The organism is Bordetella muralis, from assembly GCF_965139205.1.
Lineage (GTDB): Bacteria > Pseudomonadota > Gammaproteobacteria > Burkholderiales > Burkholderiaceae_B > Bordetella_A > Bordetella_A muralis.
The window spans coordinates 196,375-252,688 of record NZ_CBCSIU010000004.1; the positions used below are offsets into that span (position 1 = coordinate 196,375).

54 protein-coding genes, 1 tRNA gene and 2 pseudogenes (2 of these 57 running past the window's edge) are annotated in these 56,314 nt (G+C 62.7%); 35 read left to right on the forward strand and 22 right to left on the reverse strand.

The window, feature by feature from the left end; all coding sequences use genetic code 11:
* The 25 genes and pseudogenes from pilL2 to ACNA0I_RS09520 form a co-directional block, all read left to right on the forward strand.
* Nucleotides 1-533, forward strand: partial view of a PFGI-1 class ICE element type IV pilus protein PilL2 gene (gene pilL2, locus ACNA0I_RS09400; protein ID WP_009459682.1) — the 3' portion only. The gene continues 67 nt to the left of window position 1, outside the view; 533 of the gene's 600 nt are visible here — the last part of the coding sequence; the start codon falls outside the window, past its left edge; it ends in the stop codon at nt 531-533.
* Entirely contained in the window at nt 530-1,171 is a 642-nt protein-coding gene (locus ACNA0I_RS09405; RefSeq protein ID WP_009459681.1) for a hypothetical protein, read from the forward strand. Before pilL2 ends, ACNA0I_RS09405 begins: the two co-directional genes overlap by 4 nt.
* A gap of 14 nt (nt 1,172-1,185) precedes the next feature.
* A complete protein-coding gene (locus ACNA0I_RS09410; protein WP_009459680.1) occupies nt 1,186-1,911 on the forward strand; it encodes a TIGR03759 family integrating conjugative element protein in 726 nt (241 codons plus the stop codon).
* Nucleotides 1,893-2,386: transglycosylase SLT domain-containing protein (locus tag ACNA0I_RS09415; protein WP_415805781.1), on the forward strand; the 494-nt coding region annotated here is incomplete at its 3' end. The genes ACNA0I_RS09410 and ACNA0I_RS09415, both read left to right, overlap by 19 nt.
* 9 nt (nt 2,387-2,395) lie before the next feature.
* Nucleotides 2,396-2,496 (forward strand): annotated as a pseudogene (locus ACNA0I_RS09420) (lytic transglycosylase domain-containing protein); the annotation flags it as partial.
* A complete protein-coding gene (locus ACNA0I_RS09425) occupies nt 2,493-3,032 on the forward strand; it encodes an integrating conjugative element protein (RefSeq protein ID WP_009459678.1) in 540 nt (179 codons plus the stop codon). The pseudogene ACNA0I_RS09420 and the gene ACNA0I_RS09425, both read left to right, overlap by 4 nt.
* A 4-nt stretch (nt 3,033-3,036) precedes the next feature.
* The gene (gene traD, locus ACNA0I_RS09430; RefSeq protein ID WP_009459677.1) at nt 3,037-5,226 is read left to right on the forward strand and encodes a type IV conjugative transfer system coupling protein TraD; all 2,190 of its coding nucleotides are present in this window, start codon (nt 3,037-3,039) and stop codon (nt 5,224-5,226) included.
* Nucleotides 5,223-5,972: a TIGR03747 family integrating conjugative element membrane protein gene (locus tag ACNA0I_RS09435; RefSeq protein WP_009459676.1), complete on the forward strand. Its 750-nt coding sequence runs from the start codon at nt 5,223-5,225 to the stop codon at nt 5,970-5,972. The genes traD and ACNA0I_RS09435 overlap by 4 nt, the downstream gene beginning before the upstream one ends.
* Before the next feature lie 98 nt (nt 5,973-6,070).
* A partial coding sequence (locus ACNA0I_RS09440; RefSeq protein WP_415805782.1) for an integrative conjugative element protein, RAQPRD family occupies nt 6,071-6,371 on the forward strand: 301 nt, incomplete at its 3' end.
* 1 nt (nt 6,372) lies between these two features.
* Nucleotides 6,373-6,454, forward strand: a pseudogene (locus tag ACNA0I_RS09445) (integrative conjugative element protein, RAQPRD family); the annotation flags it as partial.
* Entirely contained in the window at nt 6,451-6,684 is a 234-nt protein-coding gene (locus ACNA0I_RS09450) for a TIGR03758 family integrating conjugative element protein (RefSeq protein ID WP_009459672.1), read from the forward strand. The pseudogene ACNA0I_RS09445 and the gene ACNA0I_RS09450, both read left to right, overlap by 4 nt.
* A gap of 16 nt (nt 6,685-6,700) precedes the next feature.
* Complete coding sequence (locus tag ACNA0I_RS09455) at nt 6,701-7,060, forward strand: TIGR03745 family integrating conjugative element membrane protein (protein ID WP_009459670.1); 360 nt, start codon at nt 6,701-6,703, stop codon at nt 7,058-7,060.
* Nucleotides 7,061-7,071: 11 nt separating this feature from the next.
* Nucleotides 7,072-7,470 carry a TIGR03750 family conjugal transfer protein gene (locus ACNA0I_RS09460; protein WP_009459668.1) on the forward strand — a complete coding sequence of 133 codons (399 nt, stop codon included), beginning with the start codon at nt 7,072-7,074 and terminating at the stop codon, nt 7,468-7,470.
* A complete protein-coding gene (locus ACNA0I_RS09465; protein ID WP_009459666.1) occupies nt 7,467-8,156 on the forward strand; it encodes a PFL_4703 family integrating conjugative element protein in 690 nt (229 codons plus the stop codon). The genes ACNA0I_RS09460 and ACNA0I_RS09465 overlap by 4 nt, the downstream gene beginning before the upstream one ends.
* Entirely contained in the window at nt 8,153-9,058 is a 906-nt protein-coding gene (locus ACNA0I_RS09470; RefSeq protein WP_009459665.1) for a TIGR03749 family integrating conjugative element protein, read from the forward strand. Before ACNA0I_RS09465 ends, ACNA0I_RS09470 begins: the two co-directional genes overlap by 4 nt.
* Nucleotides 9,048-10,466 (forward strand): TIGR03752 family integrating conjugative element protein, encoded by a 1,419-nt coding sequence (locus tag ACNA0I_RS09475; RefSeq protein ID WP_009459664.1) that lies wholly within the window; start codon nt 9,048-9,050, stop codon nt 10,464-10,466. The genes ACNA0I_RS09470 and ACNA0I_RS09475 overlap by 11 nt, the downstream gene beginning before the upstream one ends.
* Nucleotides 10,447-10,887 carry a TIGR03751 family conjugal transfer lipoprotein gene (locus ACNA0I_RS09480; protein WP_009459662.1) on the forward strand — a complete coding sequence of 147 codons (441 nt, stop codon included), beginning with the start codon at nt 10,447-10,449 and terminating at the stop codon, nt 10,885-10,887. The genes ACNA0I_RS09475 and ACNA0I_RS09480 overlap by 20 nt, the downstream gene beginning before the upstream one ends.
* Entirely contained in the window at nt 10,887-13,754 is a 2,868-nt protein-coding gene (locus tag ACNA0I_RS09485) for a conjugative transfer ATPase (protein ID WP_019726341.1), read from the forward strand. The genes ACNA0I_RS09480 and ACNA0I_RS09485 overlap by 1 nt, the downstream gene beginning before the upstream one ends.
* A gap of 13 nt (nt 13,755-13,767) precedes the next feature.
* The gene (locus ACNA0I_RS09490) at nt 13,768-14,532 is read left to right on the forward strand and encodes a DsbA family protein (RefSeq protein WP_009459652.1); all 765 of its coding nucleotides are present in this window, start codon (nt 13,768-13,770) and stop codon (nt 14,530-14,532) included.
* Nucleotides 14,533-14,707: 175 nt separating this feature from the next.
* Entirely contained in the window at nt 14,708-15,202 is a 495-nt protein-coding gene (gene radC, locus ACNA0I_RS09495) for a RadC family protein (protein WP_009459650.1), read from the forward strand.
* Between the two features lie 161 nt (nt 15,203-15,363).
* Entirely contained in the window at nt 15,364-15,810 is a 447-nt protein-coding gene (locus ACNA0I_RS09500) for a TIGR03757 family integrating conjugative element protein (RefSeq protein ID WP_009459649.1), read from the forward strand.
* Nucleotides 15,807-16,754, forward strand: a complete 948-nt coding sequence (locus ACNA0I_RS09505) for a TIGR03756 family integrating conjugative element protein (RefSeq protein WP_019726343.1) — start codon at nt 15,807-15,809, stop codon at nt 16,752-16,754. Before ACNA0I_RS09500 ends, ACNA0I_RS09505 begins: the two co-directional genes overlap by 4 nt.
* A 9-nt stretch (nt 16,755-16,763) precedes the next feature.
* Nucleotides 16,764-18,158: an integrating conjugative element protein gene (locus ACNA0I_RS09510; protein ID WP_009459646.1), complete on the forward strand. Its 1,395-nt coding sequence runs from the start codon at nt 16,764-16,766 to the stop codon at nt 18,156-18,158.
* On the forward strand, nt 18,155-18,511 hold the full coding sequence (locus ACNA0I_RS09515; RefSeq protein ID WP_009459645.1) for a hypothetical protein: 357 nt from the start codon (nt 18,155-18,157) through the stop codon (nt 18,509-18,511). The genes ACNA0I_RS09510 and ACNA0I_RS09515 overlap by 4 nt, the downstream gene beginning before the upstream one ends.
* A gap of 15 nt (nt 18,512-18,526) precedes the next feature.
* A complete protein-coding gene (locus tag ACNA0I_RS09520; protein ID WP_019726345.1) occupies nt 18,527-20,047 on the forward strand; it encodes a conjugal transfer protein TraG N-terminal domain-containing protein in 1,521 nt (506 codons plus the stop codon).
* An 11-nt stretch (nt 20,048-20,058) separates the two neighbouring features.
* Here the strand turns inward: ACNA0I_RS09520 and ACNA0I_RS09525 are convergent, their stop codons facing one another.
* The 3 genes from ACNA0I_RS09525 to ACNA0I_RS09535 form a co-directional block, all read right to left on the reverse strand.
* Nucleotides 20,059-20,424: a DUF3742 family protein gene (locus tag ACNA0I_RS09525; RefSeq protein ID WP_009459638.1), complete on the reverse strand. Its 366-nt coding sequence runs from the start codon at nt 20,422-20,424 to the stop codon at nt 20,059-20,061.
* A gap of 84 nt (nt 20,425-20,508) precedes the next feature.
* The gene (locus ACNA0I_RS09530) at nt 20,509-21,141 is read right to left on the reverse strand and encodes an RES family NAD+ phosphorylase (RefSeq protein ID WP_009459636.1); all 633 of its coding nucleotides are present in this window, start codon (nt 21,139-21,141) and stop codon (nt 20,509-20,511) included.
* Between the two features lie 12 nt (nt 21,142-21,153).
* Nucleotides 21,154-21,780 (reverse strand): hypothetical protein, encoded by a 627-nt coding sequence (locus tag ACNA0I_RS09535; protein WP_009459635.1) that lies wholly within the window; start codon nt 21,778-21,780, stop codon nt 21,154-21,156.
* Between the two features lie 317 nt (nt 21,781-22,097).
* Between ACNA0I_RS09535 and mobH the strand changes: the two genes are divergently transcribed.
* On the forward strand, nt 22,098-23,936 hold the full coding sequence (gene mobH, locus ACNA0I_RS09540; RefSeq protein WP_019726349.1) for a MobH family relaxase: 1,839 nt from the start codon (nt 22,098-22,100) through the stop codon (nt 23,934-23,936).
* An 80-nt stretch (nt 23,937-24,016) separates the two neighbouring features.
* On the opposite strand, the gene ACNA0I_RS09545 is transcribed toward mobH, so the two are convergent.
* The 12 genes from ACNA0I_RS09545 to ACNA0I_RS09600 all read right to left on the reverse strand — a co-directional run bounded on the left by ACNA0I_RS09545 (nt 24,017) and on the right by ACNA0I_RS09600 (nt 37,790).
* Nucleotides 24,017-26,668 carry an excinuclease ABC subunit UvrA gene (locus ACNA0I_RS09545; protein ID WP_019726350.1) on the reverse strand — a complete coding sequence of 884 codons (2,652 nt, stop codon included), beginning with the start codon at nt 26,666-26,668 and terminating at the stop codon, nt 24,017-24,019.
* A gap of 25 nt (nt 26,669-26,693) precedes the next feature.
* Nucleotides 26,694-28,559: a Na+/H+ antiporter NhaA gene (gene nhaA, locus ACNA0I_RS09550; RefSeq protein ID WP_019726351.1), complete on the reverse strand. Its 1,866-nt coding sequence runs from the start codon at nt 28,557-28,559 to the stop codon at nt 26,694-26,696.
* 60 nt (nt 28,560-28,619) lie between these two features.
* A complete protein-coding gene (locus ACNA0I_RS09555; protein ID WP_009459628.1) occupies nt 28,620-29,933 on the reverse strand; it encodes a replication-associated recombination protein A in 1,314 nt (437 codons plus the stop codon).
* Nucleotides 29,934-29,984: 51 nt separating this feature from the next.
* Nucleotides 29,985-31,292 (reverse strand): NAD(P)/FAD-dependent oxidoreductase, encoded by a 1,308-nt coding sequence (locus ACNA0I_RS09560; RefSeq protein ID WP_019726352.1) that lies wholly within the window; start codon nt 31,290-31,292, stop codon nt 29,985-29,987.
* An 18-nt stretch (nt 31,293-31,310) separates the two neighbouring features.
* Complete coding sequence (fghA, locus tag ACNA0I_RS09565; protein ID WP_007182551.1) at nt 31,311-32,141, reverse strand: S-formylglutathione hydrolase; 831 nt, start codon at nt 32,139-32,141, stop codon at nt 31,311-31,313.
* A gap of 58 nt (nt 32,142-32,199) precedes the next feature.
* Nucleotides 32,200-33,534 (reverse strand): DUF3422 family protein, encoded by a 1,335-nt coding sequence (locus tag ACNA0I_RS09570; RefSeq protein ID WP_019726353.1) that lies wholly within the window; start codon nt 33,532-33,534, stop codon nt 32,200-32,202.
* Between the two features lie 182 nt (nt 33,535-33,716).
* Nucleotides 33,717-34,115 (reverse strand): VOC family protein, encoded by a 399-nt coding sequence (locus ACNA0I_RS09575; RefSeq protein ID WP_009459624.1) that lies wholly within the window; start codon nt 34,113-34,115, stop codon nt 33,717-33,719.
* Between the two features lie 43 nt (nt 34,116-34,158).
* A complete protein-coding gene (locus tag ACNA0I_RS09580; RefSeq protein WP_011871467.1) occupies nt 34,159-35,268 on the reverse strand; it encodes an S-(hydroxymethyl)glutathione dehydrogenase/class III alcohol dehydrogenase in 1,110 nt (369 codons plus the stop codon).
* Nucleotides 35,269-35,327: 59 nt separating this feature from the next.
* On the reverse strand, nt 35,328-35,603 hold the full coding sequence (frmR, locus tag ACNA0I_RS09585) for a formaldehyde-responsive transcriptional repressor FrmR (protein WP_007182548.1): 276 nt from the start codon (nt 35,601-35,603) through the stop codon (nt 35,328-35,330).
* Nucleotides 35,604-35,885: 282 nt separating this feature from the next.
* The gene (locus tag ACNA0I_RS09590; protein ID WP_009459621.1) at nt 35,886-36,776 is read right to left on the reverse strand and encodes a carbon-nitrogen hydrolase family protein; all 891 of its coding nucleotides are present in this window, start codon (nt 36,774-36,776) and stop codon (nt 35,886-35,888) included.
* Nucleotides 36,773-37,381 (reverse strand): GNAT family acetyltransferase, encoded by a 609-nt coding sequence (locus ACNA0I_RS09595; protein ID WP_009459619.1) that lies wholly within the window; start codon nt 37,379-37,381, stop codon nt 36,773-36,775. Before ACNA0I_RS09595 ends, ACNA0I_RS09590 begins: the two co-directional genes overlap by 4 nt.
* A 1-nt stretch (nt 37,382) precedes the next feature.
* Entirely contained in the window at nt 37,383-37,790 is a 408-nt protein-coding gene (locus ACNA0I_RS09600) for a ketosteroid isomerase-related protein (RefSeq protein WP_009459611.1), read from the reverse strand.
* Nucleotides 37,791-37,944: 154 nt separating this feature from the next.
* On the opposite strand from ACNA0I_RS09600, the gene ACNA0I_RS09605 reads away from it, so the two are divergent.
* Nucleotides 37,945-38,850, forward strand: coding sequence for a LysR family transcriptional regulator (locus ACNA0I_RS09605; RefSeq protein ID WP_009459605.1), 906 nt, complete (start codon nt 37,945-37,947; stop codon nt 38,848-38,850).
* Between the two features lie 150 nt (nt 38,851-39,000).
* Here ACNA0I_RS09605 and uvrB read toward each other — a convergent pair whose 3' ends face one another.
* Nucleotides 39,001-40,977, reverse strand: a complete 1,977-nt coding sequence (gene uvrB / locus ACNA0I_RS09610) for an excinuclease ABC subunit UvrB (protein WP_009459603.1) — start codon at nt 40,975-40,977, stop codon at nt 39,001-39,003.
* Between the two features lie 374 nt (nt 40,978-41,351).
* Entirely contained in the window at nt 41,352-41,783 is a 432-nt protein-coding gene (locus ACNA0I_RS09615) for a DUF488 domain-containing protein (RefSeq protein WP_009459601.1), read from the reverse strand.
* Between the two features lie 492 nt (nt 41,784-42,275).
* Here ACNA0I_RS09615 and ACNA0I_RS09620 point away from each other — a divergent pair, with 492 nt between their 5' ends.
* The 3 genes from ACNA0I_RS09620 (at nt 42,276) to ACNA0I_RS09630 (ending at nt 46,292) form a co-directional block, all read left to right on the forward strand.
* On the forward strand, nt 42,276-43,217 hold the full coding sequence (locus tag ACNA0I_RS09620) for a LysR family transcriptional regulator (protein ID WP_009459599.1): 942 nt from the start codon (nt 42,276-42,278) through the stop codon (nt 43,215-43,217).
* Nucleotides 43,218-43,683: 466 nt separating this feature from the next.
* Nucleotides 43,684-44,898 (forward strand): glutathione-independent formaldehyde dehydrogenase, encoded by a 1,215-nt coding sequence (locus tag ACNA0I_RS09625; RefSeq protein ID WP_009459598.1) that lies wholly within the window; start codon nt 43,684-43,686, stop codon nt 44,896-44,898.
* 503 nt (nt 44,899-45,401) lie between these two features.
* Nucleotides 45,402-46,292 (forward strand): LysR family transcriptional regulator, encoded by an 891-nt coding sequence (locus ACNA0I_RS09630; RefSeq protein ID WP_019726376.1) that lies wholly within the window; start codon nt 45,402-45,404, stop codon nt 46,290-46,292.
* 22 nt (nt 46,293-46,314) lie between these two features.
* Here ACNA0I_RS09630 and ACNA0I_RS09635 read toward each other — a convergent pair whose 3' ends face one another.
* Nucleotides 46,315-46,608: a helix-turn-helix domain-containing protein gene (locus tag ACNA0I_RS09635; protein ID WP_009459591.1), complete on the reverse strand. Its 294-nt coding sequence runs from the start codon at nt 46,606-46,608 to the stop codon at nt 46,315-46,317.
* Between ACNA0I_RS09635 and ACNA0I_RS09640 the strand changes: the two genes are divergently transcribed.
* Both ACNA0I_RS09640 and ACNA0I_RS09645 read left to right on the forward strand, forming a co-directional pair.
* The gene (locus tag ACNA0I_RS09640) at nt 46,566-47,381 is read left to right on the forward strand and encodes a substrate-binding domain-containing protein (RefSeq protein WP_023095485.1); all 816 of its coding nucleotides are present in this window, start codon (nt 46,566-46,568) and stop codon (nt 47,379-47,381) included. The genes ACNA0I_RS09635 and ACNA0I_RS09640 overlap by 43 nt on opposite strands.
* Before the next feature lie 118 nt (nt 47,382-47,499).
* Entirely contained in the window at nt 47,500-48,468 is a 969-nt protein-coding gene (locus tag ACNA0I_RS09645; protein ID WP_009459580.1) for a Dyp-type peroxidase, read from the forward strand.
* A gap of 37 nt (nt 48,469-48,505) precedes the next feature.
* Here ACNA0I_RS09645 and ACNA0I_RS09650 read toward each other — a convergent pair whose 3' ends face one another.
* From ACNA0I_RS09650 to ACNA0I_RS09665, 4 genes are all read right to left on the reverse strand, one after another.
* Nucleotides 48,506-50,449 (reverse strand): tyrosine-type recombinase/integrase, encoded by a 1,944-nt coding sequence (locus tag ACNA0I_RS09650; protein WP_009459572.1) that lies wholly within the window; start codon nt 50,447-50,449, stop codon nt 48,506-48,508.
* 226 nt (nt 50,450-50,675) lie between these two features.
* Nucleotides 50,676-50,751, reverse strand: a tRNA-Gly gene (locus ACNA0I_RS09655).
* A gap of 146 nt (nt 50,752-50,897) precedes the next feature.
* Nucleotides 50,898-51,569, reverse strand: a complete 672-nt coding sequence (locus ACNA0I_RS09660; protein ID WP_415805783.1) for a response regulator — start codon at nt 51,567-51,569, stop codon at nt 50,898-50,900.
* A 1-nt stretch (nt 51,570) separates the two neighbouring features.
* Complete coding sequence (locus ACNA0I_RS09665) at nt 51,571-52,995, reverse strand: cache domain-containing protein (RefSeq protein ID WP_415805784.1); 1,425 nt, start codon at nt 52,993-52,995, stop codon at nt 51,571-51,573.
* Between the two features lie 307 nt (nt 52,996-53,302).
* Between ACNA0I_RS09665 and ACNA0I_RS09670 the strand changes: the two genes are divergently transcribed.
* From ACNA0I_RS09670 to murB, 3 genes are all read left to right on the forward strand, one after another.
* A complete protein-coding gene (locus tag ACNA0I_RS09670) occupies nt 53,303-55,384 on the forward strand; it encodes a carbon starvation CstA family protein (protein ID WP_415805785.1) in 2,082 nt (693 codons plus the stop codon).
* Nucleotides 55,385-55,401: 17 nt separating this feature from the next.
* On the forward strand, nt 55,402-55,614 hold the full coding sequence (locus tag ACNA0I_RS09675) for a YbdD/YjiX family protein (RefSeq protein WP_415805786.1): 213 nt from the start codon (nt 55,402-55,404) through the stop codon (nt 55,612-55,614).
* A gap of 140 nt (nt 55,615-55,754) precedes the next feature.
* Nucleotides 55,755-56,314, forward strand: the 5' portion of a protein-coding gene (gene murB / locus ACNA0I_RS09680; protein ID WP_415805788.1) for a UDP-N-acetylmuramate dehydrogenase. It continues 520 nt past the right edge of the window; the window shows 560 of its 1,080 coding nt (coding positions 1-560); the start codon lies at nt 55,755-55,757; the stop codon falls past the right edge of the window.

The following is a 56,314-nucleotide window of genomic DNA, read 5'->3' on the forward strand; positions in this document are numbered from 1 at the left end:
TTTGGTCGGTGCTGGCCGGTGGCTGCGCGACGACGACTGCGCCGGTCGCGCCCGACACCATCGAGGAAGTCTCGGCCGCGCCCGAACCCGAAGCGCCCGAGTACATCCCGGTCGTGCGCTACGCCCGCTACACGCTGGTCGAACTGGCCCCTACAGCGGCGCAGCGCGACCTGCTGTTGCAGACCATCGACGTGTCGATGCCCGAGGATGCCCGCGCCACGGTCGGCGATGGGCTGCGGCATGTGCTCAAGCGCAGCGGCTACAGCCTGTGCCAAACGGCGCATGCCGTGATCGAGCTGTATGAGCTGCCGCTCCCGGCGGCGCACCTGCATCTCGGTCCCATGACCTTGCGCGATGCGCTGCTCACCCTGGCTGGTCCGGCCTGGGAACTGCACGCGGATGACCGCGCACGACAGATTTGCTTCGAGCGGCCCGGCGACAGCGTGGCCGCCGAACCCATGCCCGAACCGACCGCCGCCGATGCGGTGCAGACCTTCCCGCTGATGCCTTCCACTCCAGGAGGCCAGCCGTGAACGCTCCGCAATCTTCGCGTCGCCCGACCGCCGCCGTGGTGGTGCAAAGCATGCTCTGGCTCTGGCTGCTCGGTCTAAGCGTCATCGTGGCCCTCGGCTACCAGGCGATGAGCGACCAGGCCGACCAGGAACGGCTCGATTCCCGTCTGCAACGCCTCGAAGCGCAGGCGGTGGCCCTGGCCGAGGCCATCGAGACCATCCAGCAGCGTCCGGCCGTCGCAACGGCGGCGGACCTCAAAGACACCCGCCAAATCCTGGAAGCACGCGCTTCCCAGGTTGAGAAAACACTGAGCGGCTACGCAGCCGCCGACGACCTTCAGGCGCTGCGCGCGGAGATCGAGCAGATCAAGACGCGCCAGACCGCCGCGCGTGCAGCAGCCCCCGTCCAGCCGCGCACATCGAGCAAGCCCGCCGCCAAGTCTGAACCGCCGCCATTGCCGTTCCGCATCGTCGGCGCCGAACTGCGCGCCGGCCAGCGCAGCGTGTCCGTCGCGCCGAGCAGTGGGGACTTCACGCCCGACCAGCTTCAGGTGCTGCTGCCCGGTGATGCGGTCGGCCCATGGCGCTTGCAGGCAATCGATGGCAGCGCCGCGGTGTTCCAAGCCGGCGACCAGACCCGTCGCGTGGCGATTCCCTGATCGGAGCACACCACATGAAGCCGTCGATCATCCTTTCCGCACTCCTACTGGCTTCAGTCCAGTGGCCCGCGTGGGCGCAGCAGTCAGCCACGGCTCCCGCTCGCAATGCGCAGAGCCAGGAGCGCCCGCTGGCCGCCCGCGTCCTGGACGACCGAGTAGCAAGCAACTGGGGCCTCCAACCCCAGGAATGGGTGCGTTACCGCGAGCTGATGGATGGGCCGCTGGGAATCTACTCGCCCAACCTGGACCCGCTGTCTGCCCTAGGCATCGAGGCACGGACCGACGAAGAACGGCGGCGCTATGCAGAGCTGCAGGTGCAAATCGAAGCACGCCGCGTCGAGAAGTTGCTCGCCTACCAACGCGCCTACGACGAAGCCTGGCAGCGCCTGAACCCCGGCATGCAGCGCGTGAACCTGCCCGACGACGGGCCGGGCGCCGGCACCGCGCGCGGCAGCGGCCGAATGGCGGTGTTCGTCAAGGACGGCTGCGCGGCCTGTGGGCAGCTCGTGCAGCGCCTGCAATCCTCGGGTGCCGAGTTCGACCTGTATATGGTGGGCAGCCGCCAGGACGATGCACGCATCCGCGACTGGGCCAAGCGCGCGCAGATCGACCCGGCGCGCGTGCGCAGCGGCAGCATTACCCTCAACCACGACGGCGGCCGCTGGCTGTCGCTGGGCCTGCCCGGTGACTTGCCCGCGGCTGTGCGCGAGGTGAACGGCCAATGGCAGCGTCAGCCGTAGCGGCCACCTCCGTCTCGCAGCTCCTGCGCGCACTGGTGCTTGCTACCGGCCTGTGCGCCTGCGCCGTCCATGCCCAGGAGGTTCCACCACCGGCCTACCAACTCGCCGCACAGCGGGCGGGCATCCCCTCGACCGTGCTCTTCGCCGTGGCCTTGCAGGAGAGCGGTGTTCGGCGCAACGGGCGCATCGTCCCGTGGCCGTGGTCCCTCAATGTCGCCGGCCAGTCGCGCCGCTTCGCCACGCGCGCCGACGCCTGCTCGGGCTTGCAACAGGCAATGCGCGCCACGCCCCACACGCGCATCGATGCAGGCCTGGGCCAGATCAACCTCGGTTACCACAAGCACCGCTTCACCAGCGCGTGCGACCTGCTGGACCCCTATCGCAACCTCGCCATCGCCGCTGAGATCCTGAAGGAGCAGCACACGTCCGGCGAAGACTGGCTGTTGGCGATCGGCCGCTACCACCGTCCTGCGGGNGNNGNNNNCCGCCCGCTACCGGCGCAGCGTGTCGCGCCATCTCGCGCGTGTGCAGGGCGCACGCCCAAACGCCGCGGTGCTCGCCACGCGCCAGGAGACTTCCCCATGACGAAATCCCATCTGGCCCTGCGGGGCCTGCTTGTGCTGCTGGCGGGTCTGCCGCTGGCATCGCGTGCCGGCGATCCGCTGATCGTGGTCGAAGATCGCGGTGGCACGTCGGCGCTGCCGTACTACGAGGCCCTCAACCTCCAGCCGCGCGCCGATGTCCCGGCCCGGCCGCCCATTCCGACGCCACAGGTTCCCGCCACACCCGCGGACGAGGCAGCGATGCTGCCGGTGCGCAGCACCAAACTCACGCCTGGCACCGTCGCTCGGCGCGTGATCGAAGCGCCCGGCCTGCGGCCGTTCGTGGTCATCGGCGACGACGACGCCTCCCGGGCCTGGTTGCAGCGCCGCGGCGTTGCTTTGCGCGAACGCGGCGCGGTCGGCCTAGTGGTCAATGTCGAGACCGCGCAGGGCCTGGCAGGGCTGCGTGCCCTGGTGCCGGGCGTGCCGCTCGCGCCCGTAGCCGGAGACGACCTGGCCGATCGCCTAGGCCTGCGGCATTACCCGGCGCTGATCACGGCCACCGGCATCGAGCAATGAAGCCATGTCGGGGAAACAGCCGGTCGAGGTTCTGCTACGCCCAGCGGTGGAGCTATACACCGTCGCAGCGTGTGCAGGCGCCGCGTTTCTGTCCCTGGTGGCCCCGTGGTCGCTCGCGCTGAGTCCGGCCATGGGCGTCGGCAGCGCCCTGGCGTTCGGCGCCTACGGCGCGATCCGCTACCGCGACGCTCGCGTCATCCTGCGTTATAGGCGCAACATCCGCCGCCTGCCGCGTTACGTGATGACGAGCAAGGATGTGCCCGTCAGCCAGCAGCGGCTTTTCATCGGGCGCGGATTCCTGTGGGAGCAGAAGCACACCCATAGGCTCATGCAGACATACCGGCCGGAGTTTCGCCGCTACGCGGAGCCGACACCGGCCTATCGCCTGGCGCGTCGGCTGGAGGAACGGCTGGAGTTTGCGCCGTTCCCGCTGTCCCGGCTCTCCGCTCTCACGGGCTGGGACGTTCCGTTCAACCCTGTGCGCCCGCTGCCACCTGTAGGTGGCCTGCCGCGGCTGCATGGCATCGAACCCGACGAGGTGGACGTCAGCCTGCCGCTGGGTGAGCGCGTCGGACATTCGCTGGTGCTGGGCACGACGCGCGTGGGCAAGACGCGGCTGGCCGAGCTGTTTGTGACTCAGGACATCCGTCGCAAGAACGCTGCCGGCGAGCACGAGGTCGTGATCGTTATCGATCCCAAGGGCGACGCGGATCTCCTGAAGCGGATGTACGTCGAAGCCCAGCGCGCAGGCCGTGAAGGCGAGTTCTACATCTTCCACCTCGGTTGGCCGGAAATCAGCGCCCGCTACAACGCGGTAGGACGCTTCGGTCGCATCTCGGAAGTCGCCACCCGTATCGCAGGGCAACTCTCCGGTGAAGGCAACAGCGCGGCCTTCCGGGAGTTCGCGTGGCGCTTCGTCAACATCATTGCCCGCGCTTTGGTGGAACTGGGGCAGCGCCCGGACTACATGCTGATCCAGCGGCACGTCATCAACATCGACGCACTGTTTATCGAGTACGCCCAGCACTACTTCGCCAAGACCGAGCCCAAGGCCTGGGAGGTGATCGTCCAGATCGAGGCCAAGCTCAACGAGAAGAACATCCCGCGCAACATGATCGGGCGCGAGAAGCGCGTGGTCGCGCTGGAGCAGTACCTTTCCCAGGCGCGCAACTACGACCCGGTGCTCGACGGCTTGCGCTCGGCAGTTCGGTACGACAAGACCTACTTCGACAAGATCGTCGCATCGTTGCTGCCGCTGCTGGAAAAGCTCACCAGCGGCAAGATCGCCCAGCTCCTGGCCCCGAATTACTCCGACCTGACCGACCCGCGCCCGATCTTCGATTGGATGCAAGTCATCAGGAAGCGCGCCATCGTCTATGTGGGACTGGACGCGCTGTCCGACGCCGAGGTTGCCGCAGCGGTCGGCAACTCCATGTTCTCCGACCTGGTTTCGGTCGCGGGCCATATCTACAAGCACGGGATCGACGATGGCCTGCCGGGCGCATCCGCTGGCACGCGCGTGCCGATCAATGTCCATGCGGACGAATTCAATGAACTCATGGGTGACGAATTCGTGCCCCTGATCAACAAGGGCGGCGGTGCCGGGCTACAGGTCACGGCGTACACACAGACCCTCTCGGATATCGAGGCCCGCATCGGCAACCGCGCGAAAGCTGGCCAGGTGATCGGCAACTTCAACAACCTGTTCATGCTGCGCGTGCGCGAGACGGCCACCGCCGAACTGCTGACGCGGCAGTTGCCGAAGGTCGAGGTCTATACCACCACCATCGTCTCCGGGGCGACCGATAGCTCGGACATCCGTGGCGCGACGGATTTCACGTCGAACACCCAGGACCGCATCAGCATGTCCAGCGTGCCGATGATCGAGCCATCGCACGTAGTCGGCCTGCCAAAAGGCCAGTGCTTCGCGCTGCTGCAAGGCGGCCAGCTTTGGAAGGTTCGCATGCCGCTGCCGACACCAGACCCGGATGAAGTGATGCCGGCGGATCTGCAGCAACTGGCCGGATACATGCGCCAGAGCTACAGCGAGGCCACGCAGTGGTGGGATTTCACCAGCTCCCCTGCCTTGCAGGATGCGGCCTTGCCCGATGACCTGCTGGACGATGCTGCTCCAGCCGAGCCTGCTGCGGTGGCCACCGACACCGACCACAGTACCGACGAGGCCGCGCCATGAAGGACGCCGCCTCGACCGCGCAGCGGGAGCAGAACCAGCGCCAGGGTCTGATCGTCGGCACCATCACCTTGCCATTTCGCCTGCTCGGGGTATTGATTGGCTCGCTGCTGTTCTCGATCGTGGTGGAGTGCGTCGGCATGCACCTGTTCTGGAAGGATCAGGGCTGGCGCCATTCCCAGCAGATGTTGCAGTACGAGCTTGGGCACCTGTCCAGCCACTTCACGCGCAGCGTGGTCGTGCAGGAGCCAGGGCGCACGGCGCACGAGTTGGTGGATACAGGCTACGAATGGGTGTTCGTTCGCTCGGGGCTGCTGGCGCGCATGAGCCAGACCGCCGAGCGCGTCCGCGCGCCCAGCCACGAGCAGGCGCGCAACTTCCGCTACTACATCAGCCAAGTCTATGTCTGGGCCGAGAGCTACCTCATCGCCGCAGCCTTCACGACGCTGACCTTCCTAGTGCGCCTGCTGGTCCTGGTGCTCACGCTGCCACTGATCTTCACGGCCGCCTTCGTCGGTCTGATTGACGGTCTGGTGCGACGCGACGTGCGCAGGTTCGGCGCGGGCCGCGAATCCGGGTTCATCTACCACCGTGCAAAAGCCAGCCTCATGCCGCTGGCCGTGCTGCCGTGGATCACGTACCTGGCGCTGCCGATCTCGGTGCATCCATTGCTGATCCTGTTGCCGAGCGCCGCCTTGCTGGGACTGGCCGTGAGCCTGACTGCGGGCAGCTTCAAGAAGTACCTCTAGCAGATCAATCCGGTCATCTGCAGGTTCCTATTGTTTGCGGCCTGAAACAGCCCCGATCTCCACGATCTAGCCATTGCTGATCACACAGGAATGGCGCGATGTTGGCTCCGATCTGGCTGCGCGCCGCGCATCGCGGCGTGCCCACTTTTCTCGTGACGGCCCTTGTACTGGGTCAGTCCTCGATGGCGTTGGCCGAGTCCCCGGCGCAGCGTCAGGAGTTGGTCGCAGCGCTGCGCCAGCTCGACGCGCTGGAGCGCACCGTCGCCGACAGCGCTACGCATGCCCCCATCCAGCCGGGCGAGCGCTACCACTTCGATTACCCGAGGCTGCTGGCTGACCTGGCGCGCGTGCGCGCCGGCATCCAGGCCCATCTCACACCGTCGCGCGCCCAGCCGCGCGNCGCCTCCGAACTGATCGGCGACTACCGCACGGAGCGGGTCGTCCCGCCATCACCGCCGACGACCACGGAGGGCAAGCCATGAACGGCGCCCAGGTCTCGGCATTTCAAGCCAACAGCGGCATCGCGCCTTCAGCGATGGCGACCGTCCTGGTCGGCGTCGTGTTCGCGGTCCTGCTCGTCTGGGGCGTCTGGGCCATGCGAACGGCCTACGTGGGGTGGTCCGAAAGCCGCCTCAACCAGCGCCAGTTCCTCGGCGTCTGCATCCGATTCGTCGCGATGTACCTCGTCCTGACTTTCTTCCTCCTCTCCTGACCTGAAAGGCATGACCATGCAAAACTGCATCCTCACTTCCCGTCTTGCCCAGCGCGCCACCGTGGCCCTGGGCACCGCAGCGCTGCCCGCCCTGTCGTTCGCGCAGGGTCTGCCGCAGTTGGAGAACCCGACCCGCGGCACAGGCAACGGCATCATGGAAACGATCCGCAACTACGGCTACGACATCATCATGCTCGTGGCTCTGCTGGTGGTGGCGTCCATGTTCATCGGCGTGTGCTACCACGCCTACGGGACCTACGCGGAAATCCACACAGGCCGCAAGACGTGGGGCCAGTTCGGCCTCACGGTCGCCATCGGCGCCGTCTTGCTCGTGATCGGCATCTGGCTGCTCACCGAAGCCACCGGCATCCTGTAAGCGAGGCCGGTATGTCCGAGCAGCAGCACGTCCGTGCGGACGGGACGGTCACGTTCCTTCCGCACCGGCTCAATCGACATCCCGTTGTGGTGCGCGGTCTCACCGCCGACGAGTTGTGGATCTGCTGCGGCCTGTCCGGCGCCGCCGGTCTGCTGGTCGGCGCACCGCTGTCGTGGGTGTTCCGCACGATCGCGCTAGCACCCACGTTCGTCGTCCTGGGCGTGGCCTTCGGCGTGTTCATCGGCGGCGGCATTCTTCGCCGCCTCAAGCGCGGGCGTCCCGACACCTGGCTGTATCGGCAACTGCAATGGCGCATTGCCACACGCCATCCGCTGATGGCGGGCTGGGTAGGCGGCCATGTGCTGATCTCGCGCTCCGGCTTCTGGACCACCCGAAGGAGCGCACGATGAGCCGCTTCAAGAACGAGATCACCCACCTGCAGGCGCACATCAAGACGCTTCGCCTGGGTGCTGGCGCCCTGATCATCGTCGCCCTGGTCATGGGTGGCGGCTGGTGGAGCGCTCCCCGCGATCTGACCATCCACGTTCCGCCTGACCTGCGCTCCGGCAGTACCAGGAAGTGGTGGGAAGTGCCGCCCGAATCGGTCTATGCGTTCACGTTCTACGTGTTCCAGACGCTCAACCGCTGGCCGACGAATGGCGAAGAGGACTACGCGCGCAACCTCCACACGCTCTCGCCGTACCTCACCCCATCCTGCCAGGCCTTCCTGCGCGCGGACTACGACTACCGCCGCAGCACGGGCGAGTTGCGCCAGCGCGTGCGCGGCATCTACGAAATCCCCGGCCGCGGCTACGGCGACGACCCCACGGCCCGCGTGCGCGTGGTTTCCGACCGCGACTGGGTAGTGACGCTGGACATCACCGCCGACGAGTACTACGGCGCCGAGCAAGTCAAGCGCGCTCTGGTGCGCTATCCCGTGAAGGTCACGCGGGTGGACGTCGATCCTGCCCGCAACCCGTTCGGCCTGGCGCTCGACTGCTATGAGGGCGCGCCCCAGCGCATCAGCACGCCGGAGCCGACGCGCCCGGCGTCTGGTGGCCTGTCTCCGCAAGCGCCCCAAGGAGAAACCCCATGAAGCATCCTGTACTCACGCTGCTGGGGCTGTTGGCCGTGGCCGCGGCTCCTGCTGTCCAGGCGGTGGAGATCCTGCGCTGGGAACGTATGCCGTTGGCGGTGCCGCTGAAGGTCGGCCAGGAGCGTATCGTGTTCATCGACCGCAACGTCCGCGTGGGCGTACCCTCGGGCGTCGGCGAGCGCCTACGGGTGCAGAGCGCGGGCGGCGCGGTGTACCTGCGCGCCAGCGAGCCGATCGAGCCCACGCGGCTGCAATTGCAGGACGCCGACACGGGCGCGCTGATCCTGCTGGACATTGCGGCGGAGCCAGCCAAGGACGGCGAAGCCGAGCTGGAACCAGTGCGCATCGTCGAGGGCAACAGCACCCCGGCGCGCTATGGCGATCAGCCCGGCGATGACAACGAAGCTCCGGCGCGCGCCCAGGACCAGGCAGGTGCGCGGGCGGCGCGACGCGAGACCCCGGTGCCGGTTGTCCTGACGCGCTTCGCCGCGCAGAACCTCTACGCTCCGCTGCGCACTGTGGAGCCGTTGCCCGGCGTCATGCGGGTGAACCTGCGTCGTGACCTCGACCTCGGCACGCTGATGCCGACGCTGCCCGTGCGCGCGGTCGCGCTCGCGTCGTGGCGTCTGGAAGACCAGTGGGTCACTGCCGTGCGACTGACCAACAACAGCAGCGGCTGGATCACTCTCGATCCGCGCATCCTGCAAGGCGATTTCCTCACCGCCACCTTCCAACACGAGGCACTTGGCCCGCGTGGCACGCCCGAGGACACGACCGTCCTGTACCTGGTGACGCGCGGGCGCGGCCTGGCGCAATCGCTGCTACCGGCGATCAACCGCTTCGACCCGGCCGTGCATCTCCCGCAACCGGAAGACCGCAAGGAGGCCCGCCATGCGCAGTAATGGACTCCTGAAGTGGCTGATGGTCCCGGTTGCCTTGCTGGTGCTGTTCGTTGCCATCCGGCTGTTCTCGGGTGGCAGCAGTTCGGCGCCACCGGCCGCGGATGCCGGTGCCAAGCTCACGCCAGCGGAAATGAAGGCGTTGGGCATCGAGGGCGATACCCCGCGCGACACCGTGGCGACGCTCGTTGCCCAAGTGAAGCAGTTGCGCACCGAGCTTCAGACCGCGCTCTCGGACAACAAATCCCAGCGCGAAGAAAACCAGCGACTGCGCCAGCGCGAGAACTCCATTGATCAGCGCATCAATTCGGCCCTCGACTCCGAGCGTACCAACCTGCGTCGCGACCAAGAGCAGGCAGCCAGCGCGCGCCAGCAGACCGAAGGGTTGCTTGCCGACCTGCAGCGGCGTCTGGACAGTATCGGCGGACGTGGCGGCGGCCATGCCGACCTGCCGGTGGGTCTGGGGCTGCGCGACGGCGACGAGGCCGGCATGGAAGGCGGCGTGCGATGGGTCGAACCCGACGATGCGAGGAAGGCCGAGGGGCGGAACAGCAGTCGTGGCACGGGTAGCGGCATGAGCTTCCCGACGAGCTTCGGCCCCGCGCAGAGCACGTTGGAAACCACGGCGGAAACCGTGGCGAACGCGGGCGCACGCGCAGCAGGCGTCAAGAGCGCCAAGGCGGTCTATACCGTACCGACCAATTCGACGCTGATGGGGTCGGTGGCGATGACGGCGCTGATCGGCCGCGTGCCGATCGACGGAACCGTTAACGATCCATACCCCTTCAAGGTGTTGGTCGGACCGGACAACCTGACCGCCAATGGCATCGACATTCCCGACGTGGCCGGTGCCGTGTTCAGCGGCACCGCATCGGGAGATTGGACGCTCTCGTGCGTGCGCGGCCAGGTGCGCAGCATCACCTTCGTCTTCCACGACGGCACGATCCGCACCATCCCCGAAGACCGCGACGGCAACCAGCAGAACAACCAGCAGCGAGACGGCCTGGGCTGGATCAGCGACCCATACGGCATTCCCTGCGTCAGCGGGGAGCGGCGCAGCAACGCCCAGCAGTACCTCGGCTCGCAAGCCCTGATTACCGCCGCCGGTGCCGGCGTCGCTTCGCTGATCGACAGCGACAGCGGCCAGATGTCCTACGTCGGCGCCGACGGCTCCATCGGGAGCGTCGGCATCTCGGGCAATGAAGCCGTGGGCCGCATCCTGGCCGGTGGCGTGCGCGACATGGCCGACTGGGTGAACAAGCTATACGGCCAGGCCTTCGCCGCCGTCTATGTCCAGCCCGGCGCGAAGGTCGCCGTCCACCTCGAAAAGCCGCTTGCCATCGACTTCGATCCCGAAGGCCGCAAGGTCGATCACCGCGCAGGAGAAAGCCATGCTCTCGAACTTGAATAAGGGCCTGGCGCTGGCCCTCGCCGTCGCGGTGCTCGGCGGCTGTGCCACCAGCAAGGAAAAGCTGCTCCCGCACGGCGACAGCACGATGATGGACATCTGGCAGCAGAACGCCGGCGACGGCAGCGGTGGCGCCGGCCAGGTGGCGCGCAGGCAATTGCTCGATGCACGCCAGAGCCTGCGCCGGCCGCTGACCGAGGCCGACGTGGAGGCCGCGCCCGCCGAACAGATGCGCTACACGCGCACGGCGCGAAACGAGGTCTATCGCCAGTTCCACCGCCTCCCGAACCCCGATCTTGTCATGTATGTGTACCCGCACCTGGCGGGTACCGACCCCGTGCCTGTTCCGGGCTACACGACAGTCTTCCCCCTGTACCAGCGCGTGCAGTACGCCATGCCGGGCGAGCGCGTGGAGGACTACTGATGCGCTGGAAACTCCCTTGGCCGAAGCTGGCTGCATCCGATGGTGGCAATGACGAGCAGCCGGACGGCTGGCAGCGCCACGTCGAGGCGTTGCGCCAAGCCGGCATCGCCGAACCCGGAGCGACGATCCAGGGCCGCAAGCCGGCGACCGTGGCGGACGAGCAGGCGCTGTACGACGTCGCGCAGTCGTTCGCGGAGCTGCTGCCGTGGGTGGAGTTCCTGCCGCCGTCGAAGTCCATGCTGCTGGAGGACGGGCAATCGGTCGCAGCCTTCTACGAGCTGGTCCCGCTGGGCACCGAAGGTCGGGAGCCTGGCTGGCTCGCGCATGCCCGCGATGCGCTCGAAAACGCGCTCCAGGATTCGTTCGATGAGCTGGACGAGAACCCCTGGGTGCTCCAGCTCTACGCCCAGGACGAACCCAGCTTCGACCAGTACATGCAGACCCTGCGCAACTACGTGCAGCCGCGCGCTCGCGGCACAGCCTTCACCGAGTTCTATCTTCGCTTCTTCGGCCACCACCTGCGCGCGGTGGCCAAGCCCGGCGGCCTGTTCGAGGACACGGTGGTCACGCGGTTGCGCTGGCGCGGCCAGACGCGGCGCGTGCGCATGGTGGTCTATCGCCGGGCCACCGGCCAGGCGAACCGCCGTGGCCAGACACCCGAGCAAATGCTGAACATCGTCTGCGATCGCCTTTGCGGCGGCCTGGCGAACGCCGGCATCCAGGCCCGGCGCATGGTCGCGGCCGATGTTCACGACTGGTTGCTGCGGTGGTTCAACCCACGCCCAACGATGCTCGGGCCAAGCGCTGAGAATCGAGAGCGCTTCTATGCGCTGGCCCGCTATCCCGACGAGGTGGAGGAAGGCGAGATCGAGCTGGCGAGTGGTCGGGATTTCAGCCAACGGCTGTTCTTCGGTCAGCCTCGCTCCGATGCCGGGCACGGTACCTGGTACTTCGACGGCATGCCGCACCGTGTGCTGGTCACCGACCGACTACGCATGCCGCCCGGTACGGGACACCTGACTGGCGAAACCCGCAAGGGCGATGCGATCAACACGCTTTTCGATCAGATGCCCGAAGACACCACGATGTGTCTGACCATGGTGGCGACGCCCCAGGACATCCTCGAATCGCACCTGAATCACCTGGCGAAGAAGGCTGTCGGCGAAACACTGGCATCGGAGCAGACGCTCAAGGATGTGCAGGAGGCGCGCTCGCTCATCGGCAGCGCGCACAAGCTCTACCGCGGCACGCTGGCCTTCTATCTGCGCGGGCGCGACGAAGCCGAGCTTGACAGGCGCGGCCTGGACCTCGCCAACGTGATGCTCAACGCGGGGTTGCAGCCCGTGCGCGAGGACGATGAAGTTGCGCCGCTCAACAGCTACCTGCGCTGGCTACCGTGCTGCTACAACCCTGCGCAGGATCGGCGGAACTGGTTCACCCAACTGATGTTCGCCCAGCATGTGGCGAATCTCTCGCCGGCGTGGGGACGCAGCCAGGGTACGGGCCATCCGGGCAACACGTTCTTCAACCGCGGTGGCGGGCCGATCACGTTTGATCCGCTGAACCGCTTGGACAGGCAGATGAACGCCCATCTGTTCCTATTCGGCCCCACCGGCTCGGGCAAGAGCGCAACGCTCAACAACCTCTTGAATCAGGTCACGGCCATCTACCGGCCGCGGCTGTTCATCGTGGAAGCCGGCAACAGCTTCGGCTTGTTCAGCGACTTCGCCAAGCGCCTGGGTCTGACCGTAAACCGGGTCAAGCTGGCTCCTGGCTCAGGCATCAGCCTGGCGCCGTTCGCCGACGCTCGCCGGCTGATCGAAACGCCCAGCAACGTGCAGACGCTTGATGCCGATGCACTGGATGAAGAATTGCCAGCCGATTCCTCGGTCATGGAGGAGGACGAGCAGCGCGACGTGCTGGGTGAACTGGAGATCACGGCACGGCTGATGATCACAGGCGGCGAGGACAAGGAAGAAGCCCGGATGACGCGGGCCGATCGCTCGCTGATCCGCCAGTGCATCCTCGATGCCGCCGAACACTGCGTGGCCGAGAAACGCACGGTGCTCACGCGCGACGTGCGCAACGCGCTGCGCACGCGCGGCCAGGACCCGACGCTGCCCGAGATGCGGCGCGTGCGGCTGCTGGAGATGGCGGACGCGATGGACATGTTCTGCCAAGGCACGGACGGCGAGATGTTCGATCGCGATGGCACGCCGTGGCCCGAGGCCGACATCACGCTGGTGGATCTCGCGACCTATGCCCGGGAGGGCTACAACGCGCAGCTCTCCATCGCCTACATCAGCCTGATCAGCACGGTGAACAACATCGCCGAGCGCGACCAGTACCTGGGCCGTCCGATCATCAATGTGACCGACGAAGGCCACATCATCACGAAGAACCCGCTGCTCGCGCCCTACGTTGTAAAAATTACAAAAATGTGGCGCAAGCTAGGGGCCTGGTTCTGGCTGGCTACACAAAATATCGACGATCTGCCGCGTGCCGCGGAGCCCATGCTCAACATGATTGAGTGGTGGATCTGCCTGTCGATGCCGCCCGATGAGGTCGAGAAGATTGCACGCTTCCGCGAACTCTCGCCCGCGCAGAAAGCGCTGATGCTCTCGGCGCGCAAAGAAGCGGGCAAGTTCACCGAGGGCGTCATCCTTTCCAAGAGCATGGAAGTGCTGTTCCGTGCCGTGCCGCCCAGCCTGTACTTGGCGTTGGCGCAGACCGAACCCGAAGAGAAGGCCGAGCGCTACCAGCTCATGCAGCACTACGGCTGCACCGAACTGGAAGCGGCCTTCAAGGTGGCCGAGAAGATCGACCAGGCGCGCGGCATCGAGTCGCCGGCCTTGGAACTGTCGTAAGACGGAGAACGCCATGGAACAGAAACGTCCTTCCATTCCGATGCAGGTCCAGGCGTTCCGCCGCCGCAACGGGCGGCCCCGCTGGCCCTGGGCATTGGTTGCTGTGCTGGTCGCGCTGCTGCTGATCTGGCTTGTGCCGAGGTCGCCCGGCGAATCCCCGCCGCAGCCGCCCACGCCGGTCAGCATGGCACCGGTGGCCGGGCCGCCCTGGCTAATGGGCAACCCCAAAGGCCGTTTCACGCTGACGCTCTATGCCGACCTGGAGTGCCCGTTCTGCCGGGAATATTTTCCGCAGCTCAAACGGTGGGTGGGCACCAACGCCGACGTGGCGCTGCAATGGCACCACCAGCCGCTAGCCGCGCACGAGCCGGCCGCGTCGGCCGAGGCACGTCTGGCCGAATGCGCAGCCGAAGCTGGCGGGCATGCCGCGTTCTGGCAGGCGGTCGAATGGGTCTATGCCCACACGCGCAGCGACGGCCTGGGCTTGCCGGATGGCTTGCGCTACCCCGAATCGACGCCAGCCATCGAGCAGTGCATGTCAAGCGAAAGGTCCAGTGCCGCTATCCGCGCCCAGGCCGCGGAAGCCACCAAGAGCGGCGTTACCGCCACACCGTCACTGCGTCTGCTTGATCGCGAGACGGGCCAGGCCATCCTGCTGCAGGGACCAATCGAGGGCGACGCCTTGTTGTCTGCCATGGACATGCTGACGGCTGACGGTCCGACCGGCACACCCACATCCGAAATGCCTGCCGACGTCGTCGGCGACATGCCCAGGTAGCCCCGGTCTTCAAGGCTACGGCGCAGTCCGCTGCGCTGACCGCAACCCGTTCGCCTCGCATCCTGGTCGCGAACGATCGCCGCTGCCGCGGTGATGGATGCACCTTGTTCGTTCCCTAGGAGGGCTGGCCCTCCTAGGGCGCGCGCCCTCCGATCTCACCGTCTGGAGGTTCGCCATGTCTTTTGTCGTCAACGACTCCTGCCCGGAGTCGCTTTCCGTCACCGCTGCCCAACACGAGGACTGGATCATCCAGCAAGCCATCGTGCTGCTGGAGAGGCGGGTTTTCAAAGCTGGACCGTGCCTCAGCCGACCGGCCGCTGTGCGGGACTATCTGCGCGTGAAACTGGTCGCTGAACCCAACGAGATATTCGCCGCTGTGTTCCTGGACAGCATGCACCAGGTGCTGGCCTACGAGCCATTGTTCAGGGGCACGATCAACTCGACTTCTGTTTATCCACGTGTCGTCGTACAGCGTGTGCTGGAGTTGAACGCCGCCGCGGTGGTCTTCGCGCACCAGCACCCCTCGGGCATCTCCGAGCCGTCGAGCGCGGATCGTGTGCTGACCCAGCAACTGCAGGCCGCGCTGGCGCTCATCGATGTACGGGTACTGGATCACATCATCGTAGGCCAAGGTTCCCCGTTCTCCTTTGCGGAGTCAGGCCTGCTGTAACGGTCGCATTGCTTCATTGATCCCCGCGGAGGCTTCGGCCTCCGTTTTTTTATGGCGCGGGACAAGCAGGTATGCGGGCAGCCCGCGATGCGCATTGTTTGTTGGGGTGGCATCGGGTTCGCGTTTGACTATGGCCCTGATCAACTTTCGGGGCACGCGACATGCCGGCATCCTTTTCCACGTTCGCGTCGGGCTGGCGAACCCTTGGTCTCGTCGTGGCGCTGCCGGCGTCCCTGGCCGTGTTCAGCCCCGTCGCCTTCGCAGCCGACGTACTGGTCGTCACCGACAGCCACCACCCGGTCAAGACCATGGGCGGCGAGCGGCTGATCGAGCTGGACGAAGCCCGCCGGATTGAAGCGGAGCTTTCTGCGGAACTGCCCGCCGCCCCCGAACAGGCGGCGGCCACCGTCAAGCGTCGGCTGAGCCAAGGCGGCGCCGACCTACAGCGCCGCATCGCTTCCGCATACCAGGGCGTCACCGACGCATGGAGCCTGGGCATCACCAGCATCCCGGCTGTCGTGGTGGATCAGCGCTACGTGGTCTATGGCGAGCCGGATGTGGCCCGCGCTGTCGCGCGCATCGAGCAGCGTCGGAGGACCCAGCCATGACGCGACCATTCGACCTGATGCGCCGCATGCGGGCCGGCGTGGCTTCCTTGCTGCTGCTCAGCGCCACGGGTAGCTACGCCTTGAACACCACCGCCATCGTTGCCTCGGTGGCCTCGCCCGATTGCTTGGAGTACCGGGTGGTAGGTATCTGCTACTGGCTCTACTGCACCTGGGGAGGATGCACGGTGCGCACCTCTGTCAAGGTGCGCCACTACATCCCCGATGCGGTCGTCTCCAGCTACAGCAACACGGGCGAGAACCCGTGGGTCGAAGTCCGGGCGATGAGTACGGCCAATCCGTCCGCCCAAGCGGGGGGCGATGGAACGACGAACGAGGATCACGAAAACAATCTTGCGAAATTCAAGAACGCCGACGTGATCGGCCATCCCGGCGTCGAGGTGTTCAACCAGTTTGTTTCGTCCTCGGGCTACTTCTGCGAGGGCGCAGGAACGGCATTCATGCCGTATCTGCTCAGCACCTTGGACACGCTTGCCTGGCGCTACAACGTGCCCGAGATGGCCTACCCGGAGGCATTGATTCCCGGCATGCGCGAGGTCGGCGCACGCACCACGATGAACCTTTGGGGCAACGTGTATCCCCGCGGCGGCTTCCTGCACCAGACCGACGACCACAAATCGGGGGCCGTGGTGGCCCAGCGTGCGGGAGATATCGTCACTCGCCGGGGGCAGTTGCACGTGTACCAGCCGCTGCTTGCCAACGCCCGCGATGGCTACTGGCCCGCCGGCGCGCTGATGGAGGGTGATGCCTCGACTGGCAAGTGGCAGGAACTCACGCCCGTCCTGTCCTCGTCTTGCACGGTTTTCCCACGCACCGGCTTCCTGACCCAGGCCCAGCAAGGCGACTACGCCTGGGCACTGTGGCGGCCGTATGCCTGCTGCGAACGCCGTGGACAGGTGTTCCTTGGAAGCGTTGATTTCCTTTGAGGTGCCGCGATGAAGCGTTTCGACTCTATGCAGTTCTCCCCTCCGGCTCGTGGCAAGAGGATCTGTTTGGCGCTCACCGGCGCGTTGGTTCTGGCAAGCGGCGTGGCCTGGGGCCAACTGGGCTACCAGACCAGCGGCAACGTCATCGGCGATGACGTCATGTACTCCATCGGCGGCGGCAGCGCCGTTTCGATGGGTCGCGCAGCCGGCATGCGCTCGCTCGGCGTGGGTGTCGGCTGGAACAGCAATCTGATCTGCGGTGACATGAGCATCCAGACCACGTTGAAAAATCAGCTCAACGGCGTGACCAATGGCTTTCAGCAGATCATGTCCTCGGTGATCCAGAGTGCTACGAGTGCTGTGGCCTCCCTGCCGGCGTTGATCATCCAACGGGCTGATCCGGGCCTCTACAACCTGCTCACCAACGGCGTTCTGCAAGCGCGGCTGGATTTCGACCGCTCGAAGCTGACGTGCCGCGCCATGGCCGAAAAGATGGCCGAAACGGCCGGCGGCCAGCTCGGCTGGAGCCAGATGGCAGAGGGGTTGGCACTGCGCGATGCTGTTTCGAGCACGGATGCCGTCTCGGCCGTCGAGCAAGCCGAGACGCGCCGTGGCAACGACGGCGTGCCTTGGGTCGGGGGAAGCAATGCCGGCGGCTCCGGTCAGCCCGCGATCAAGGTGGTCGGCGACGTCACCCGCGCGGGCTACAACCTGGTCAATGGCCGCGGTGTGACCGACACATCGGCAATCGCACCGGCAAGTTGCGCGAGCCTGTCGTGCCAGACCTGGACCACGCCGCAAGCGGCCGTCGAGTGGGCGACGCGGGTGCTCGGCGAGAAGGAGCAGCGCACCTGCGACGCCTGCACCAAGACGGAGACGGTGCCCGGCGTCGGGCTGACGCCGCTGATCCAGGATGAGTACGATGCCAAGCTGCAGGCGCTCCAGGACCTGGTCTCCAAGGCGAAGAACACGACGCCCGAAAACCTGCGCGAGGCCGGCAGCGCGTCGCTGCCCATCACACGCGGAGTGATCGAGGCACTGCGCGACGAGCCGGACCAGCACCTGCTGTCGCAGCGCCTGGCGTCCGAGGTTGCGCTGGCGTCGGTGCTGGAGAAAGCGCTACTGCTGCAACGCACGCTGCTGACCGGCAAGAAAGAGCCCAACGTGGCGGCCAACCAGCTCGCCGTGGAAGCTGTGAACCACGAGAGCGACACGCTCGATCGCGAGATCCGCAACCTCAAGACCGAGCTGGAGCTGCGCCGGGAGCTGGCAAACAATTCGCCCATGGCGATCATCCAGCGCCACGGCACGCGCGCGGCGGGCTCGCGTGGGATCTACGAAGGCGATCCGGTGCCTGACCGCCTCGATCAGTTGCAGAAGGGCAATCCGGGAGGCCGGCCATGAGCCCGATGCGTGCGGCCTGGCTGCGCCCGCGCTGGCTGTTCAGCCGGCGCGCAGCAAAGGCGCTGCTGTGGACGGTGGTACTCGCGGCCGTCGCCGTGTGCGCCAACATCGTTGGCATCTACCTCGTCGGAAGCGTCGCAGGCTGGGAGCGTTGGCTGGCGGCAGCAGCGGGCTACTTCCTGGTCTGGCGGCTGTGCCTGTACGGCGCGACGGCCTACGGCTGGGTCTGGATGCGTCGCCGACTGCTGGCGCGCGAGGACGACGCGCAAGCGCGGCGCCGCCTGGTGCGCAGCGAGATCGCCGGCGTCGTTGCCATCGTGGCGCTTGAAGCCAGCCTGTTGATGCAGGGCTGAGGGGAGATCCGAGCCATGACGCTTTTCGCGACCGACTACCTGGAGTACTACCTGACCCTGGTTTCCTGGATCGTCAACAACGGCATCTGGGCGGTACTGGTATCCAGCGGGGTATTCGCACTGCCCTTCGTGGCGATCATCGTGCAGGAATGGCTCAAGGCCCGTGGGGAGGGTGCAGACGAAGGCAATAAGGGCGTGCTCTCGGCCGCACGCATTGAGAACCGGGTGTTCGTCGCCATCGTGGTCGTGATGTTCGCCGGCATCCCCTTCATCGACGTGGACCTCAACACCATTCAGTACGACAGCTCGCGCTCGGCTCAATGCCAGGTCAGCGTGCCGCAGCCCACGGATACCGGCTGGTCCCAGTCCTTCAGCACCATCAACAACCAGAGTGCCAAGGTGCCGGTCTGGTGGGCATTCATGCACGCGCTCTCGCGCGCCGTCACCAGTGCCTCGGTGGCAGCGATCCCGTGCGGAACAGACCTGCGACAGATGCGCATGGAGATCGACGCTACCCGCATCAACGACCCGGTGCTGGCTCAGGAAGTGGCCGATTTCACACACGACTGCTACGGGCCAGCACGCGCTAAATTGTTCATGGCGCGACCGGAGCTGGACGAAGCTCAAATGAACGACGTGACATGGATCGGTTCGAGGTTTTTCACGGACACCGGCGGCTACTACGACAGCTACCGCTCCAGCACGGCGCGCGAGTCATGGCCCTATGACGACACTCGCGACGCAGGGCTTGCGCAGGTGGCCAGTGGCGGCGGCTACCCGACTTGCAGGCAGTGGTGGGCCGATGGCAGCAACGGCCTGCGAGCACGGCTGCTGAGCCAGGTGGACCCCAGCCTGTTGAATCGCTTGGCGGGCTGGGCCGGGTTCCTCAGCCGTACCGAGGTGGACGATTCGGTGGTCCGTACCATCGCGTCACCGCGACAGCAGAAGCTCAACCAGGGTTCGGTCTATACCGACTACGGCGGCCAGATCGACAAGACCCTGCCGAACATCGTGACGCGGGCCACGGGGGACGTAGGAATGGCGGTCGGGGCACTTGCCGCATTCCCTGCCATGGACGTGGTGCGCCAGGCGCTGCCCATGGTGCTTGCCTTGCTCAAGATGGCGCTGGTCATCTGCATCCCGCTCGTGCTGGTCGTCGGCACCTATGACCTGAAGACGGTCGTCACCGTCAGCGTCGTGCAGTTCGCGCTGTTCTTCACCGATTTCTGGTTCCAACTCGCTCGCTGGATCGACAGCACCATCCTCGATGCGCTCTATGGGTGGGGCTTCGGCTGGAACCGGCCGCACACTAACTTCGATCCGCTGGTGGGGTTGAACAATGCCTTTGGCGACCTGCTCCTGATGTTCGTCATGGGCACGATGTTCCTGGTCTTGCCGGGTTTTTGGCTTGCGAGCCTTACTTGGGTTGGGATTCGGGCTGGACACGTCATCCAAGGGCTTTCGGATGGCAGCAAGAGTGCCGGCCAAGCAGGCGGTAAGGGCGCTGGGGCCCTTACCGGAGGTAAGCTGAAGTAGCGCGGCGCCGGTCAGTCGTCGGTGTACAACTCGTGCGACGTATCGTTGTACAGGTTGGGATCGTAGCCCGGCGTCTTGCGCAGTTCGGTGAGGTCGGTGAAAGGCCACTCGTCTTCATCCGAGGTATTGGCAGCAGCAGCCCATCCCGCCACCACGACTCCCAACAACACGAGTGCGAACCAGAAGGCGACGTAGAGCAGCGCGCCCAGCACAGCCAGCTTGACCGCCCACAGCAGCACTGTGGCACCAACCGAAGGCACCCCTTTGACCATCAACCAATTCGATACCCGCCGTTCGCCACGCGCATAGGCACGCCATACACGGCCAAATGCGCGGCCGATACGTTCTGCGGTGCTGGTACGAGTTGTGGTGTTCATGGTCGTCTCCTGCTACTGAGGGATGTCTATTCCAGGGTGCTCCACTTCATTCCGTTTCAGGCTTCAATGTGTTTTCTCGCTGCTTCAGGACGCTTCGTCATCCGGTTCCACCGGGCCCGGGTCGGGTTCCACGCCGATGCGGTAGGTGGCAACGAAACGCGGCCAATCCACATGGTCAACCAGATCGATGTCCTCGATGACGCTGACCTTCGCTCCCGCACGCTCGAACAGGGCGATGCTCTTGGCGGGATAGTTGTTGCGCGACGGATAGAGCACTCCGTCGAACAGAGGTTGGCCGTCGTCGCCGACCATCGCATGCACCTGAGCGGACACCTGCTGCGTGTGCGTGTAGTCGCGGCTGGCCAACTGCTCCAGGTTCAGGCCAAAGTAGCCCGCCATGACGCTCGGTGCCGTGAGATCGGCCAGAAGCACGTCGGCCACCACCCCTACAGCGCGCACCATCCTGCCCTGGACTTCTTTCAATGCGATCGAGCGCTTCGCGTCATCAAGCCACTGATGCTTGTGAAACACCGACTCCATCAACGCCGTGGGCAGGTCGCGCCCCAGGTAGAGCACGCCGTAGGCTCGGGCCGGGTCGTCGTAGCGATTGGTGCTGCTGCGACCATAGTACAGCGGGCTGCCCCGATAGACGACGCGGCTCACATGCTGGAGCAGTTCACCGGCATCGATCAGAAAAGAAGGCAGCTCGTGGTTCATGGCAGTCTCGCTTCAATGCACCTGAACGCCCAGCACGTTAAACACGGCCTCGGCCACGGCGTCGATCGTGCCATGCGTCACCGCATCCACCGGCGAGCGACCGCCCAAGCCTTCGAGCGGTTCGGACAGTGCGCGGTAGATCGTCCAGTGATCGATACCCTCGACCTCCTGAAGCACGGTTTGGGTCAACTGCTGCTTTACCGGGTCGAGCTGCCAGTCGGGCAGCTTCTGACCGCGCGGCCCCACGTTCAGCGCCAGCAGCCGACGCGCGAGGATGTCCTTGTAGATCTGCTGGCGCGACTTGTCCGCCAGCTTGGCGAACTCCGCGGGCGGCAGGTTGTGCGGCTGGTTGAAGGTTTCCAGTAGCACCGCACGGCCTCGCTGGACGTCGGTTTCATTCGGTGCCCAGCGCGTGTCGGCGCGCAGCGCGGCCGCCTTGCGTGCAAGGGCCTGCCCAACGGTCTCCCCCTGCAAGTTGGCGGGCAGTGTTACCGCTTCCACGCGCTCGTGGACGAACGCCTGCAACTCGGCCGCGAAAGCCGTGGCATCCCGGATTTCGACGGTATCCGCGAAGCGGCGTACATCTTCCACCGTGACGCGCGGCAGACGGTCGGCAATGAATTCAATGGCAGTGGGCATGGTCATCTCCCAAGTAGGTTTGAGACAGGTTTCACTCTAGTCGCCTTTGTCGCGTTTGTCAACTTTGACGCCTAGAAAGCAACCTACCCGGCGGAAGCAGCGCCTTCGCAGCATAGACCGAGGCCAGCGCCTGGTCGCCGTCCAATGCATTCGAGCGGGTTCCACATTGACGGTGGAGCCGCGATCCAGGCCCCGCTATACCGAAACGGTTAAAGGCCAAAGGGTCGAAATGGCAAGGGAATGGGGTGCAAGGGGAAAGGCCCTACCTCGAAAAGGCCAAAAGGCCTCCCGGTCGGCCCGTCATTAGGACACCTCACATGCTCTCCCTGTTCCAGCGAAAACGGCCCCCGGTCGCTGCCGCACCGACGCCATCACCCGTCACCGACCTCCCGAAAGGGCTGCTGCGTCCTGAGTCGGCCGCATCGCTGCTGGCCACCCCACGCCGGCAGAAGCTGCTGGAGCACATCTGGCAGCGCACGTCGCTCTCACACCGGCAATTCGTCACCCTGTACCGCACGCCCCTGGAACGCTACGCCGAACTGGTCCAAGCCTTTCCGGCCTCCGAAGCGCATCACCATGCCTATCCGGGCGGCATGCTCGACCACGGCCTGGAGATCGTGGCCTACAGCCTGAAACTGCGGCAGTCCCATCTGCTGCCCATCGGTGCCAGTCCCGAAGACCAGGCGGCGCAGTCCGAAGCCTGGACCGCCGCCGTCGCCTATGCTGCGCTGCTCCACGATATTGGCAAGATCGCCGTCGATCTACACGTCGAACTGGCCGACGGCAGTACTTGGCATCCGTGGCATGGCCCGCTGCACCAGGCGTACCGATTTCGCTACCGTGACGACCGCGAATACCGCCTGCACAGCGCCGCAACAGGCTTGCTCTATCGCCAACTGCTCGACCGCCACGTCCTGGACTGGCTCAGCGACTATCCGGCTCTCTGGGCACCGCTGCTCTATGTGCTGGCCGGTCAGTACGAACATGCCGGTGTACTGGGGGAACTCGTCGTGCAAGCAGACCGGGCGTCGGTGGCCCAGGAGCTGGGCGGCGATCCGGCGCGCGCCATGGCCGCGCCTAAGCACGCACTGCAACGCAAGCTGCTGGACGGGTTGCGCTACCTGCTCAAGGAACAGTTGAAGCTGAACCAGCCGGAAGCCTCCGATGGCTGGCTCACCGAGGATGGTTTGTGGCTGGTGAGCAAGACGGTCTCGGACAAACTGCGCGCACACCTCCTGTCTCAGGGGATCGATGGCATTCCTGCGAACAACACCGCCGTGTTCAACGTGCTGCAGGACCACGGCATGCTCCAGCCCACCTCGGACGGCAAAGCGGTCTGGCGCGCGACCGTCACCAGCACGACCGGCTGGTCCCATTCGTTCACCCTGTTGCGTCTCGCTCCCGCGCTGATCTGGGAGTCTGGCGAGCGACCAGCACCTTTCGCAGGCACGGTAGAGATCGACGCGACGCCCGCAGAAAACGACGCCAGCATGTCGGCTCCCGTGCCAACCGTCTCGGTGAACCCAGCGCAGGGAGGTCAAGAGCCTCCAATTTGGGAGGACGACAGCACCACCATCGTTTCACCGCCCGCGGCCCAGCCCGTGCCCGACGTCATGGAGGACTTGCTCGCGATGGTGGGCTTAGGTGAGTCGGCCGGCGTTGGACAGGATGCCGAAGAGTTCCTCCACCCTCCCGCGCCAGCAACAGCCGCGACGTCCATTCCATCACCTGTACCCGCGCCTACGCCTGGGTCATCGGCAACGAAGCCATCCACGGAACAGTTCATGGTTTGGCTGAAGCAGGGAATCACCTCACGACGGCTCATCATCAACGACGCGAAGGCGCTCGTGCATACGGTGAATGACACGGCCTACCTGGTCAGCCCGGGTGTGTTCCAACGCTATGCGCAGGAGCATCCCGAAGTGGCCGCGCTCGCCAAGCAGGAGAATCAACAGGATTGGCAGTGGGTGCAGAAGCGCTTCGAGAAGCTGCAGCTACATCGCAAGCACCCCAATGGCCTGAACATTTGGACCTGTGAAGTCACGGGCCCGAGGAAGTCCCGCCGACTGCATGGCTACCTCCTTGAAGATGGGTCCTTGGCATTCCCCGAAATACCGCCCAACAATCCCTATCTTGCTCTGACTCAGGAAGGATGACGCGATTCGGGCATTGATCGCCACCGTCGTTTGGCGACGATCAATACCCCGCGAAAGCTGGCAACATTTGGCGAACTGAGCTACTCGGCCCGCGCCAACTCCTGCGCAAGGAACGGAGCGGTTCGGCTGCCAGACGTTCGGGCCACCTGCTGAGGGGAGCCCGCCACCACGATGCTGCCGCCGGCAGCGCCTGCACCAGGCCCCACGTCGATCACCCAATCGGCCTGAGCCACCGCGCGCATATCGTGCTCGATCATCACCACGGTGTTGCCGGCATCGACCAGGCGCTGCAACTGCACCAGCAGCCGGTCGGCATCGGACGCATGCAGCCCGGTGGTTGGCTCGTCGAGCACGTACAGGCTTCGGCCGCGCTGGCTGCGCTGAAGCTCGGTCGCCAGCTTGATGCGCTGCGCCTCGCCACCGGAAAGTTCCGTGGCCGGTTGCCCCAGGCGCAGATAGCCCAATCCGATATCGCGCAGCAATTGCAGGGGCCGGGCCACGGCGTCTTCACCCGCAAAGAATTCGCTGGCTTCGTCCACGGTCATCTGCAGCACCTCGGCGATGTTGCGCCCGTTCCATTGCACCTTCAGCGTGGCCTCGTTGTAGCGTGCGCCATGGCACGTCGGACACGGGGCGTACACGCTGGGCATGAACAGCAACTCCACACTGACGAAGCCCTCGCCCTCGCAGGTCTCGCAACGCCCCTTAGCCACGTTGAACGAGAAGCGCCCGGCGTCATAGCGGCGGCGTCGCGCATCGGGCGTGGCGGCGAACAGCTTGCGCACGTGGTCGAACAGGCCGGTGTAGGTGGCCAGGTTGGACCGGGGCGTGCGCCCGATCGGCTTCTGGTCCACCTGCACCAGGCGCTGTATGGCGTCCACGTCGCCCGCCAGATGACCGCCAGTCGCTTCGATCACTGCCGGCCCTTCGCTGGTGGCGCTTTCGGCCGCGTCGTCCTCGGGCTCGTGGCCCAGGTGCAGTAGCACCAGCTCCGGCAGCGCCTGCGCGACGAGGCTGGACTTGCCCGAGCCGGAGATGCCGGTGACGGCCGTCAGCACGCCCAGCGGAATGCGTGCGTCCACGCCATGCAGGTTGTGACGATGGATGCCCTGCAGCTCCAGCCAGCCGGTCGCTTCGCGTGCCCGGCTTCCCGGCGCGGCGATTTCGTCGAACAGATAGCGGGCGGTGCGCGATTCGGCAATCTTGCGCAGGCCGTCCGGCTCGCCGCTGTAGAGCACGCGGCCGCCACGCTCCCCGGCATCCGGCCCCACATCCACCAGCCATTGCGCGCGGCGCATCAGGTCCAGGTCGTGCTCGACCACGAACACCGAGTTGCCCGCGTCACGCAGCCGGTCGAGCGCGTCGTACAGCGCCTGGCTGTCGGAGGGGTGCAACCCCGCCGAGGGCTCGTCGAGCACGTACACAACACCGAACAGCAGGGAACTCAATTGCGTGGCCAGCCGCAGGCGCTGCAACTCGCCGGCCGAAAGCGTCGGCGTGGCCCGGTCCAGCGTCAGGTAACCCAGGCCCAGCCCACGCAGTTGACGCAGGCGCGCCATCACACCGCCGGCCAGGCGCTGCGCGGCGAGGCGCTTTTCTTCCGACAGCGCGGAGGTGCGGCGCACGTCGGGCGATACCGCATGGACGGCACGGCCGGAGGCCGCGCGTTCGGCACGGTCGCGTCGGGTCGCTTCCTTGTCCGTAGCCGCCCCCGCTGCATGGGCGCGGAAATCGCCCTGGGCAATGGGTTCGAGCAAGGCCGCCAACTGGTCCAGCGGCATCTGCATGAACGCGCCGATGTCCACGCCGGCGAAGGTGACCGACAGCGCCTCGGGCTTGAGCCGCTTGCCGTGGCAGGTGGGGCACGGCTTGCCCTCCATGAACCGGGACACGCGCTTTCTCATCAGTGCGCTTTGGGTATTGGCAAAGGTGTGCAGCACATACCGCCGGGCGCCGGTGAAGGTGCCCATGTAGCTCGGCTCCATCTTGCGCTTGAGCGCCGTGCGGGTCTCGGCGGGCGTGAAGCCGGCGTACACCGGCACTGTCGGTGTTTCCTCGGTGAACAGAATCCAGTCGCGGTCCTTCTTCGGCAGGTCCTTCCACGGTCGGTCAACGTCGTAGCCCATGCTGACCAGGATGTCGCGCAGGTTCTGGCCTTGCCAGGCGGGGGGCCAGGAGGCGATCGCCCGCTCGCGGATGCTCAGGGAGGGATCGGGCACCATGATGGCCTCGGTCACCTCGTACACATGGCCCAGGCCGTGGCAGGTCGGGCACGCTCCCTGCGGCGTGTTGGGCGAAAAATCCTCGGCGTACAGCATCGGCTGGTTGGCTGGGTAGGCGCCGGCGCGCGAATACATCATCCGCACCAGGCTGGACAGGGTGGTCACACTGCCCACGGAGGAACGCGCGTTGCTGGAGCCCCGCTGCTGTTGCAACGCCACCGCCGGCGGCAGGCCGTCGATCGCATCGACGTCCGGCACGCCGGCCTGGTCGATCAGGCGCCGCGCATAGGGGGCCACCGACTCGAAGTAGCGCCGCTGCGCCTCGGCGTAGATGGTGCCGAAGGCCAGCGAGGACTTGCCGGAGCCGGAAACGCCGGAGAACACCACCAGCGCGTTACGCGGGATGGAAACGTCCACCTCTTTGAGGTTGTTCTCGCGCGCGCCGCGCACTTCCACCATGCCGCTGGCCGCAGCGGTACAAGAGGATTCACCGAAAGAATTGTTTGGCATGTTCTTATCCTGTAGTTCGTCCCGCTCAGGACGGGACTTCCTGAGTTCGGGGGCCGCGGCGACTGGCTTCGAGCGCCGCGGTGACAGTGCGGGCGTCGTAGCTGCCGCGCAGACGACGACCCTCGACGAAGAACGTCGGCGTGGCGTGCGCACCGCTGGCGACGGCACTGGCGAGGTCGCGCTCGACACGCTCGATCACCGCGGTGCTGTCGAGATCCGCGATGAACCGTTCGACGTCGAGCCCAAGCTCGGCGGCGTAGCCGATCAGATGCTCGCGCTCCAGCGCATGCTGACGGGTGAACACGAAGTCCAGCCACGGCCAGAACATCCCCTGGTTCGCCGCTGCCTCGGACGCCCGCGCGGCAATCGGCCCGTGCGGGTGGTGCGGCAGATGGCGCACCACATACCGCAGGTCGTCCCCGAAGTGGGCGCGCAGATCGTCCCACGAACCGGTGGCGTGCGCACAGTACGCGCACTCGAAGTCCACGTACTCGACGAGTGTGAGCTGGGCGTCCTCCGGCCCGCGGATGTGATCGATCTCCGGATCGACCGGTGGCTCAAGCACCATCGGCAGGTCAGCGGTCTTCTCACCCCACCGCTGGGCGGCGACCTTGAAGATCAGCCACCCGAGCAACGTGGCGAACACCATCGACACGAGCACGCCGACCGTCGCCTGGCGGCCCAAGTCGGAGGTCGTGCCGAACGCGAGCCCGATGATCAGCAGCGACACGGTGAACCCGATCCCGGACAGTGCCGCACCACCGAACACGCTGCCCACCCCGACGCCCTCGGGCAGCCGGCCCAGGCCGAGACGGACGGCGATGAGAGTGATGAGCCCGATGCCCAGGAGCTTGCCGAGCACGAGCCCTGCGATGACGCCCCACGTGACTGGCGAGCCGAAGGCCTCGGCGAGCAGCCCGCCACGCACGTCCACTCCGGCGTTCGCCAAGGCGAACACCGGCACGATCAGCAGCGCCGTCGGCAGCCGCAGGAACTCGTGCAATCGCTCGTTCACCGAGATACCCCGGGACAGCCCGCAGTCCACCGCGCGGGCCGATGCGGCACTCGGAGACTGCCAGAAGTCGCGGAACAGTTGTTTTGCCGCGACGACCTTGTGACGTTGCGTCGCGTAGGCGGGGATCAGCAGCCCCGCGGCCATCCCGGCGAGAGAGGCATGGATGCCGGAGTACACGGTTGCGAGCCACAGCACGATCACGATCAGCACATACGGCATTGCCCGCCACTGGCGGGTGCGCCCTAGCCGCCACAACGCAACGAGACTGGCGAGGGCGATCAACAACGGGACGATCCGAATCTCATCGCTATAGACGATGCCGATGATGGACACGGCGAGGAAGTCATCGACCACGGTCAGGGTGAGCAGGAACACGCGCAACTGACCGGATAGCCGCGGGCCGACGATCGCCAGGGTGCCCAGCATGAATGCCGTATCGGTGCCGACCACCGCCCCCCACCCGTGCAGGCCCTCACTTCCGGCCAGCCCCACGATCAGGACATACACCAGCGCGGGAAGCACGACACCCGCGACCCCCGCGATCAGAGCGAGACGGGCACGGCTGCGATCCCGGAGCGATCCGTGGGCGAACTCCTGACGCACCTCCAGGCCGATCAGGAAGAAGAAGACCACCATCAGGCCGTCGTTGACCCAGTGATGCAGGTCCATGTGCAGGCCCAGCGGCCCGAAGTCAAACCCGACGTCCAGGTGCCACAACTCGAAATAGGCATCGGATAGCGGCGAGTTCGCCCACGCCAGCGCCACGACCGTGACGATCACCAGCAGCACCGCAGCACCAGACTCCGTGCGCAGATAGCGGGCAACGCGTCCCCGGCTGATCTTCGCCGAGGATGCACCGAAAGAAGTGGCTGACATGTTCTTATCCTGTTCCTGTAGTTCGTGAAGTCGCGATGAGCCGGTTTCGGAGACGACCAGTCAGGCGTCCGCCTCTGGCAGCGTCCCATCATCCAGCGAGCGCAGCCAAGTAAGCCTTTCTCCCAGCCTGCGCTCAACACCTCTGTCCGTTGGCTGATACCAGCCCGGCCGCGCCACGCCCTCGGGAAAGTAGCTTTGCCCAGCGGCATAGCCGTTGGGCTCGTCATGGGCGTAGCGGTAGCCTTCGTGATACCCCATCTGCTGCATCAGCTTCGTCGGCGCATTGCGAAGATGGAGAGGCACAGGCAGGGAGCCGTTGTTCTTGACGAAGGCCTTCGCCTTGTTCCAGGCGGCATAGGCAGCGTTCGACTTGGGGGCGGCAGCAAGGTAGGTCGCCGCGTGGGCAATCGGTATTTCGCCTTCGGGGGAACCCAGCCTCTCATAAGCCAGCGCGGCATTGAGCGCCAGTTGCAGCGCCTGCGGGTCGGCATTGCCGATGTCTTCGCTGGCCACCACGATCATGCGGCGCGTCACCTGGCTGACGTCGCCGCTGCCGTCGAGGATGCGGGCCAGCCAGTACAGGGCCGCGTCGGGGTCGGAGCCCCGCAGCGACTTGTGGAAGGCGGAGAGCTGCCAGTAGAACTCGTCGCCGCCCTTGTCGAACCTGCGCAGTGATGGGCTGGTGGACAGTTTGGCAAACTCGCCATCGACCACGGCCTTGCCCGCGCCCGACGCAGCATTCGTCACCTGCTCAAGCAGATTGAGGAAGCGCCTGCCATCGCCATCGGCAAAGCCCTTGAGCAGATCCAGCGCGTCCGCGTCCAACGTGACGCCCTGGAGATGCGGCAGTGCGCGTTCGTAGAGCTGGTTCAGTTCGTCGCCGGACAGCGGTTCGAGGGTATAGACCTGCGCGCGCGAGAGCAGCGCGGAATTGACCGCCAGCCCCGGATGCTCGGTCGTCCCCCCCACCAGGGTCAGGAGCCCCGACTCGACATGGGGCAGTAGGGCATCCTGCTGCGCCTTGTTGAAGCGATGGATCTCATCGACGAAAAGCACCGTCGATCGACCATGGTTGTCCAGTTCTGCCTGGGCCTCGTCGATGGCTTGCCGGATGTCCTTCACCCCGGCAAGCACGGCCGAGATGGCGATGAATCGGCTGTCGGTCGCACTGGCGGCCAGGCGCCCCAGGGTGGTCTTGCCCACGCCTGGCGGCCCCCAGAGGATGAACGAGTGCAACTTGCCCGCCTCGAACGCGAGACGAAGCGGCTTGCCGGGGCCGAGCAAGTGCCGTTGCCCGACGAATTCATCCAGCGTCTTGGGCCGCAGGAGTTCGGCCAAGGGAGGCTTGGGCTTTGTCGTGAATAGATCGGTCAAGTTCCTCTCCCTGGCATTTCTGATAGTTGACGTTCCGATAACGTTGGCACCTCAATCCAGGGAGCCGGATTTGTCCAACGCCGCGGGCTCTTTGTCGCTAATCGCATGCATGATGATGCGAGAGCCGCGGTAGCCGATGCTGTGGTTCCATACCCAGCTCAAAGCGACGCTGAGACGATTTCGCGTACCGATCAGAAAGTAGATGTGCGCCAGCTTCCAGATCCACCACGCAAAGGCACCACGCAGCTTCACCCGCCCCATGTCAATCACCGCCAGGCTGCGGCCGATGGTGGCCAGGTTCCCCTGATGCCGGTATTTGAAAGGTCCGTCAGCGGGCTTGCCCTTCAAACGCCGTCCAATGAGGTTGGCGACGTACTTCCCTTGCTGTTTGGCGGCCGGGGCGATGCCCGGCACGGGCTTCCCATCGGCCATGGTGCACGAGGCTGTATCGCCGATGGCGAAGACCTCCGGCCGACCGGCCACCGTCAGGTCAGGGCCAACGACCACCCGACCCGCACGATCAGACGCAGCGCCCAGCCAGCGAGCCGCGGGAGACGCCTGGACTCCGGCGGCCCAGACGATGGTCTTGGCCGAAAGGGGCTTGCCACCGTACACCACGCCATCGGCCGAGCATTCGGTGACCGGCGTACCCAGCACGACCTCGACGCCGAGCTTTTCGAGCGCCTGGCGCGTATAGGCCGAAAGATCCTCTGGAAAGACGGACAACAGACGCGGGCCAGCCTCGATCAGTACAACCCGCGACGTGCTCGGGTCGATCGAGCGAAAGTCACGCGCCAGCGTGTCTCGTGCAAGCTCGGCGATGGTTCCGGCCAATTCAACCCCGGTGGGACCACCACCGATGATGACGAACGTCTGCAGCGCGGCACGCTGCTGAGGATCGCTCGTGCGCTCAGCCTCCTCGAAAGCCGCGAGGATTCGGCCCCGAATGGTCGTGGCATCTTCCAGCGTCTTCAACCCCGGCGCGAAAGCCCCCCATTCGTCGTGTCCGAAGTAGGCATGGGTAGCGCCTGTCGCGAGCACGAGCGTGTCGTAGGTTTGCCGCAATCCATTGTTGAGAATGACCTGACGCGCGTCCTGGTCGATACCTTCCACTTCCGCCATCAAGGTGTTCACTTCCGGGCGATTTCGGAAGAGATAGCGAATAGGCCAGGCGATCTCGGATGTCGAAAGTGACGCCCCTGCAACCTGGTAAAGCAAGGGTTGGAACAGGTGATGATTGCGCCGATCGATGATCGTCACATCGACCTCGGCACCAGCAAGCTGGTTGGCAACCTCGATCCCGCCGAAGCCCGCTCCGATAATGACGACGTGATGTCGGTTTTTGGAGGTCTTTGTCATGACCTGATCTCCTCTCTCTCAGCGTTTCAGCGCCGATGCGTGGTGTGCCATATGCTCGCCAATGAAACTGGCAATGAAGTAGTAGCTGTGGTCGTAGCCTGGGCGCAGATTCAACGTGAGCGGGTGCCCCGTCTCGTCGCAGGCCTTGCGCAGCAGGTCGGGCTGAAGCTGGCTCTCCAGGAACTCGTCGCCCAAGCCCTGGTCCACCAGCAACGGCAAACGCTCCTGCACGGTGCGAATCAGCTCCACGGTGTCGTACTGTTTCCACACCTCCCGATCGCTGCCCAGGTACGCCTCGAAGGCCTTGTGCCCCCAGGGAACCTGGGTGGGGGCGACGATGGGCGAGAAGGCCGAGACGCTTCGATAACGGCCCGGGTTGCGCAGGGCGATGACCAGAGCACCGTGTCCTCCCATGGAATGGCCGCTGATGCTCCGCTCCGCTGTCACGGGAAAGTGGGCCTCGATCAGCGCCGGCAGTTCCTGCACGACGTAGTCGTACATCCGATGATTCGCAGCCCAGGGTTCCTGTGTGGCATTGACGTAGAACCCCGCGCCCTGTCCGAGGTCATAGGCAGGATCGTCGGCAACGCCTTCGCCGCGAGCGCTGCTATCGGGCGCGACGACGGCAATGCCATGTTCGGCCGCGTAGCGCTGGACGGCGGACTTGGTGATGAAGTTCTGCTCGGTGCAGGTCAGGCCCGAAAGCCAGTACAGCACCGGCACTTTGCCGTGCTGCGCCTGCGGAGGCAGATAGACGCCGACCTTCATCGTGCAACCGAGCGTCGTCGATTCATGCTGATAAACGTCCTGCCAACCATCAAAGCTGGCGTGATGTTCGATGCGTTCCATGTAGTTCTCCTATGTTCAAAGGAACGGCGCAGCTCTCGCGCGCCAAGACGGCAGCTCGTCAGGAAGATTTCTCTTCCGCCACCGTGTCGCCGTGGGCATGCCTGATCCTGCGCACGATCCACCAGATCGTCAGCATCACCGCAGGCACCAGAACCGCCATCACCGGCGCCACGCTGTCGTGAACCATCGGAATGCCCTTGAGCAAGTAGCCGAGAAGACTCACGACGTAATAAGAAATTGCCGCGACCGACAGGCCTTCGACGGTCTGCTGAAGGCGCAATTGCATCTTGGCCCGGTTGTTCATCGACGCCAGCAGATCGCGGTTCTGGCGTTCAAGCTCAACGTCGATCCAGGAACGCAGCAACGCGATGGCCCGGGTCAGCTTGTCTGAGAGCTTGGCCTGGCGCTCCTTTACGGATTGGCATGTCCGCATGGCTGGAGCGATGCGGCGCTGCAGGAAATCCGCCCAGGTGCAGTACCCGGATACGGCCTCTTCCGAAAGCGCTGCCAGCCTTTCCTCGACGATCTCGTAGTAGGCACGGCTGGCACCGAAGCGATAGAGATTCGCCGCAACTCCAGCTTCCAGCTCGGCAGCCAGGCCGGTCAATTCGGACAGCAGCACGTCGCTGTCGCGCCGTTCCACCAAGCTCGTACACATCTCGTCGGTGATCGCCGCAAGGCGCGACTCCATGCGTCGCAGCTCCGACGTCATCGATCGTGTCAACGGCAGGGACAGCAACGCCAAGGTACGGTAGGTCTCGATCTCCAGCAGACGTTGAGCCAGCGCACCCGCCCGCGCCGGGGTCAAATCGCGGGCCAGGACGAGGATCTGCGTCAGGCCATCCTCATCCTGTCGGAAGTCGGTCAGAATGGCGGCAGAGCCGTTCTCCACCAGCGAGTAGCACAGGCTGGCAGGATCGAAGCGATCGGCCTCCTTCTCCGTTTCCGGCGTCCACGGAAGAAGTCTCAAACGGATGCCGGATACGACCGGGCCGGGAGGCACAAATCCATGCCTGAACGGGTTTTCGCCGCACGGCTCTCCCGTCTCGGAATCCAGCGAAGCGCACCAGAGATACGTCGAGAACTCGGTGTGCTTTTCACAGTGCAGGTCTCCTTCGTCCCATGTCACGCCGTGAAGCGGCGTAGCATGGTCGGGTTCGGCAACGCCGAAGCGATGAGACAACTCGCTCATCGCCATCTGATCCTTGGCCTGGTCGCCTTCGGTCATGAAAGCGAGCTGCAATATGCCGCGCGGGGCCTGAATCAACAGATGCGGGCGCGCATGCACTTCACCCACGGCGGCAGCACGATCGGTGTAGGCCGGCATGCCGTACACGGTGGCGGTCGGGGTGGGTTGTACGGTCGTCGTATTTATGTTGGCCGGCTCTTTCATAACGACCTCATTTCTTCTTGGTTGAAAAACACGCTTCAAAGCAAATGCCCGCAGCCATGCGTTTCGCACATGGCTGCGGGCCGATCTTCATGAGCAGACACCGCTCTACACGGTCCGTCTAATAGGCTCGCCGTGTAGAGGCTTGTGCTGGCCCTTTCAGAACGCCCTCAGCTTCCTAGCTTTCAGACGAAGGTGTACGAGCAGACCTTGTTGCCCGCCGGATCACGCAGGTAGGCCGCATAGGCACCCGGCAGGTGGCCACGCGGGCCAGGCTGGCCCTCGTCGGTGCCGCCTGCGGCAAGGCCGGCGGCGTGGAAGGCATCCACTTCGGCGGGAGTGGCGGCCGCAAAGCCGACCGTCACGCCGTTGCTCGAAGGCGCTTCACCATTGCCCGGACGGGCGATGATGAAAGCCGGCTTTTCGCGACCGAAAAGCACCCATCCGTTGCCGAAAGGACCGAGGTTCTTGATGCCGAGAGCACCCAGGGCGGCGTCGTAGAACGCGGCCGACTTCTGGACGTCGGCGGCGCCGATGAAGACGTGCGAGAAGATGCCGTCGCCGGAAATGACAGGAGTGGACATGGTTAGTTTCCTTGATGGTTGGTGTTGAATGGATAGTGGGTGATCAGTAGTGGATCACCGTGCGAATCGACTTGCCTTCATGCATCAGGTCGAAGGCGTGGTTGATCTCGTCGAGACCCATGGTGTGGGTGACGAACGGGGCGAGATCGATCTCGCCTTTCATTGCGTCTTCCACCATGCCCGGAAGTTGGGTACGCCCCTTGACCCCGCCGAAAGCAGAGCCCTTCCAAGTCCGGCCGGTGACCAACTGGAACGGACGGGTCGAGATTTCCTTGCCGGCACCGGCGACACCGATGACGATCGACTGGCCCCAGCCACGATGGGCAGCTTCCAGAGCCGAACGCATCACGTTGACGTTGCCGATGCACTCGAAGGTGTGATCGACACCCCAGCCGGTCATCTCGATGAGAACCTCGTGAATCGGCTTGTCGAAGTCCTTCGGATTGAGGCATTCGGTCGCGCCGAAGGTACGAGCCAGCTCGAACTTCGCCGGATTGGTATCGATGGCGATGATGCGGCCCGCTTTGGCCTGGCGTGCACCCTGAATCGCGGCGAGACCGATGCCGCCGAGGCCGAAGATGGCCACCGAGTCGCCCGGCTGCACTTTGGCCGTGTTGTGCACGGCGCCGATGCCGGTGGTCACGCCGCAGCCCAGCAGGCAGACGTGCTCGGGATTGGCGTCCGGGTTGATCTTGGCCAGCGAGACTTCGGCGACGACCGTGTATTCGCTGAAGGTCGAGCAGCCCATGTAGTGGTAAAGCGGCTGACCGTTGTACGAGAAGCGAGTCGTACCATCGGGCATCAGCCCCTTACCCTGGGTTGCACGAACCGCGACACACAGGTTGGTCTTGCCGGACTTGCAGAACAGGCACTCGCCGCACTCGGCGGTATAGAGGGGAATGACGTGATCGCCAGGCTTCACGCTGGTCACACCTTCACCCACCTCCACGACGATACCCGCACCTTCATGACCCAGCACGACCGGGAAGAGACCTTCGGGGTCGTCGCCCGACAGGGTGAAGGCGTCGGTATGGCAAACGCCGGTGTTCGTGATCTTGATGAGCACCTCGCCCTTGCGCGGCGGCTCGACGTCGATCTCGACGATTTCCAGCGGCTTTCCTGGCCCGAAGGCAACTGCTGCACGTGATTTCATGATGTCGCTTCCTTTACTAGCTAACTAAATTTGCCCTCACCGAGGGCACCCTGGTGCCTCTACCGCAGATAGGAGCGGACGATAGAGATGGTCTCGTCAATGGACTTGTTCTGCGAATCGCTCCTGATTTCGCTACTGGGAAACTCTTCCCGCAGATAGCTCTCCAGAACCGTTGCCATCAATCCGTTGACTGCCCCACGAACGGCCGCAAGCTGCTGAAGAATTGCAGGACATTCCGCACCTGCATCAAGCGCTTGCTCAAGAGTCGCTACCTGACCTTTGATGCGCCTGATGCGCGTCAGTGCTTGCTTCTTTTCTTCCGGGCTGTGTGGCATCGAACACCTCTCTACTTGGGTACACCGCCGCATTATACAATACTCCCCCATAGTATATGCGGCCGAACTTCGCCACAAAATCTGTGCTCTTCGAGCACGCTTACAGGCTAGTACAGATTTGTTCCCAAGAAGCGCAAAACATTCAAATTAATGAATATTTCTTGCATGTATCGACAGCATCGGGGCAAGTTCAAAACTGGTCAAACTGGAAAAATCTATGCGCAGATAGACGTGGCCTATCTAAGCCGACTCATCGAACTGAAGCTAACAAGATGAGACCGGCTAGGCGACCTGACGACCCGAATACCGAGCCTTCCGCAGTGCAGGCAACATCTGGCCGTCCCAGTCACGATCGACCGCAACCTGGGCCTGTTCCTGGTTTCGTTCGAGTGCTTCAACGTCAAGATCACCGATCGCCCATGTCTGCGTGCCGCAAGTCGTCGCGAGAATGCCATCATCCGGGAATCCACGATCCATTGGTGCATAGATCGTGGCCTCGCCAGTGTTCGTGTCCAACGCCGGACTCCAGTCAGCAGCTCCGGTCGTCACGGCCTGCGCGATGAACATTCGGTTCTCCAGCGCCCGCGCCATGCAGCCCACACGGACCCGGGTTGCACCTGCTTGGGTGTCGGTACAGCTCGGGACCAGCAGCAGGCGCACTCCCGCCTCTCTCTGGGCTCGCACGGGCAATGGAAACTCACTGTCATAGCAAACAGCGATGCCGGCACGCACACCGTTCAGGTCGAACACCTTGAGTTCGTCGCCACCTTCGATGACGCCGGTGTCCTTCTCGAACCCCGTCAACTGCAGTTTGTCCTGGTAGTCGCGTGTACCGTCAGGCGCAAACCACCAAGCTCGGTTGCGGTAGCGGTCCAAACCAACCTGGGTCAAAAACGTACCGGCCTGAATGGTCATGCACAACTCGCGCGACAGGTCGGCATACAGTGCCAGCCAAGCAGGCTGCAAGGCCTGCAGCGCGGCCAGAGAGGCGTTGAAATCACGGCGGATGCTAGGCTTGAACGTTGCAGCCAGTTCGAGGGATAGATACTCGGGCAACACGGCCAGTTCCGCTCCGCCACGGCGCGCCTCCTCCAGAACCAGTCGCTGCCGCGCAGCAAATGCCTCGAAGTCCGTCGGCTTACCCACTGCATATTTCGCAACTGCTACTTTCACTTCGCGTTCTCCAGAGAGTGCAGCCACATCGTGAGCGTCTGCTCGGTTTCGGTCGGCTCACCCACCTCCTTCCAGGGCAGCGTAACCTTCATGTCCGACTGTCGCACGTAGCCACGACGGGTCCAGAAGGCATCATTACTGCGGTAGTTGGAAGGACGCCGGGGATCGTCGTCTGCTCGATCCACCGACGCGAACGATGTCCACTGCATGCCGCCCAACGAACGGGCATGCGCTTCGCGTTCGTCAAAGAAGCGATGGCCCAGGCCAAGGCCCCGAAAGGCTGGGAGCAGGACTGATTCGCCGCAGTAAAACACTGCCTCCATCGGGATTCCTCGATCGGCGAACGGTACCTGGAAGGCCGGCTCCGTATCGCCGAGCGGCAACCCCGTGGACGCACCCACAACCACGTCATCAGCGAGCACGAGCACCAACAGGCTGTCTGCCGAACGGGCGTACATGGAAAGGTAGTGCTTCTCGTATTCGATGTCGCCCTCGTACAGGTATGGAAAGCTGCGGAAGACCTTCGCCCGCAGATGTGCCACGGTGTCGAACCATTCGGCAATGTCCGGCCCACGACGAACCAGCACCTGCACGTCGCTGGTCATTTCAGGCGTCCCCTCCGACCTGTGCGATCCAGTCGCCGAGGTTGTAGTAGTTGGTGACACGAGCGATCTTGCCATCGCGGATCTCGAAGAACGCGCCACCCGGCAGCACGTAGCGCTGGCCCTGGGCGTCCGGCAGCCCGTCGTCCGTCACCTTGTATTCGCCATGCACCACGTACTCCGCGCCTGCGCGCAGGCCGTCGGCGCTGACCATCACCACGATCCCGCGGAGTTGCTCGCCATAGCAGCGGTCCATGCGCTGCAGGAAGGCGCGGAAGGCTTCGCGACCGACCTCACGAGCGCCCTGGTTCAAATCGTGCGCGACGTCATCGGTCAACATTGACAGCATGGCCTCGCGGTCACCGCGGTTGAAGGCGTCGTAGTAGGCAGTGATGAGAGTCGCAGCGTTCATTCGCGTTCCTTGTTGGGTTGTTCGGAGCGGAGCATTCCGGGGTGCTGTCAGTCTGGGCAACCGCGCCTCCCTTGTATATGGAATTGTTGCGATTTTATAATTCCACCATCTGGAACAATTAACGAGCGGCGAAACCGACCATGAGGCGTGCGTCATGAACAAGGAAATGGAACTACTGCGCATCTTTCGGGTGGCGGCCGAAAGCAGCAGTTTTCGCGATGCAGCCGTCCGGCTGGGGACTTCTCCGCAAGGTGTCACCCGTGCCATCCAGCAACTGGAGCAACACTACGGCGAGGTGTTGTTTCATCGAAGCACGCGCCAGGTGCGCATCACCGCCTTCGGCGAAGGGCTGTTAGACCAGGTGCGCCCGGCATTGGAGCGGTTCGAGGATCTGTGGCGAACGCCTGGCTCCGACCAGCAGGCATCCCTGTCCGGTACGGTTCGCATCACCGCACCGCACAGCTTGGGCACCAGAGCGGTGCTGCCGGCACTGGAGCGCGTGGCCGCGCGTCATCCCGACATCACGCTGGATGTGCGCCTGTCCGATCGCATCAGCAATACGGTTGACGAAGGGATTGACGTCGGAATCAGGGTCGGATTCATGCGTGATAGCCGCTTCGTCGCACGCAAGGCAGCCGACATGAAACTTCCGATCGTTGCCGCTCCGCGCCTGATCAAGAAAGTGGGCGTACCTGAAAACATCGATGCGCTAAGCAGCCTGCCAGCTACCGTGGCCTTGGATATCAATACCGGCCGTCCCTGGCCTTGGCACTTCAAGGCGGGACGCCAGTGGACACCTGCCGCACCCACTCTCGTCGCCGACAATGCCGACATGGAAATGGGAGCGGCGCTGGCCGGGATCGCGTTCGCGCAACTGGCGGACTACATGGCCGCCCCCTACATTGCCAGCGGGAAGCTCGTGCGAGTGTTGGAGAGCGAAGAACCTCCGGCATGGGGGTTGTACGTCTATCGGCCTCAGCGTGGCCCCATTCCGGGAAGGGTTCGAGCGGTATTTGATGAAATGCTGGTCGCCGTTGGATCGTTGCCAGCTTTGCGCTGACACGTCGCAAGACACTGAAAGGCACACGCCCTGGAAAGCGGGGCACTGAGCCTTGGCGGCTCGCCCCTCCGGTTGAATGATGAGCCGACCGTCTGCCCGCTTGCGCCAGGTGCAGATCGGTCGGCCATGCAACCCTATGCCGGCAAACGATTAGATGTAAATGAATTGCCGGTACAAACCATCCAACTGACGACGAATATCTTCGACGCGCTGCTCGTCACCGGTATCGGTAAATTCGAGTAGCTGCTGTTCCTTGGCAGTGATCTGATCGCAAAGGTCGGACAAATTCTCGCAGAAAGCCTCGGAGTGAACGGTGGGCTCCTCCGTATTCGTCTCTTCTCCTGCTAGTTTTCGCACAGACGAGGCCGGAGAAATCCCATTTTCCTCGTTAAAGGCAATTTGAAGCTGCCTGCGCCTATTGGTTTCATCGATCGCCTGTTTCATCGCCGGAGTCACCGCGTCGGCGTACAAGATCGCCTTGCCGTTTTCATTCCGAGCGACTCGACCTATCATCTGAATGAGAGCATGGGCCGAACGCAAGAATCCTGCACGGTCTGCATCGAGAATAGCAACCAATGATGCCTCTGGAATATCCAGCCCTTCGCGCAAAAGACTAATCCCAATCAAAACATCGAACTCTCCTGCGCGCAGGCCATTGATGATCTCAACACGATCCTCCGCTTTTATGTCCGAATGCATGTAGCGCGCTCGAATCCCGTTGTCCGTCAAGAAATCCGTTAGCTCTTCTGCACTGACCTTCGTCAGCGTAGTCACGAGCACGCGATTTTTCTTCTTCACGCACTTCGATATTTCGGCAAGCAGGTCATCTATGTATCCGTCCGCTTTCCGCACCTCAACCTTGGGATCAAGCAGTCCCGTTGGTCTGATAACTTGTTCGACAACCCTGTCTTTCGACACCCTCAGCTCGTAGTCTCCCGGAGTAGCGGAAACAAAGATGGTCTGAGGCTTGACCTTCTCAAATTCACCAAAGTTCAACGGGCGATTGTTCTTAGACGAAGGCAAGCGGAACCCGTAATCTATCAACGTCTCCTTGCGCGCCTGATCCCCCCGGTACATTGCGGATATCTGTGGCACCATGACGTGGGATTCATCGACGAACAGAAGCCCATCTTTCGGCAGGTAATCCAGCAATGTGATCGGAGGCGAGGCCGGGTCCCGTTCGCTGAAGTAGCAGGAATAATTTTCCATGCCCGAACAATAGCCTACCTCGCGCATCATCTCCACGTCATGCGTGATCCGCTCGTACAGCCTGTTTGCCTCGACCAAGCGATTATTCCTGTTCAGCTCGGCAACCCGCTCTTCCATATCAGCGAGTATCTTCTTGGACGCGGAATCTATTTTATTCGTGGGCGGTGCAAAAAGCGTCTTTGGCGAAACCAAGTAATGGTCAATTGCCCCAAGCGTTTTACCTGTAACAGGGTCTAGCCATTGAACAGACGCAACAGAGTCATCCAGCAGTTCCACCCGAACTGCCCTATGCTCGGAATCAGCAGGAAAGATATCGATCACATCACCTTGAGCGCGAAACGTTGCACGTTTGAGAGTGCGCTCAGTGCGATCATATTGCAGCAGAGCCAAACGACGAATCAGCTCTCTCTGGTTTAGTTTGACCCCAGGGGACAGAGCGATCTGCAACGCTCGGTACGCCTCCGGGTCACCCAGGCCGTAGATTGAAGACACCGAAGCGACGACGATCACATCGCGGCGCTCAATCAAGGATTTGGTCGTGGACAGGCGTAGGCGCTCAAGGTGATCGTTGATGGCCGAGTCCTTTGGAATGAAACGATCGGTGCCCGGCATATAAATCTCGGGCTGAAAATAATCGTAGTAGGAAACGAAGTACTCGACAGCATTCTCAGGAAAGAAGTGCTTCATTTCACCATAAAGCTGCGCGGTCAATGTCTTGTTAGGAGCCAAGATCAACGTGGGCCGCTTCAGACGATGAATCACATTGGCCATCGTAAAGGTCTTACCAGAGCCGGTGATACCCTTCAGCGTCTGGTGTGTCGCACCTTCTTCTATGTCCGATAGCAGGCGCGCTATCGCCTCTGGCTGGTCCCCCGCCGGCGTATAGCTGGAGTGCAGAATGAACGTACCGGTTGACATTAGATATCTCCTAATTGAGCTACTTCAATTTGTCCTGATGTATCGGCTATTTCGGAAGACCTATAGCAGTACCAAACTGGGGTGTAAATGACGGCGATCCTGCCACGCCCCACCTGGGCGTAGGCGTCGCCAACATGATAGCCCAACACACGGGCGGGCTTCCCAGTGCATATCCGCCGAGCGCCACGACGTCAGCCAGCGGCCCGTCTGCCAATGCACCTGGAGCTACTCGCCTCGTTCAGCGCCGACATCGAGTCGTGGCGGGCGAGATTGCTCTGTACGCCCCATGTGTGGCGGCGGCTCCCGCCGATGCGCGCCTTTGCCTCTCTCAGCCATCAAGACGAGACGCCGGAGGCGTGGAGCTACGTCACCTGCTAAAGATGCACGATCTCAACATTCGGCCATTTGCCTGCAAGGTACTCGGCCACTAGCCTCCGATGGCAGTGATGGGGCTTGTCTTCGCTGCAAAGCAGGCAACTGTTATCAATCTTTTCTTTATCGATTGACTCAATCTTTCGGGACGACATTAAATCCAGAAACTTCCTCGCGTAGATATCCCAATCTCCCCCTTTTATTTTATATGCCTCGAACATGTCCTTGGTTGGAGCAAGTGCTGGCAGGTGCTCATATTCCATCCCACACAACGCCTCGGAAAAATACCGAAGATCCTCGCGCTTTGCGAAGCCGGCCAATTGCGAAACATTATTCAGACGAACATCGACTAGGCGTTTGGCACCAGAATCACCTAATTTGGTGAAGAAGGATCGCGCGGAGGTCTTAGTGAATCCAATCGTGAATATCTTCATCTGCCTTACTCCACTCGTTCCTTCATCCATAAATGGCTGTTATTGATCTGCCGCCAGGTACGCCCGTCAATCGCAGCCAAGGAAACGCCGGGGGCATGGCGTACTAGCTACTCCACAACGGCCACGGCAGGCTCCATTCTCTGGCCGCTTCAACGACTCGCGGCCACGACCCGAGCAGCTCAAGAGCTTAGCACCGCCTTTTGCGGTTGCGTGCTTCACCACTCCCGCTTCTTCCCTTCCAGAACGCGCCAACTGCTAAGCTACATGAGGACGACTCGCCCTACAGCGCGAAGCACCTGTGTTCGCGCTATTGGCTGTCCCGTGCGTTGTGGTGCTGGCCGCCGATGACGAGCCGAGCCTACTGAATGGGCACTGCGCACAACAGCCTTTCATGCGTGCCACCTGCGTGATCAAGGTTGAACGCAGATCGAAGCGTGCACAGGTTTTTTCATAAAAGTATAAAATTCAATCAACTCTATCAGAAGAAAATCTATGATCGTAAGAAACTTTGAATACTTGCTTGCTTTGCACCGTGAAGGCCATTTTGGCAACGCGGCAAAAAGCTGCAATGTTTCTCAGCCGACACTCTCCGCGGGCATCAAGCAATTGGAGGAAGACATGGGTGTCGAGATCGTGCGTCATGGCCGACGCTACGACGGGCTCACTTCTGAAGGAATGCGCGTACTGTCTTGGGCTCAGCAGATGTATGACGACTGCAAAGGACTGGAGCGAGAAATCTCCGCACTACGGCGGGGTATAGAGGGGAAATTCCGGCTAGGGATACTCCCAGGAACTGCCGGCGTAGCACCCACATTAAGCATCGCCCTTGCCGAAAAAACACCTTTACTTCAACAATCAATTCTGGTCTCCGGCGCTTCTTCCCTGCTGCAGGCGATTCGAGAAAACAATCTGGATATCGCACTCATGCATTTGGAGGATATTCCAGGGGAAGACTTCGATACTCACCTTCTGTACCGTGAACGCATTTTCCTTTTTCACGCCGCTAGAACACAGCAACCCCGAAGCACAACGTGGGACCATGTTCTTAATAGACAACTGTGCCTGCTGAACTCGGCAGTACCTGAATCCATTCAAGATAGACTGACGCAATGTACCGCACAGACTATTCGCACTGATTCAATTGACGTGCTATCGGCACACGTGGCGACAGGAAAATATTCGGCAGTTCTTCCGCAATCTCTCGCCGGCCAACTCGCACACATTCCGAATCTCCACGCAATCGGTATCAGTGGACCAATGTCACACTCAAATGTCGGATTCGTTGCTGGGAAAAATGCGTTCGAGGCACCGTCATCGCACGCATTGCTCGAAATGGTGCACACCCCAGAACTGGCCGCCGCTCTTCAATCCGTTATATCGATCCATCGTCGGTTCCAGCCCAAAGCAGACTCATCCCAAAGCCCCTTGAAATAGCGAGTCTCGAAGAGCAACGCTGTATTGCTTCAACCAGGCAAAGATGGCAGGCACGCCGTGTGCGCCGCTAACAGGCGCCACGTGCTGAGCAACCCATCGAAGGCCACCAGGTCTAGGGGCAACACGGGCGACAGGAGTACCTGCTGCATGCGGCCTCCTCATGTCTCGCTGGGTCAAGCTGACTATTCCTAGATCAAGCTAGGAGGCGCGATGTAGTGATGATCGTTGTCCTCTCCCAGCTAGGAGACGAGCACGGCTCGACGAGCCCGTGTAGATAGATCGTGTCTATCTGCACATAGATTATTCCAGTTTGACCACTTCTGAGCTTGATCCGATGCTGTCAAGACCGCAGAAGGAGACGCGGCCAACGGCTAGGCAGTACCACGATCGTTCTTCTTGACAGCGGTAAGTCTCGTTTCCCACTTCGATTTAGAAGATGGAAACATTAACGCACAGAGGTGACGAAATGACTCCGACCGGTAACCGAATCGTGACTTTCGAGAAGCCCTTGGAAATGAAGGTCAACACCTTCAAATTTCCAGAGCTGATAACCCCTCAAGGGAAAAGTGCACCCCACGGCGCTATCCTCAAAATAGTTACCACAAATATCTGTGGCAGCGACCTTCACATTTATCGCGGTTCGTTTGCTGTTCCCAAGGGAATGACCATGGGCCATGAAATGACCGGCGAAGTGATCGAAGTGGGATCAGACGTCGAAGTCGTGAAGAAGGGCGACATCGTTTCCGTCCCCTTCAATGTGGGTTGTGGGCGTTGCTACAACTGCAAGCATATGCGCTCCGATGTATGCGAGAACACCAACCCCGAAATCGACTGCGGAGCCTACGGGTTCAACCTCGGTGGCTGGACGGGGGGCCAAGGTGATTATCTCTTCGTACCGTATGCGGATTTCAATCTCCTGCGCTTTCCTGACAAGGATGCCGCCATGGAAAAGATCCGCGACCTGACCCTTCTCTCTGACGTACTACCCACAGCTTTCCATGGGTTCGCTGGCCCTGATTGGCCAGCCGCACCGGCCTACGTCGTCGGCGAAAACATCCTGATCTTCGGTGCCGGGCCGGTCGGCAGAGCGGGTGCCGCCTGCGCCAGACTTCTGGGTGCAGGCGCCATCATCGTTGCCGATTACATTCAAGAGCGGCTGGACCTTCTCAAGCCACACGGCGTGGAAACCATCAACCTTTCCGACGGCGTGCCGATCGAGGAACATCTCGAACGCATTACCGGGCACAGGGAGGTGGATCGCGTCATCGACTATGTTGGTGTGGACTGCCGCGGGTTTGGCGCGGAGGCTGACAAGATCGTGGAGAGCGCTGTTACCAACGCAATGCTCAAATATGTCCGCTTCGGCGGAATGACCAGCACGGTCGGTGTGTACTGCGCAAACCCGATCTCGAAAGACCCGAAAGCCAAGAAAGGCCATATGGATCTGGAATGGTCCAACGCCTGGATCAAGTCGCCGCGAATGTCGGCTGGTCAATCCCCGACGGCCAATTACAACCACGCGTTAATGCGGGCGATACTGAACGATCGCATGCCTTACCTTTCGCCGATGATGAACACTAAGTTCATCAAGCTCGAAGACGCGCCCGCCGCGTACAAAGAGTTCGACGCGGGTTCTGCATACAAGTACGTCATCGACCCGCATGGTTCAGTGCGGCAGTAAGTATCCGGCGCGGGCTACGCATCAGGATGTCTCACACTTTCTGGTGAGAGACATTCTGGCTCCTCTAGTCTCCGGCCAGCAACTGAAGCCGGCGAATATTTTCGCCGGCATTTGTCTGCTGCCCCAAGGCGTTGTGATTTTGACGGGGTGCTTGCCTTGGCTCGGGCCAGGAGCAGAACCTCAGCAATCCGCAGGTGATGATCAACCGCAGGCGTGTTCGAGCGCCTGGTTCGCAATCGGTCAAGGGTCGGACGGAGAAGATGCGCGGCATCCATTGATGTGCGTGGCTGAACATAGCCTTCGCCTGATCCTGACCACCCCACGGACTTGATCAGTCTCGCCTGGTGTTGTGCCGGCCTCGGGCCATCGCACGATCAGCCCAGCCCTGGCTCATTTAGCCAGAAGTTTCCAAAGACGTGGCCGAACTCGCCGCCGCCGAAATGGCAGTCACTTCTATAGGGAGATAGCACAGTGTTGGATAAGTCGGAACGGGAGGGTGGCCTATGGAGCTGCGCCATCTTCGCTGCTTCGTAGTTCTTGCTGAGGAGCTACATTTCACGCGGGCGGCTGAGCGCTTGCATATCGAACAACCACCGCTATCACGAGCCATCAAGGAACTTGAGGACGAGTTGGGCGTAGTGCTCTTCGACCGAAACCGACGAGGAACAGTTCTGACGGCGGCGGGTGCGGTCTTCTTGCAAGATGTACGCCGTCTATTCACTGTGCTGGAACAGGCTCGTGAAAATGCCAAGGCTGTGGCATCGGGCTTGCGCGGTAGCCTGCGCATCGCAGTATCAGATGGAGCTATCGATCCACGACTGTCGGCATTTCTGGCTCGTTGTCGCGCCGAGGAGCCGGAGATCGAAATACGCTTGTCAGAAGTGCCTCTGGCAGAGCAAGTGCGCGGTTTGCGCTCGGGCGACTTCATGATCGGGTTCGCGCACACGGCCGATGTCGGCGACGGTATCGCTGCCGAGGCAATCTGGCACGACCCGCTGGTGATTGCTGTGCCAGCTCGGCACTCATTGCTCACCTACAAGGAGGTGCCACTTCAAGAACTCCAAGGCCATCCACTTGTCCTGTGCGACCCGCAGGTATGCGAGGGTTATTGCCGCGAACTCAAGCGGCTGCTCAACACGTTGGAGCACAAGCTGAATGTTGTCGAGGAAGTATCCTCACTGGACATGATGCTCACCTTGGTCGGCGCCGGCTACGGCATCGGCTTCATGACGGCGACCAAGATTCCCATCTCTCAACGGCCGGATGTGGTGATCCGCCCCTTGGCGATGGATTCTGCCGTGATCACGACCTACCTGCTTCGGCCCGACGGCAGCAATTTATCGGCTTCGGTAGAGCGATTTGTCGTTCGCCTACGCGACTCATCGGACGGTTGACGGAGCCTGGCAAGCCAGACACTCAGGGATCGGTGTCGGCACGCAGATTGCGTTCGGTCGCCGTCATCAGGTCAGCCGCGCTTATTCCGAGTGCCGTAGAAATTTTCAGTATGAGCGGAAGCGTGGGCACGTGCTCACCACGCTCGATCTTACCCATGTGAGAACGCGAAATGCTTGCCCGAGATGCGAACTCGTCTTGCGCGACTCCTTGAGCGACGCGCGCAGCGCGCACGGCCTGTCCGAAGGCTAACGCCGACTCGGATTCATACGTCGATGTGCCAGAAGGACGGCCTGGCTGAATTGTTGATTTCTGCATTAGCAGAAGCGTCAAACAATCTGCCACAATTAACCACGTTAAAGATAACGACGTTAAACTTCACTCTTTACTGCGACGCTGGTTTGCCTTTCTGGACAGATCGCTTATTGGGGGCCCTCATGCATGACGCCACCAGCCAGTTTTCCCATTTCAGGCTTGCTATCGCACCTGGAGTGCCATCCTCTTGCCTCATAACGCTTCTTGCCCTTCAGCGCGCAGAGGAGCCTGAAGTCACCATCGCGTTCTTTGAGACCTCGGGCGACGACCTGATGACGGGCCTTGAGGAAGGCCGCTACGACGCCGGAATCTCGCTTCGGAACGCTGGTGCTCCAGCCGTGAAAAGCCAGCCGCTCTGGGTCGAGAACGTGGCCGTTGCAATGCCGCTGGGGTCCCCCTTACTTGCCCAGGCGAAGATCACGCTTGCCGAGCTTCTGGACTATCCGGTGTTTCGCTGGCCGGCGGAGGCATGCCTACTGCTCGATCAGCGACTGTCTTCCCTTCCGTTGAGCCAACAGAGCGTGCAGCATGTGACTTCGTTCGAGATGATGGCGCTTTGGGTCACCGCTGGCTACGGTGTGGGGCTCTCGGCGCAATCGCGCATGGAGCGTGCCCATGCGTGGGGGATCACTATGCGACCGCTTTCAGACGGCCCCTACGAGATCGTGACATACCTGCAGCGGCCCCACGGACGAGCCAATGCTGTTTCTGAGCGGTTCGAGCACAGGGCAATGCTGGTTGCCAGGGATAGGGCGGCTTGCTCGAATATCCCATAGCCCGCTCTCGCCGAGGCTGCGTTCGGGTAATTACCGCGGCACGCACCTGTTAGCGCGCCAGTGATAGCGCTTCCATCTTTGGCAATATGATGAATTAACATGGTCTTTGGAGGCACGAATGGTTGGAAGTGGTTGGGACCGAGTACCAATTGACTCGCAAAGCATCGATGCGCCGCTGTCGCGCGCGGCGGTGTTTCTCACGTTGACGGTCGCCGAGGGCCACGAGGCCCTTCAGGCGGTCGCCGGCATCTTGGACGGGCTGGACGACCTGATCAAAACGGTGGGCTTCCGCGATCTCAACGGCCGGCTGTCGTGCATCACTGCGCTGGGATCGGCGCTATGGGACCGTTTCCAGACCGGGAAGCGCCCGAAGGAACTACGGCCCTTCGTGCCCATCGAGGGTGCCAAGCACACCGCGCCTGCCACGCCCGGCGACCTGTTCTTTCACATCCGTGCCGAACGTGAGGATCTCTGTTTTGAATTCGAGCGCCTGCTGCTGGACCAACTGGGCAGCAGCGTGACGGTGGCCGACGAGGTGGTCGGTTTTCGCTACTTCGACTCCCGCGACCTGCTTGGCTTTGTCGATGGCACGGCCAACCCGACCGGGCACGACATCGGCGCCTCGACGCTGGTCGGCAGTGAAGATCAGGCGTTCGCCGGCGGTAGCTACTTGGTGGTGCAGAAGTATCTGCACCAAATGCAGCCGTGGGCTCGGCTCGCCAAGGACGAGCAAGAGCGGATCATCGGCCGGGAGATCGTCAGCAATGTCGAATTGCCCGACGCGACGAGCGGCCAGAAATCGCACAAGACCCTCGCCACAATCGTGGACGACGACGGCACCGAGCACGACATCCTGCGCGACAACATGCCCTTCGGCCGCCCCGGCCAGGGCGAATATGGCACCTACTTCATCGGCTACTCCAGGCATCTGTGGGTGACGCAGAAGATGCTGGAGCGCATGTTCCTCGGCGATCCGCCAGGCATGCACGACCGCCTGCTCGATTTCTCGACGGCGCACACCGGCGCCGTGTTCTTCGCTCCCGCACCGCGCACGCTGAGCGAACTCGTGGAGGCGGTGCAAGCGTAATGCAGGGGCCACAAGGCCCCTGCAAGGTTTGAGAGCCCTATGCTCCGTCTAGAACTACTGCGCTATCCACCAGCCGACGAACGCTTTGCCGCACATCCTCGGGGATGGGGTAAGGGGCAATGGCCTCGGGCATATCCGCATGGTGCTGGTAGTCGCCCATGATGACCCGGATGATCGCCGGCACGTTGGTCGGCGTGACCGCATCAATGGCCGCGCGGTCCCCCAGGTCAGGGTGCGGCTGGGTCAGCATGCGGTACAGATCCCACGAATCCGCGTGCAGGCACTGGTTCATGAGCACCTGGGCCAGCTTGTGCTTGAGCGGCACCAGTTGCCAATCGGGAACACGCTGCCCCCGATTACCCAAACTGATGGACAGCAACTTGCCCGCTTTCAGTTCGCGGTTGATCTGGTCCTTGGACTTTCCAGCCAGCTTGCCGAACAGCGGGACCGGCAAGCTGCTTGGAGACTCGTAGATGGTCAGCATTTCCTCGCGCTCGCGCTGGATCGCGGACACTTCCGGCTCTGGGGCATGCGTCGGAGGCGGCGGCACCTGAGACAGCCGCTGGAACGTGATCCCGCCGCTGCTCGGGGTTACGACAATAGGCGTGGCCACGACGGGCGGGACGCCGGGAGGAGTGGGCTCGGCCATCGTGAGGGTCGCATCCATCGTTTCCTCCACTTCTGCCATTGCCGGCACCCCGTCGATACGGATGGTCAGGTGCGCGCTCGCGGCTTCCACTTCGCCCTGTTCGAGCAGGTCGAGCCGATCGGCCCAGTCCTGCATCATCCGACGGCGCGGCTCAACGTACTTGGCGTGGTTGTAGGACGAACTCACCTTATTGGGGTCGGAATGGGAAAGCTGCGCGTCCACCCAAATCTTCGGGTAGCCAATCTCGTTGAGCGCCGTCGAGATGGTGCCGCGGATGCCGTGGCCGGTCAGGCGCCCCTCATAGCCCATGAGCTGCACGGCCTTGTTGAGGGTGTTCTCGCTGATGCGCTTCTTGAGTTCGCTGCGGTGTGACAGCAGGTACCTCTGCGCCGGCCGCATCACCCCCAGAAGATAGCGCACGATCTCGATGGCCTGCAGGGATAGCGGCACGATATAGGGGGGCACATCCTGCGGCCGCTTCCCTGCCTTGCGCATTTCATCCTGGAGCTGCTTGACGATCTGCGGCGGGATGATCCACAAGCCCCTGTCGAGGTCGAACTGTTCGGGTTCGGCCAACCGCAGTTCGCCGGTGCGCACCCCGGTCAGGAACAGCAGCCGGACGCCAAGCTGGGTCTGCCAGCCACGGGGGTTGTAGAGCCGGAGCTTCTGGAGGAACTCGGGCATCTCGGGCAGGTGCAAGTAGGGGTTGTGGGCTACCGGGGGCTTGGGTTCGGCTACCACGTCCAGGTCTGCGGCCGGGTTGACCTCCAGCCCCTCGGCGATGACCAGGGCATAACGGAACATCTGGTTGAACCAGGTGCGGACCTTTTCCGCAGTAGTGAACGCCTTGCGCTTCTCGATCGCCGCCAGGACGCCCAGAAGCTGAGGGCGGCGAATGTCATAGATCGACATCTTCCCCAGAGTGGGCAGCACGTCTTTGTTAAAGATGCGCAGGATCTGGGAAAGCGTGCTCTGACGGCCTTCCTTGAGTTCCTTACGGCGATGCTCGACCCAAGCATCGAAGACGGTCTTGAAGGTGTATTCGCCCGCCAGCTTGGCCGCGTGCCGTTTCTGGTCGCGCTCGACCTGGGGATCGATCCCCCTGGCAAGCAGGGCCTGGGCCTTGTCTCGCTCGGTCCGGGCTTCACGCAGGCTGAGGGCAGGATAGCCGCCCAGGCACAGGCGCTTTTGCTTGCCCAGCCAGTAGTAGCGGAATTGCCATGACTTGCCGCCTGCGGCTGAGACCATCAGGCCCAGGCAGTCGTTGTCGGAGAGGGTGTAGCGTTTTCCGGTGGTCTTCGCCTGCCGGACGGTCAGATCAGAGAGCGCCATTTCGAGACTCCTAAGTAATGACTTAGGCCCTATGCTCGTCATGGTTCCCGCTCAGCCCCAGCAACTATCCGGTAGCCGCCCCACCCGTATTCTTGTGCCTTATTTGGTCACTCAAAAACGGTAGCTGTGGGTGGATTTCCGTGGCACTCGCTGGAATGAAAAAAGGAGCCGAAGCTCCTTTTTTCAATGACCTACAGACCCCAGTAGAAGTCTGTGGATCAAAATTTGGAGCGGGAGACGAGTCTCGAACTCGCGACCTCAACCTTGGCAAGGTTGCGCTCTACCAACTGAGCTACTCCCGCATGGCTGCAAACTATGCGTCAGCAGCGAAGAAACGAGATTCTATATGGCTTTTTTTGGTTGTGCAAGTCGTGCGTTTGTTTCGAACGTGGGCCGTAGTGTGGACTGACGGGAAGCAGGCAGCCAGCCGAGCAGCGCAGCACGGCATTTACGGCAACGCCTTCAACGATTTGGACGCTTCCACCGCATATTTGATCAGCTCCGCCTGGCCCTCGATATTGAGTTTGCGCTTGATATTGAGCCGGTGGGTTTCCACCGTGCGCACGGACAGATTCAAGGCCTGGGCAATTTGCTTGTTCGCGTGGCCATCGGCGATGTGGCGCAGTACGTCGCGCTCGCGCTGGGTGAGCAGCAGGGCGGGTGAGCTGGTGGTAGACAGGCTGACCGTCGCGGCTGCACTGAAATACATGCGGCCGCTCATGACGGCGTGGATGGCAGTGATGATTTCCTGGGCAGGCTCGTGTTTGAGCAGGTAGCCTCGCGCACCGGCTTTGGCCGCCTGAACGATGTATTCGCCGTTGTCGTGCATCGTCAGCACCAGGACGGCGATTTGCGGGTATTGCTCGTGTAATTGCGCAATGAGCGACAGGCCGCCCATGCCTGGCATGTTCAGATCCATCAGCACGAGGTGAGGCAAGGTGTCGCCCGTGGGATCCTGCGCCAGGCAGTCCTGGAGAAACGCCAGCGCGGCCAACGCATGTCCGGCCTCGCCGATGACTTTCAGGCCCGGTACGGTTTCGAGACGCAGCCGCAGGCCATCGCGTACCAGAGGGTGGTCGTCGATGAGCAGCAGGCGGATGGTCTTGGAGGTGTGGGGCATGTCAGGTTGTTATGTCCGCGCTGTCTGGGGCGAGCGCTGTAGCCGGAAGCGGCAGCCACGCTTGCAGGCGGGTGCCTTGGTTATCGGCGTGGCACGTTAACGTACCCGCCAATGCCGCCATGCGCTCGCGCATGTTGCGCAGACCGATTCCGAGTTGTGGATCTTGTTGCACGTTCGCGTAATCAAAACCTACGCCATTATCCGCGATCGTCAAGCTCAGGCCCCGTTTGGCATAGTCGAGTGTGATGTCCGCGCGGCTGGCATGGGCGTGCCGCAGGACATTGGTCAAGGCCTCTTGTGTGATGCGGAATAGGGCGGTGGCATGCGCCTCGGGTAATGGGCGCACGTCACCCGTGGTATGCAGTCGGACCTGCAACGGCGGGGAACCATCCTCGTGTGCAACGGCAAATTCACGGCCCAGGTGTTCTAGTGCAGCGGGCAGGCCCAGGTCGTCGAGCACCGTCGGACGCAGATTGTGGGAAATCCGCCGGACTTCGCCCACGGCTGTGTTCAACCGCTCGAGCGCGCCGGACAGGGGGCGATCGATCAGGGCCAGCGTGTGCGGATCGCCCGCTTGTGTTTGCAGACGGTCCCGCGCTGCCTCGAGTGACAGTTTGATCGACACCAGGATCTGACTGATGCCGTCATGCAATTCACGGGATAAGCGGGCGCGTTCGTCTTCTTGCGAATGCACGACGCGTCGCGCCATGAGTTGCAGCTTGGCGTCGGATTGGCGGTGGTCGCTGATGTTCAGTGCGAGACCGCAGGCCGTCACGCCCAGGATGGCGGCGGCCACGATACCGCCCACCCAGGCAAACATATTGCGGATATTGGCTTGGGCGGCAGCGTCTATGTGAGCCAGGGCCTGTTCGACGTCGTCCAGGTAGATGCCGGTACCCAGCATCCAGCCCCAGCGCTCCATGATCACGACGTAACCCAGTTTCTCGACCATTTGGCCGGTGGAGGGTTTTTCCCAAAGATACCGGACGGCCTCTCCCTGGTTGCCGCCATGGCGGGCAGCGGCCAGCAGGTTTTGGATAACGGGTTGGCCTCGCGTATCGCGTAGATCCCAGAGGTTTTGTCCCACCAGCTCGGGCTGACGCGGATGCATCAGATTTTTGCCGTGCAGATCGTAGATGAAGAAATAGCCATCGTGGCCAAACTCCATCTGTTCCAGCAAGGCGAGGGCGCGCGCCTGCGTGGCCGGGTCGTCGCCCGCGTTCTGCAGCGGCGCGACAGCGCTATAGGCGAGGCTGACATAGTGGCGCAGTTCGCTTTCTTTGCTGGATAGCCAGGCTTGTTCTACGACCTGCTTTTCACGTTGGGCGAGCTGCATCCCCTGCACGTAGACCGCAACGGAGATGGCGGCGACGGCAATAAGCAAGGGCACAACGGCCAAGAGCAGGATTTTCAGACGGAGTTTCATAGGTTGGCAAAAAACGCCATTGATGCGCTGCGGGACGTTCGCAACTCCTTTGTTCAGCTACGAATTTTGCTTTGCATTTTAAGTGGTTGTCTAACGATTGTTGCGGTGCGATACGTAATAGTACGTAGTCAATTTACGTAGTTTCTCGCTTGTTGAGGCGCAGGGTAATCGAAATACTACGGCCTGCGCTGCAAGGGCGCATGGCTGGCGTATCTGCCGGCCGCCAGACAACAACGAGTCTGCCCACCCGCAAGACATCGGCATGGCCGCGCTTTACCCAGGTGGAAGGCTAAGAGGAGCATAGTTTATGCATACCAGCAGTAGAGGACTGGGGAACCACCTGGTCTGGCTGGCGATTGCTGTGCTGGGCGCATTTGCGCTCGGTACGGTGGCGCTTTCCCGTGGCGAAACCATCAACGCGCTGTGGATCGTGATCGCAGCCGTCTGTGTGTATCTGATCGCCTATCGCTATTACAGCCGCTTCATCGCGACGAAGGTGCTGCAGTTGGACGCCACCCGCATGACGCCGGCGTGGAAATACAACGACGGGCTCGATTTTGTGCCCACCAACAAACATGTGCTGTTCGGCCACCACTTTGCCGCGATTGCCGGTGCAGGACCCTTGGTCGGGCCTGTGTTGGCGGCGCAAATGGGGTATCTGCCCGGCGTACTGTGGCTGCTGGCTGGCGTAGTGTTTGCCGGCGCAGTGCAGGATTTCATCGTGCTGTTCATCTCGACGCGGCGCGATGGCCGGTCCTTGGGAGATCTGGTCAAGGCCGAACTGGGCACGGTGCCGGGCGTGATCGCGCTGTTTGGCGCGTTCATGATCATGGTCATCATCCTGGCCGTCCTGGCATTGATCGTGGTCAAGGCTCTCACGCATTCGCCTTGGGGCACGTTCACCGTAGCCGCGACCATTCCCATTGCCTTGTTCATGGGCGTGTATTTGCGCTATCTGCGTCCGGGCCGGATCGGCGAAGTATCCATCATCGGTTTTGTGCTGTTGATGGCTGCCATTGTGTTCGGACAAGACGTGGCGGCGCATCCGATCTTGGCCACGTGGTTCGATTTTGATGGCAAGGGCCTGACCTGGATTCTCATCGGTTACGGTTTTGTGGCTTCGGTGCTGCCGGTGTGGTTGCTGCTGGCACCACGTGACTATCTGTCGACGTTCCTCAAAATCGGCACGATTGCCGGGCTGGCAATCGGTATTTTGATCGTTGCTCCCGAATTGAAAATGCCTGCGTTGACGAAATTTGTCGACGGCTCGGGTCCGGTGTGGTCGGGCAATCTGTTCCCGTTCCTGTTCATTACGATTGCTTGCGGCGCGGTATCTGGTTTTCACGCGCTGATCGCGTCGGGCACCACGCCCAAGCTGATCGAAAACGAAACGCAGGCTCGCTATATTGGCTATGGCGGCATGCTGATGGAGTCATTCGTCGCCATCATGGCGCTGGTGGCCGCCTGCGTGATCGAACCGGGTATTTACTACGCGATGAATAGCCCTGCGGCTGTGATCGGCACCACGCCTGAGCATGTTGCACAGGTGGTGTCGAGCTGGGGCTTCGTGGTCACGCCTGCCGATTTGATTCAGACGGCGAAAGACGTCGGCGAAAGCACGATCATTTCGCGCGCAGGTGGCGCCCCGACCCTGGCTGTAGGCATGGCGCACATCTTGCACCAGGTCATCGGCGGCCAGGCAATGATGGCATTCTGGTATCACTTTGCCATCCTGTTTGAAGCATTGTTTATTCTGACCGCGGTGGATGCAGGAACGCGTGCAGGCCGCTTCATGTTGCAAGACCTGTTGGGCACATTTGCGCCGTCGCTCAAGCGTACAGAGTCACTGCCCGCCAGTCTCATCGCGACCGGTTTGTGCGTAGCGGCTTGGGGCTATTTCCTATATCAGGGCGTGGTCGATCCGCTTGGCGGCATCAATACGCTGTGGCCGTTGTTTGGCATTGCCAACCAGATGCTGGCGGCGATTGCATTGACGTTGGGTACGGTGGTGCTGTTCAAGATGAAGCGCGACCGCTACGCGTGGGTGACAGTGGTGCCGACGTTGTGGTTATTGGCATGCACCTTGACCGCCGGCTGGCAGAAAATGTTCGATGCCGATCCCAGAGTGAGCTTCCTCGCGCACGCGGCAAAATACAACGCGGCCATCGCGCAAGGCCAAGTCCTGGCTCCGGCCAAGGACCTCGCCGAAATGAGTCGTGTCGTATTCAACGACTATGTCGACGCGGCGTTGTGCGGCATCTTCATGTTTGTCGTACTGAGCATCGTGGTGTTTGGCATTCGTTCCGTATTGCAAGCCCGTGCCAAAGGCGCGGCCACATCCCGCGAAACCCCGTACGAGCCGCTGCCTGCAGCGGCTGGCGGACATTGATCAACGGAGGGCGCCATATGTTGTTTACCAATCTGGGCGCCGCGACCGGCAAAGCCGGTCGCTATCTGGGCCAGACGTTGCGTTTGATGGTCGGCGTGCCCGATTATGAAAACTACGTCGAGCATATGCGGCGTACGCACCCCGACCAAACGCCGATGACGTACGAGGAGTTTTTCCGAGAGCGTCAGGATGCCCGTTATGGCGGTAAAAAACGTCTGGGATGTTGCTGAAGCGAAAGCCGGTGCCTGCCTTGACCGAAGGCGGCCCGGTTGCTGTGAACGACCGTGCTAGCCGGGCCGCAGGCAACCAGGACGCGCCCAGGCTGCTGTTAACATGTGAGCGCCCCAGGTTTTAGCGTTCTCTTGTATTCATGCCGGATTTCCCTCAGGCGTCATCCACCGCCACGTTAACGCCCGCCCGTCAGGATCTTACCCAGCTCAATACGCTGGGCTTGTCTGCGTGGGCGGACGCTTTTGTGACTTTGCGTTCAGTTGATCAATTGGATGCCTTGTCCGATCTGGCAGATCAGTATTCCCATTTGTTGGTCTTGGGTGGCGGCAGCAATATGGTGCTGCCCCCCAGGATCGAGAGCCTTGTCGCACATGTCGCCGTGACAGGCGTGCGCTTGATCGAGGCGCGGCCGGATGCCTGGATCATCGAGGCGGGAGCGGGCGAGAGCTGGCATGGTTTTGTGACCGCCTGTGTGGAACAAGGATGGGACGGGCTGGAAAACCTGGCATTGATTCCAGGCACAGTGGGCGCCGCACCGGTACAGAACATCGGCGCCTATGGCGTCGAGCTGGCGGATCGTTTTCAGGGACTGACAGCATGGAATGTCCGTCAGCGCCGTTTGGTAGACATGACCGCAGCCGACTGTCAGTTTGCCTATCGAGATAGCGTTTTCAAACACGGCGAGCCCGGCGAGTGGAT

Excerpts from the sequence above, each read along its gene's own strand:
- ACNA0I_RS09470 (WP_009459665.1), top strand. The coding sequence starts at position 8,153 with ATGAAGCATCCTGTACTCACGCTGCTGGGGCTGTTGGCCGTGGCCGCG.
- ACNA0I_RS09520 (WP_019726345.1), top strand. The coding sequence starts at position 18,527 with ATGACGCTTTTCGCGACCGACTACCTGGAGTACTACCTGACCCTGGTT.
- frmR (WP_007182548.1), bottom strand. The coding sequence starts at position 35,603 with ATGCCACACAGCCCGGAAGAAAAGAAGCAAGCACTGACGCGCATCAGG.
- ACNA0I_RS09410 (WP_009459680.1), top strand. The coding sequence starts at position 1,186 with ATGAAGCCGTCGATCATCCTTTCCGCACTCCTACTGGCTTCAGTCCAG.
- ACNA0I_RS09605 (WP_009459605.1), top strand. The coding sequence starts at position 37,945 with ATGAACAAGGAAATGGAACTACTGCGCATCTTTCGGGTGGCGGCCGAA.
- ACNA0I_RS09545 (WP_019726350.1), bottom strand. The coding sequence starts at position 26,668 with ATGCCAAACAATTCTTTCGGTGAATCCTCTTGTACCGCTGCGGCCAGC.
- ACNA0I_RS09530 (WP_009459636.1), bottom strand. The coding sequence starts at position 21,141 with ATGAACCACGAGCTGCCTTCTTTTCTGATCGATGCCGGTGAACTGCTC.
- ACNA0I_RS09490 (WP_009459652.1), top strand. The coding sequence starts at position 13,768 with ATGGAACAGAAACGTCCTTCCATTCCGATGCAGGTCCAGGCGTTCCGC.
- ACNA0I_RS09480 (WP_009459662.1), top strand. The coding sequence starts at position 10,447 with ATGCTCTCGAACTTGAATAAGGGCCTGGCGCTGGCCCTCGCCGTCGCG.
- ACNA0I_RS09670 (WP_415805785.1), top strand. The coding sequence starts at position 53,303 with ATGCATACCAGCAGTAGAGGACTGGGGAACCACCTGGTCTGGCTGGCG.
- nhaA (WP_019726351.1), bottom strand. The coding sequence starts at position 28,559 with ATGTCAGCCACTTCTTTCGGTGCATCCTCGGCGAAGATCAGCCGGGGA.
- ACNA0I_RS09500 (WP_009459649.1), top strand. The coding sequence starts at position 15,364 with ATGCCGGCATCCTTTTCCACGTTCGCGTCGGGCTGGCGAACCCTTGGT.
- traD (WP_009459677.1), top strand. The coding sequence starts at position 3,037 with ATGTCGGGGAAACAGCCGGTCGAGGTTCTGCTACGCCCAGCGGTGGAG.
- ACNA0I_RS09465 (WP_009459666.1), top strand. The coding sequence starts at position 7,467 with ATGAGCCGCTTCAAGAACGAGATCACCCACCTGCAGGCGCACATCAAG.
- ACNA0I_RS09510 (WP_009459646.1), top strand. The coding sequence starts at position 16,764 with ATGAAGCGTTTCGACTCTATGCAGTTCTCCCCTCCGGCTCGTGGCAAG.
- ACNA0I_RS09630 (WP_019726376.1), top strand. The coding sequence starts at position 45,402 with ATGGAGCTGCGCCATCTTCGCTGCTTCGTAGTTCTTGCTGAGGAGCTA.
- ACNA0I_RS09525 (WP_009459638.1), bottom strand. The coding sequence starts at position 20,424 with ATGAACACCACAACTCGTACCAGCACCGCAGAACGTATCGGCCGCGCA.
- ACNA0I_RS09485 (WP_019726341.1), top strand. The coding sequence starts at position 10,887 with ATGCGCTGGAAACTCCCTTGGCCGAAGCTGGCTGCATCCGATGGTGGC.
- ACNA0I_RS09665 (WP_415805784.1), bottom strand. The coding sequence starts at position 52,995 with ATGAAACTCCGTCTGAAAATCCTGCTCTTGGCCGTTGTGCCCTTGCTT.
- ACNA0I_RS09580 (WP_011871467.1), bottom strand. The coding sequence starts at position 35,268 with ATGAAATCACGTGCAGCAGTTGCCTTCGGGCCAGGAAAGCCGCTGGAA.
- ACNA0I_RS09450 (WP_009459672.1), top strand. The coding sequence starts at position 6,451 with ATGAACGGCGCCCAGGTCTCGGCATTTCAAGCCAACAGCGGCATCGCG.
- uvrB (WP_009459603.1), bottom strand. The coding sequence starts at position 40,977 with ATGTCAACCGGTACGTTCATTCTGCACTCCAGCTATACGCCGGCGGGG.
- radC (WP_009459650.1), top strand. The coding sequence starts at position 14,708 with ATGTCTTTTGTCGTCAACGACTCCTGCCCGGAGTCGCTTTCCGTCACC.
- ACNA0I_RS09595 (WP_009459619.1), bottom strand. The coding sequence starts at position 37,381 with ATGACCAGCGACGTGCAGGTGCTGGTTCGTCGTGGGCCGGACATTGCC.
- ACNA0I_RS09515 (WP_009459645.1), top strand. The coding sequence starts at position 18,155 with ATGAGCCCGATGCGTGCGGCCTGGCTGCGCCCGCGCTGGCTGTTCAGC.
- fghA (WP_007182551.1), bottom strand. The coding sequence starts at position 32,141 with ATGGAACGCATCGAACATCACGCCAGCTTTGATGGTTGGCAGGACGTT.
- ACNA0I_RS09505 (WP_019726343.1), top strand. The coding sequence starts at position 15,807 with ATGACGCGACCATTCGACCTGATGCGCCGCATGCGGGCCGGCGTGGCT.
- ACNA0I_RS09425 (WP_009459678.1), top strand. The coding sequence starts at position 2,493 with ATGACGAAATCCCATCTGGCCCTGCGGGGCCTGCTTGTGCTGCTGGCG.
- ACNA0I_RS09675 (WP_415805786.1), top strand. The coding sequence starts at position 55,402 with ATGTTGTTTACCAATCTGGGCGCCGCGACCGGCAAAGCCGGTCGCTAT.
- ACNA0I_RS09600 (WP_009459611.1), bottom strand. The coding sequence starts at position 37,790 with ATGAACGCTGCGACTCTCATCACTGCCTACTACGACGCCTTCAACCGC.
- ACNA0I_RS09455 (WP_009459670.1), top strand. The coding sequence starts at position 6,701 with ATGCAAAACTGCATCCTCACTTCCCGTCTTGCCCAGCGCGCCACCGTG.
- ACNA0I_RS09435 (WP_009459676.1), top strand. The coding sequence starts at position 5,223 with ATGAAGGACGCCGCCTCGACCGCGCAGCGGGAGCAGAACCAGCGCCAG.
- ACNA0I_RS09475 (WP_009459664.1), top strand. The coding sequence starts at position 9,048 with ATGCGCAGTAATGGACTCCTGAAGTGGCTGATGGTCCCGGTTGCCTTG.
- ACNA0I_RS09635 (WP_009459591.1), bottom strand. The coding sequence starts at position 46,608 with ATGCAGAAATCAACAATTCAGCCAGGCCGTCCTTCTGGCACATCGACG.
- ACNA0I_RS09560 (WP_019726352.1), bottom strand. The coding sequence starts at position 31,292 with ATGACAAAGACCTCCAAAAACCGACATCACGTCGTCATTATCGGAGCG.
- mobH (WP_019726349.1), top strand. The coding sequence starts at position 22,098 with ATGCTCTCCCTGTTCCAGCGAAAACGGCCCCCGGTCGCTGCCGCACCG.
- ACNA0I_RS09575 (WP_009459624.1), bottom strand. The coding sequence starts at position 34,115 with ATGTCCACTCCTGTCATTTCCGGCGACGGCATCTTCTCGCACGTCTTC.
- ACNA0I_RS09640 (WP_023095485.1), top strand. The coding sequence starts at position 46,566 with ATGTGCCAGAAGGACGGCCTGGCTGAATTGTTGATTTCTGCATTAGCA.
- ACNA0I_RS09460 (WP_009459668.1), top strand. The coding sequence starts at position 7,072 with ATGTCCGAGCAGCAGCACGTCCGTGCGGACGGGACGGTCACGTTCCTT.
- ACNA0I_RS09615 (WP_009459601.1), bottom strand. The coding sequence starts at position 41,783 with ATGAAGATATTCACGATTGGATTCACTAAGACCTCCGCGCGATCCTTC.
- ACNA0I_RS09645 (WP_009459580.1), top strand. The coding sequence starts at position 47,500 with ATGGTTGGAAGTGGTTGGGACCGAGTACCAATTGACTCGCAAAGCATC.
- ACNA0I_RS09535 (WP_009459635.1), bottom strand. The coding sequence starts at position 21,780 with ATGCCCACTGCCATTGAATTCATTGCCGACCGTCTGCCGCGCGTCACG.
- ACNA0I_RS09570 (WP_019726353.1), bottom strand. The coding sequence starts at position 33,534 with ATGAAAGAGCCGGCCAACATAAATACGACGACCGTACAACCCACCCCG.
- ACNA0I_RS09620 (WP_009459599.1), top strand. The coding sequence starts at position 42,276 with ATGATCGTAAGAAACTTTGAATACTTGCTTGCTTTGCACCGTGAAGGC.
- ACNA0I_RS09650 (WP_009459572.1), bottom strand. The coding sequence starts at position 50,449 with ATGGCGCTCTCTGATCTGACCGTCCGGCAGGCGAAGACCACCGGAAAA.
- ACNA0I_RS09625 (WP_009459598.1), top strand. The coding sequence starts at position 43,684 with ATGACTCCGACCGGTAACCGAATCGTGACTTTCGAGAAGCCCTTGGAA.
- ACNA0I_RS09660 (WP_415805783.1), bottom strand. The coding sequence starts at position 51,569 with ATGCCCCACACCTCCAAGACCATCCGCCTGCTGCTCATCGACGACCAC.